This is a genomic window from Coleofasciculus sp. G1-WW12-02 (assembly GCF_040219735.1).
In the GTDB taxonomy this organism is placed as follows: domain Bacteria; phylum Cyanobacteriota; class Cyanobacteriia; order Cyanobacteriales; family Coleofasciculaceae; genus Coleofasciculus.
This window is the reverse complement of record NZ_JAVJRX010000044.1, coordinates 1-51,642: the sequence shown is the minus strand read 5'-3', so window position 1 is coordinate 51,642 and position 51,642 is coordinate 1. Positions and strand designations below refer to the sequence as shown.

Annotated in this window: 27 protein-coding genes; 15 read left to right on the top strand and 12 right to left on the bottom strand. The window is 44.6% G+C overall.

The window, feature by feature from the left end:
* Nucleotides 1-181: 181 nt before the first annotated feature.
* The 5 genes from RID09_RS07530 (at nt 182) to RID09_RS07510 (ending at nt 14,140) form a co-directional block, all read left to right on the top strand.
* Nucleotides 182-2,947: a CHAT domain-containing protein gene (locus RID09_RS07530; RefSeq protein ID WP_446335331.1), complete on the top strand. Its 2,766-nt coding sequence runs from the start codon at nt 182-184 to the stop codon at nt 2,945-2,947.
* Nucleotides 2,948-3,618: 671 nt separating this feature from the next.
* A complete protein-coding gene (locus tag RID09_RS07525) occupies nt 3,619-4,506 on the top strand; it encodes a DUF928 domain-containing protein (RefSeq protein ID WP_446335330.1) in 888 nt (295 codons plus the stop codon).
* Between the two features lie 294 nt (nt 4,507-4,800).
* The gene (locus RID09_RS07520; RefSeq protein ID WP_446335329.1) at nt 4,801-10,977 is read left to right on the top strand and encodes a two-partner secretion domain-containing protein; all 6,177 of its coding nucleotides are present in this window, start codon (nt 4,801-4,803) and stop codon (nt 10,975-10,977) included.
* A gap of 158 nt (nt 10,978-11,135) precedes the next feature.
* A complete protein-coding gene (locus RID09_RS07515; protein ID WP_446335328.1) occupies nt 11,136-11,453 on the top strand; it encodes a hypothetical protein in 318 nt (105 codons plus the stop codon).
* Between the two features lie 293 nt (nt 11,454-11,746).
* Nucleotides 11,747-14,140, top strand: coding sequence for a filamentous hemagglutinin N-terminal domain-containing protein (locus tag RID09_RS07510; protein ID WP_446335327.1), 2,394 nt, complete (start codon nt 11,747-11,749; stop codon nt 14,138-14,140).
* A gap of 93 nt (nt 14,141-14,233) precedes the next feature.
* Here RID09_RS07510 and RID09_RS07505 read toward each other — a convergent pair whose 3' ends face one another.
* Nucleotides 14,234-16,462, bottom strand: a complete 2,229-nt coding sequence (locus RID09_RS07505; RefSeq protein WP_446335326.1) for a CHASE2 domain-containing protein — start codon at nt 16,460-16,462, stop codon at nt 14,234-14,236.
* A 109-nt stretch (nt 16,463-16,571) separates the two neighbouring features.
* Here RID09_RS07505 and RID09_RS07500 point away from each other — a divergent pair, with 109 nt between their 5' ends.
* The 3 genes from RID09_RS07500 (at nt 16,572) to RID09_RS07490 (ending at nt 20,542) form a co-directional block, all read left to right on the top strand.
* Entirely contained in the window at nt 16,572-19,280 is a 2,709-nt protein-coding gene (locus RID09_RS07500; RefSeq protein ID WP_446335325.1) for an AAA-like domain-containing protein, read from the top strand.
* A gap of 257 nt (nt 19,281-19,537) precedes the next feature.
* Nucleotides 19,538-19,801 (top strand): ParB N-terminal domain-containing protein, encoded by a 264-nt coding sequence (locus RID09_RS07495; protein WP_446335324.1) that lies wholly within the window; start codon nt 19,538-19,540, stop codon nt 19,799-19,801.
* A gap of 252 nt (nt 19,802-20,053) precedes the next feature.
* Complete coding sequence (locus tag RID09_RS07490; RefSeq protein WP_446335323.1) at nt 20,054-20,542, top strand: Dps family protein; 489 nt, start codon at nt 20,054-20,056, stop codon at nt 20,540-20,542.
* A 97-nt stretch (nt 20,543-20,639) separates the two neighbouring features.
* Here RID09_RS07490 and RID09_RS07485 read toward each other — a convergent pair whose 3' ends face one another.
* The 3 genes from RID09_RS07485 to RID09_RS07475 all read right to left on the bottom strand — a co-directional run bounded on the left by RID09_RS07485 (nt 20,640) and on the right by RID09_RS07475 (nt 23,457).
* On the bottom strand, nt 20,640-21,986 hold the full coding sequence (locus tag RID09_RS07485) for a cytochrome P450 (protein WP_446335322.1): 1,347 nt from the start codon (nt 21,984-21,986) through the stop codon (nt 20,640-20,642).
* Between the two features lie 139 nt (nt 21,987-22,125).
* Nucleotides 22,126-22,611: a hypothetical protein gene (locus tag RID09_RS07480; RefSeq protein ID WP_446335321.1), complete on the bottom strand. Its 486-nt coding sequence runs from the start codon at nt 22,609-22,611 to the stop codon at nt 22,126-22,128.
* A gap of 30 nt (nt 22,612-22,641) precedes the next feature.
* The gene (locus RID09_RS07475) at nt 22,642-23,457 is read right to left on the bottom strand and encodes a ChaN family lipoprotein (RefSeq protein WP_446335320.1); all 816 of its coding nucleotides are present in this window, start codon (nt 23,455-23,457) and stop codon (nt 22,642-22,644) included.
* A 537-nt stretch (nt 23,458-23,994) separates the two neighbouring features.
* Between RID09_RS07475 and RID09_RS07470 the strand changes: the two genes are divergently transcribed.
* Nucleotides 23,995-26,199 carry a caspase family protein gene (locus RID09_RS07470; protein ID WP_446335319.1) on the top strand — a complete coding sequence of 735 codons (2,205 nt, stop codon included), beginning with the start codon at nt 23,995-23,997 and terminating at the stop codon, nt 26,197-26,199.
* Nucleotides 26,200-26,457: 258 nt separating this feature from the next.
* Here RID09_RS07470 and RID09_RS07465 read toward each other — a convergent pair whose 3' ends face one another.
* The 7 genes from RID09_RS07465 to RID09_RS07435 form a co-directional block, all read right to left on the bottom strand.
* Complete coding sequence (locus tag RID09_RS07465) at nt 26,458-29,142, bottom strand: CHAT domain-containing protein (protein ID WP_446335318.1); 2,685 nt, start codon at nt 29,140-29,142, stop codon at nt 26,458-26,460.
* A gap of 131 nt (nt 29,143-29,273) precedes the next feature.
* Complete coding sequence (locus RID09_RS07460; RefSeq protein ID WP_446335317.1) at nt 29,274-30,380, bottom strand: hypothetical protein; 1,107 nt, start codon at nt 30,378-30,380, stop codon at nt 29,274-29,276.
* 610 nt (nt 30,381-30,990) lie between these two features.
* The gene (locus RID09_RS07455) at nt 30,991-32,655 is read right to left on the bottom strand and encodes a S8 family peptidase (RefSeq protein WP_446335316.1); all 1,665 of its coding nucleotides are present in this window, start codon (nt 32,653-32,655) and stop codon (nt 30,991-30,993) included.
* Between the two features lie 36 nt (nt 32,656-32,691).
* The gene (locus RID09_RS07450) at nt 32,692-33,111 is read right to left on the bottom strand and encodes a hypothetical protein (protein WP_446335315.1); all 420 of its coding nucleotides are present in this window, start codon (nt 33,109-33,111) and stop codon (nt 32,692-32,694) included.
* Between the two features lie 447 nt (nt 33,112-33,558).
* Nucleotides 33,559-34,368 (bottom strand): TrmH family RNA methyltransferase, encoded by an 810-nt coding sequence (locus tag RID09_RS07445; protein WP_446335314.1) that lies wholly within the window; start codon nt 34,366-34,368, stop codon nt 33,559-33,561.
* A 67-nt stretch (nt 34,369-34,435) separates the two neighbouring features.
* A complete protein-coding gene (locus RID09_RS07440; protein WP_446335313.1) occupies nt 34,436-35,476 on the bottom strand; it encodes a hypothetical protein in 1,041 nt (346 codons plus the stop codon).
* Between the two features lie 51 nt (nt 35,477-35,527).
* Nucleotides 35,528-37,264: a DEAD/DEAH box helicase gene (locus RID09_RS07435; protein WP_446335312.1), complete on the bottom strand. Its 1,737-nt coding sequence runs from the start codon at nt 37,262-37,264 to the stop codon at nt 35,528-35,530.
* Between the two features lie 142 nt (nt 37,265-37,406).
* Between RID09_RS07435 and RID09_RS07430 the strand changes: the two genes are divergently transcribed.
* The 6 genes from RID09_RS07430 to RID09_RS07405 all read left to right on the top strand — a co-directional run bounded on the left by RID09_RS07430 (nt 37,407) and on the right by RID09_RS07405 (nt 46,126).
* Nucleotides 37,407-38,282 (top strand): MBL fold metallo-hydrolase, encoded by an 876-nt coding sequence (locus RID09_RS07430; protein WP_446335311.1) that lies wholly within the window; start codon nt 37,407-37,409, stop codon nt 38,280-38,282.
* Between the two features lie 465 nt (nt 38,283-38,747).
* Complete coding sequence (locus tag RID09_RS07425; protein WP_446335310.1) at nt 38,748-41,162, top strand: sensor histidine kinase; 2,415 nt, start codon at nt 38,748-38,750, stop codon at nt 41,160-41,162.
* An 83-nt stretch (nt 41,163-41,245) separates the two neighbouring features.
* Entirely contained in the window at nt 41,246-42,112 is an 867-nt protein-coding gene (locus RID09_RS07420) for a response regulator transcription factor (protein WP_446335309.1), read from the top strand.
* Between the two features lie 37 nt (nt 42,113-42,149).
* Nucleotides 42,150-42,440 carry a circadian clock KaiB family protein gene (locus RID09_RS07415; RefSeq protein WP_446335308.1) on the top strand — a complete coding sequence of 97 codons (291 nt, stop codon included), beginning with the start codon at nt 42,150-42,152 and terminating at the stop codon, nt 42,438-42,440.
* 58 nt (nt 42,441-42,498) lie between these two features.
* The gene (gene kaiC, locus RID09_RS07410) at nt 42,499-44,022 is read left to right on the top strand and encodes a circadian clock protein KaiC (RefSeq protein ID WP_446335307.1); all 1,524 of its coding nucleotides are present in this window, start codon (nt 42,499-42,501) and stop codon (nt 44,020-44,022) included.
* 127 nt (nt 44,023-44,149) lie between these two features.
* A complete protein-coding gene (locus RID09_RS07405) occupies nt 44,150-46,126 on the top strand; it encodes a response regulator (protein WP_446335306.1) in 1,977 nt (658 codons plus the stop codon).
* A 17-nt stretch (nt 46,127-46,143) separates the two neighbouring features.
* Here the strand turns inward: RID09_RS07405 and RID09_RS07400 are convergent, their stop codons facing one another.
* Entirely contained in the window at nt 46,144-51,426 is a 5,283-nt protein-coding gene (locus RID09_RS07400; RefSeq protein ID WP_446335305.1) for an AAA family ATPase, read from the bottom strand.
* Nucleotides 51,427-51,642: the final 216 nt, after the last annotated feature.

The following is a 51,642-nucleotide window of genomic DNA, read 5'->3' as shown; positions in this document are numbered from 1 at the left end:
AGACGGAATGCAGAGCAAGCGGAAACGCACTTCTAGACGTGGTGAAAATCCACAGCGGAATCGTTCAACTACCGCTTCGTTGGACGTGGTGTATACTTGTGGCAACGAATGATTATAATTGTATACATTTTTATGAGCGGTGAACTAGAAATGATAAACTTCCCTATCTCCACGACAATTGATGAGTGCTAAAGGAAAAAGATTCAGGCAATTCCTAAAGTATCTAAGCTTAGTTGGTTTAACTGCTGTTTTGACGGTGGTGTTGGCGTGGAGAGATTTTCCCAGAGGAATGGGAATCCATGAGGTGAATGCAGCTATTCCCAATACTTCAGCGGTTCAGGTTTCTACCTCCAATTCGGCTGAATTGGTGCAAGGGGGTTTACAAAAATACCAGTCGGGCGAATTTGCCGCTGCTGTAACCGCTTGGAAACAAGCAGCGGATACCTTTGCTACTCAAGGAGATTCCCTGAATCAAGCCATGGTAATGAGCAATCTGGCGCTCGCCTATCAGCAATTGGGACAATGGACGCCAGCGAATCAGGCAATTGGGAATAGTTTACAACGGTTACAAACCGAAAAGGCGAGTCGCGATCGCACGACGATTTTGGCACAGGCGCTGAATACCCAGGGGAAGCTGCAACTGGCACAGGGACAACCGGAACAGGCGCTGAAGACGTGGGAGGAAGCCACAGAAACCTATCAGCAGGTGGAGGATCAAATTGGCGTGGTGCGTAGCTTGATGAATCAGGCGCAAGCCTTGCGAATTCTAGGGTTTTATCCGCGAGTTAGGGCGACATTAGAACAGGTGAACCAACGGTTGCAAAATCAGCCGGATTCGGCGATTAAGGCGGCGGGATTGTTGAGTTTTGGCGATACTTTGCGCTTAGTGGGTGACTTAGACGAATCGGAGACAGTATTACAGAAAAGTTTAGCTATTGCCCAAAATTTAGACGTATCCTCAGGGATAACGGCGGCGTTTTTAAGTTTGGGGAATACGGCTTACAGTCAGGGAAAATTAAAGGCGGCGATTGAGTTTTATCAGAACGCGATCGCGTCTTCTGTTTCACCCACCACAACCCTACAGGCGCAGTTAAATCAACTGCGTCTATTTATAGAACTAGAAAACTGGGCAGAAGCAAAAGCACTAACCCAGAAAATACAGTCCCAATTTGCTAATTTACCGACAAATCGTAGCAGCATTTATGCCCGAATTAATTTTAGCCAAAGTCTGCTGAAACTATGGCGTCATGAATCAGTGGTTGTAGGGGCGGGTTTTACTTCTAACCTTCCGCAGGAAACCGCTAACGTAACTAAACCCGCCCCATTCCCCATCCTAGGGGGGGGTTTGACTAATAACTTTTTTTGGAAAACCACTAACGTCACTAAACCCGCCCTGAACCCACAAACGGCGGCTCAAATTCTGACCATCGGAATTCAGCAAGCAAAGGAATTAGGCGATCAACGGGCTGAATCCTACACCTTGGGTTATTTGGGTCAGATTTACGAGTATATTCAACAATCGTCTGAAGCGAAAACGCTAACCGAGCAGGCGTTACTATTAGCTCAATCGGTCAATTCTCCCGATATTGCTTATTTGTGGCAATGGCAGTTAGGACGACTACTGAAAGCCCAAATAGACCGAGGAATTGCCGATGATTCCGCTATCAAGAGCGCCGTTGCGGCTTATAAAGAAGCGATTCACTCTCTCAATTCCCTGCGGAATGATTTGGTGGCGACGAATTTGGAGTTACAGTTCTCGTTTCGAGAGAGTGTGGAACCGATTTATCGCCAACTGGTTAGCTTACTGTTGCAACCCAGTGATAAAGACATTAATCAGGAGAATTTAGTTCAAGCCCGTGAGGTAATTGAATCGCTACAATTAGCAGAATTAGATAACTTCTTTCGTGAGGCTTGTTTGACGGCTCAACCGGAACCTGTTGACCAAGTTGATGCTAATGCGGCGGTTATTTATCCGATTATTTTACCGGATCGATTGGAGGTAATTGTTTCGATCGCCAACCAACCACTACGACATTATGCGACTTCCTTATCTCAGGCGGAAGTGGAAGACGTATTAAATCAAACCCGCCGTTCTCTCAGACGTGTGGCGAGCGATCGCGAACGATTACCCCTATTTAAACAACTATATAATTGGTTGGTGCAACCGATTGAGGCTGATTTAACCGCTTCTGAGATTAAAACCTTGGTGTTTGCCTTAGATGGTTCACTCAAGAGTATACCGATAGCAGCATTATATGATGGTCAACAATATCTAATTGAGAACTATAGTGTCGCGTTGACTCCCAGTCTGCAAATCCTGAAACCCCAACCCTTAACCCGCACCCCCATCAAGGTGTTAGTTGGGGGATTGAGTGAAGCCAAACAGAATTTTCCGCCGTTACCGGGTGTGGAGTCGGAGATACAGCAGATTCAGGCGGAGATTCCGGCGCAGGTGCTACTAAATCAGCAATTTACCAGCGCTGCGTTGCAACAAGAGATTAGTGCTGTGTCATTTCCGGTGGTTCATTTAGCCACTCATGGTCAGTTTAGTTCTAATGCTGAAGATACCTTTATTTTGGCGTGGGACGATCGCGTCAGTGTGAAACAATTGGCTGAAGTTCTTCAGGTGCGGGAGGACAGGAAACGTCAACCCATTGAATTGTTGGTATTGAGTGCTTGTCAAACCGCCGCAGGTGACAAACGGGCGGCGTTAGGAATAGCAGGAGTGGCGGTGCGATCGGGGGCGCGGAGTACATTAGCGACGTTATGGTCAGTGGATGATCAGTCTACGGCGATGTTGATGGTGAAATTTTATCAGGAATTGGCACAAGCCAATGTCACCAAAGCGGAAGCGTTGCGTCAGGCTCAATTAGCGCTATTGCAGGAGTCGAGATTCAGACATCCTTACTATTGGGCACCGTTTGTCTTACTGGGAAATTGGCTTTAAATAAGTTTGTAGTCAGGGAACCTTAGCCCTGTATTCTGGTCAACCCAACCTACAACCCAGAAAAAATGCGCCATAACGCACCACATTAGCAGATTTGTTACGCTTTGCTAACACACCCGACAGGCTCTAAGAAAGATAACCTGAAAAACCGCGTATAATTTAAGAAGAGGAGGATAAACGAAAAATTTTACTATTTATATAAAAAATTTCCTATTGACTTTACCCAAGATCTAGGGCAATAAGTAGATAAGATAAAGAATCGGATAAATTCCTTTGACGGTGCTTTATCATATATTTAAGGGTGCATAAATACTTATTCGGATCAACTTAAGGTGAAAGTTAGTCTCAAAAATGCTGACTAGGAAGGCTTCGCCTCTGCTGTCGATGAGTAGAGCAACTTAGCCTAAGTTTCCAGGGTTGAGCTGGAAATCTTGCTTTTCAGGGGTTTTAGCTGAAGTGGATAGGGAGAATAGTTTTTCCCCTTTACCTCGGACAAATTGACCTCTAGAAGATGCATCAATTTAACAAGTCGTTAGGATTAACTCTATTGATTTGAAAAAAATATAATTAGTCGAATGGATAATAGGGTGCTAAGGCTATAACCATTCAACCCAAAAACAGGTTCAATGGACGACATGAGTTCATGAATCAATTGTGATTAGGAGATGATCATGGTTTGGACAAAACTTCCTCAGTATCTTATGGTTCTCTCAGCCTCAGTGTTATTAGAACTAGGTATAATTCCTGGTTTCTTCATCGCGGCACAGGCACAAACCCGAACATCCTCTAATAGTCAGTCAAAACAGGTAATTTTTAAACCGAATCCCAACCAACCTGCTCCAGTGATAACCACAGGTGGAGGAAGGCGAATTCTGAAACCATGTTCAGGCGATCAAAGTGAGGCAAAAGAGACCACCACTGCATTTCAATCCCTAACGGTACTGATACCCTCTCCCTCTGTCTTGGATGCCCAACTATTAAACGAATCGGAGCCATCCCCGGTTGGGGTGAATTTCCAGTTAACGTTAACAGTATCAGAAAAACCGACATTTCTGGTTTATGTTCCTCCAATCTCTGCCCAAATCCTAGAACTGAAAGTGGAAGATGAGAAAGGTAAGCAAATAGGTGAGACGGCTCGCCTTAACTTAACAGAAACGCCAGGAATTTATCGCATTAGTTTATCAGAAACGACACCGCCTTTAGTAGTTGGCAATGATTATAAATGGTTAGTGTCGATACCCTGTCAAGTTAGTGGTCCCAATGATCCCTTTGTGGAGGGATTAATCCGCCGCGTCTCACCGGATTCAATCCTAACAGGTTCATTAGATCAAGTGACAGATTTGGAGCTAGTGGCGGTGTATGCTGAAGCTGGAATTTGGCAGGATGCAGTGGTCAATCTGGCGGCACTTCGCCAAACTCAACCGAATAACCCAGAGGTGGTATCGGCGTGGGAAAGTTTGTTGAAATATGCTGATTTAGAAGACATTACCAATGCACCATTAATATCAAATTTTGAAGACATACAGGTTAATGAAAACAATCCAGAGGAGCAGGAGTAACATGACAATCGAATGGTATGGCGTAGCTAATGTGATAGTAGGGGCGCACTGACCTTATTTTTCACGGTATGTGGCGCAACGAAGGGAAGTAAGTTTTGAGTGAGAGATTGGGAGATTTGTAGATTGTGTAGGGGCGGGTTTCACTACTATCTTTTCGGTTTCACCAAGATGTAACTAAACCCGCCCCGACTCAGGTTTATAGACTTCCCGTAAAAAGTTAAGCGCACCGACATGCGCCCGAAAAACCATGCCCTGTGCGTTCATAAAAAACGTAAAGCCATCAGGAAAACGACTATGAAAAACTTGATAAACCCCTTTTGGATTAGCAGCATTGCTCTCGGTTTTTGGGCAAATGTAACGACGGTATCGGCTCAAGTTGTACCTGATAATACACTTCCGGTAAATTCTCAGGTGACGGGGTGTCCGGTTTGCCTGATTGATGGGGGAACGGTGCGAGGGGTGAATCTGTTCCATAGTTTTGAGGAGTTTTCCGTACAGACGGGGGGTGAGGCATTTTTAAATAATGCCTTGGATATTCAGAATATTTTGGGACGGGTGACAGGTTCTGACTTTTCAGATATTGATGGGTTGATTCGCGCAAATGGTACAGCGAATCTATTTTTAATTAATCCCAATGGGATTGTTTTTGGGGAGAATGCGCGGTTAGATATTGGCGGTTCCTTTGTGGCTTCTGGCGCCAATAGTTTTACCTTTCCTGATGGCAGTGAGTTTAGTGCCACGAATCCCCAAGCGCCACCGTTGTTAACGATTAATGTGACACCCGGATTGCAGTATGGCACGCCACCGACGGGAGATATTAATCATCAGGGGAATTTAGCGGTAGAATCGGGACAAACTCTGGCGTTACACGGGAATCAAGTGACGAGTACTGGTTCTCTAACCGCACCAGGGGGAACGGTAATGGTGTTGGGAGAGAGAATTGGTTTATTGGACAGCGCTGAGATTGATGTGTCCTCTCAGATAGGCGGCGGAACAGTATTAATTGGTGGTTCCTTTCAGGGTCAAGGTACGATTCCCACAGCAGCGCGAACTGTGATTGAGCCGGATGTGACGATTAATGCTGACGCCTTAATCGAGGGAGATGGAGGTACGGTGGTTTTGTGGGCAGATGAGGTGACGGGGTTTTATGGAAATATTAACGCCCGTGGGGGAGTTGATGGCGGAAATGGGGGATTAGTTGAGGTATCGGGGAAGCAACATCTGATATTTCGTGGAAACGTGGATACCAGTGCAGTTTTTGGGTTAGCGGGGACGTTGTTGCTTGACCCGACAGATATTCGGATTGCTAATGGTAATGGGGATAGTGGGGTTGATGGTGAGGATAGTTTTGCCGGGAATAATTCGGGAGTGACGGGGGCGATTCTGAGTACGCCGTTGAGTGAGATTGATGATACAGCACCGACGACGATTTATGAGTCGGAGTTGGAAGGGTTGGCGGGGGATACGAATATTGTTTTACAGGCGACTAACGATATTCGGATTGATGATTTAGCTGATGATGCTTTAGACTTTGCGCCTGGGAGTGGGGGGATTGCATTAACGGCTGATGCAGATAGTGACGGGGTGGGTGCGGTGGTTATGGAGGACACTGGCGGAGATACCCTCAAAACCAATGGGCGGGATATTGTTATTAATGGTGCGAGTTTGACGTTGGGGAATATTAGCACCTCTTTAGTTACTGGAGGGGCAATTAATTTAAAAGCAGATGGTAATATCTCTACTGGTTCTTTGAACTCCTCCTCGTACTCGGACTTTAGGGATACCCAGAATGGGGGGGCAATCCGCTTGAGGGCGGGTGACGATATCACTTTTGGAGATAACTCAGATGTGAACTCTGGCTCTATCTCTTCTGGCAATAGCGGAAATGGAGGAGAGATCCACTTGAGTGCGGGTGGCGATATCACTTTTGGAGATAACTCAGAGGTGAACTCCTACTCTATCTCTTCTGGCAATAGTGGAAATGGGGGACAAATCCACTTGAGTGCGGGTGGCGATATCACTTTTGGGTATAGCTCAGATCAAAGCTCCTATGTGAGCTCTATCTCTATTGGCAATAGTGGAAATGGGGGTGAGATTCGCTTGAGTGCGGGTGGCGATATCACTTTTTTTGGGGATTGGTCACAGGTGGAATCCTTCTCAATGCCTTATGACGACTCTTCTGCTGATGGCAATGGTGGAAATGGCGGGGCGATCAGTTTGAGCGCAGGCAGTAATATCAATTTTTTTGGGGATTACTCAAGGGTGTACTCCTACTCCGACTATTTTTATGGCAATAGTGGAAAAGGGGGTGAAATCCGCTTGAGCGCGGGCAGCAATATCACTTTTTCTGGGTATGGGTCAGAGATAGCCTCTAGTTCGCGCTCTTATTCGGGGAATGCAGGAAATGGGGGTGAGATCCGCTTAAGTGCGAGTGGAGATATCACTTTTGATTCCGTGTATATGTCCTCCGATTCTTCCTCTTATTCGGGGAATGGGGGGAATGGGGGAGCTATTTCTCTCTCCTCTGACTCCGGTGATATCACTACCAACGGTTCTTTGAACTCTTACTCTTACTCTGGGAATGGGGGGAATGGGGGGGCGATTTCTCTTTCCTCTAACTCCGGTGATATCAATACCAACGGCGAATTGAACTCGTACTCGTATTCGGCTTCTGGGAATGCTGGAAATGGGGGAGAAATTTCCCTCATCGCTAGAGGTGGCGATATTATCGGAAATTCTCCTAACTCACTCGTGGCTTCCTTTGCCCTCTCTGAGGAAGGAAAAGCAGGAAGCGGTGGAAACGTGACGGTGGCAGCTCAAAATAACATAACGAACCTGGAAATATTAACTCTATCATCTTCTGCTCAAGCTGGAGATGTTGCGATAAAGGGGTTTGAGGATTTATCCGTGACGAATACCCGTATCCTCACTAGCAGGCGGGTAGAAGTGATGAACCCATGGTCTGGTAAAACCATAACCTTGGAAGTTGGTGGTCAAGGAGAATCCGGAGATGTCATTGTCACCAGTTTAGGCAATCTCACATTCAACGATAGTTCTATTGAAAGTGACACCAACGGTAGCGATAATGCTGGGAATGTCACCCTAACCAGCCCAGGTCTAGTCACGTTCAATAATAGTCAAGTTATTAGTAATACCAGCAACATCGGCAAGGCAGGAAATATCGCAATTAATGCCGGAAGTGGCATAACCTTCCAAGGTTTGTATTCCTACCAGGACACACCTCAACGCGGTGGAATATTTGCAGGAACTACTAACTTTGGTAATGCCGGAAGTATTACCCTCACCACCCCGGAATTAACTCTGCAAAACGGTGCCAACATCGCCACTACCACGGAAAATATTGGCAGTGCTGGAACTATTACTCTTCAATCCCATCCGAACGGAGAAAACCTCAATATTAACCTTGAACAGGATACTGCCATTTCTGCTTCCACCTCTAACCAAGGAATCGGAGGCAACTTAACGATCATAGCTCCCAACGCCGTAACGATTCAGGGACAAGGAACCATTACCACAGAAACCCTCGGCGCAGGTGATGCTGGCAATATTCAGATTACCAGCAACAATTTAGACATACAACAAACAGAACTGTCCACCTCAACCACAGGAACTGGAGACGCCGGAAACATTACCCTAGACACCTCCACCTTAACCGTTGCTAGGGGAGCAAAAGTTTTTGCCTTCACCAACGGTAGTGGCAATAGTGGCATCATTACAGTTAATGCCCCTACTGCTGTGAATCTCGGCATTGGTGTGGATGATTTTTCCCCGGTTCTGTCTGTAGAAACGAGTGACGCAGGCAAAGCTGGAAGCATTATTATTAATACTCCCACATTAACCCTCTCCGACACTGCCCGCATCACCGCCACCGCCACCGATACCGCCACTAATACAGAGGGAGGTGGCAGTATCACCTTAAATGCGTCCACCATGAATTTAGCCGGAATCGTGGGTGTCTTTGCCGAAACCGAGGGAAAAACCCCCGCCGGAACATTAACCCTGAAACCCTATCAAGAACAATCCACCCTAGACATTACCCTAGCGCCTGACTCCCAAGTATCAGCCTCTACATCTGGAAGTGGCAATGGCGGAGATTTAATCCTCAGTGCGCCGCAAGCGATTACCATTGCTGGACAGGGAAGGTTAGCGGTAGAAAGCAGGAGTACAGGGGATGCTGGCAGTGTATTAGTCACGACTCCTCAACTTACTTTAAAAGATGGCGTTGAACTGTCGGCGGCAGCTATAAGCAGTGGCAATGCAGGAGAAGTTCGTATCAATACCCAGCAGTTGAACCTGGAAAATGATGCAAAGATATTGGCATCAAATGTTTTCAGTAGCAGTGAAGGTATTATCCTAGAAGGGTTAGATACCTTGAGAGTTAGCAACAATAGTGCAATATCCGCCTCGACTCAAACCGGTGAAGCGGGAAGCTTAACCATTAATGCTGACTCCAATCCCGCTAATTCGGTGCAAGTGAGTGATAATAGTCGCCTATCCGTTGCAGCCACATCCGCAGGCGGTAAGGCTGGGGGTTTGACAGTTAATACTCAACAGTTAACCTTAAGTGAAAACTCGCAAATCTCAGCCTCCAACATTTCTGGAGAAAGCCAAGATATTGTTTTACAGGAATTAGAGAACTTAGAGCTAACCAACAACAGTGAAATATCAGCATCTACTCAGACAGGGACAGCCGGAAGTGTCAGTATTAATTCAGGAGAAAATCCGGTTGAGTCGGTATCTGTAAGCAACAGTAATCTATCCGTTGCGGCTACTGGAGAAGGCGGTAAGGCTGGGGGGGTGACGATTAATACTCAACAGTTAAGCTTGAATGCGCGATCGCAACTTTCTGCTTCTAACATTTCGGGTGTTAGCCAAGACATTATTTTACAAGGTTTAGAGAACTTAGAGCTAACCAACGGCAGTGAAATATCAGCATCCACCCAAACAGGGACAGCCGGAAGTCTCAGCATTAATCCAGGAGAAAATCCGGTTGAGTCGGTATTTCTCAACAACAGTCGCCTATCAGTGGAAGCCACAGGCGAAGGCGGTAATGCTGGGGGTTTGAGTGTTAATACTCAACAGTTATCTCTGGAGGAGCGATCGCAACTGTCCGCCTCTAACATTTCGGGTGTTAGCCAAGACATTATTTTACAAGGCTTAAACAACTTACAGCTAACCAACGATAGTGAAATATCGGCATCCACCCGAACAGGAACAGCCGGAAGTCTCAGGATTAATCCAGGAGAAAATCCAGTTGAGTCAGTGTCTCTCAACAACAGTCGCCTATCCGTTGAAGCTACCTCCGAAGGTGGTAAGGCTGGGGGGGTGACGGTTAATACTCAACAATTAACCTTAAGTGAAAATTCGCAGCTTTCTGCCTCTAATATTTCTGGTGTTAGTGAAAATATTACCCTAGAAGGCTTAAACACCTTAACCGTAAACAACAGTCTGATTTCGGCATCAACTCAAAGCGGTACAGCCGGAAGCTTAAGCGTCAATGCTTCTGAATCTGTAAACTTAAATGGAGTAGGTGGTTTATCGGTTGAAGCCACTCAAGGCGGTACAGCCGGTGACTTAACTGTTGACACAACTCAGATGTCTGTCCGAGATAGAGCAGCCGTAACCGTAAGTAGTCCCTCTGGACAAGCTGGAAACCTGACTATTCGGACAAACTCCCTACACTTAGAGCAAGGTCAACTCACCGCAGAAACCGGAACCAGTGGCGTAGAAGGTGGGGCAAATATCAGCCTACAAAACTTAGACACCTTACTCATGACCAATGAAAGCCTGATTTCTGCCAAAGCTTCTGGTGATGCCAATGGCGGTAATATTGACATAGAAAGCATTTTTCTTTTAGCCCTGCCCTCAGAAGGTGTTAACGGCAGTGATATTATTGCTAGTGCCCAACGCGGAGATGGAGGTCGTATTACCATCACCGGTGAAGGCATCTTTGGTATTGAAGAACGTCCCGCCATTGAGGGAAATCGTACTAATGATATTGATGCCAGTTCTCAGTTTGGCAACCCGGGTGAAATCACACTTAATGTATCCATTGACCCCAGTCGCGGACTGACTCAACTCCCCAGCACTTTAGTTGACCCCTCAGGACAAATTAACCGAACCTGTGCAGCTAGTAATCGTCAGAGTCAATTTACTGTTACTGGACGAGGTGGTTTACCTGAAAACCCAACGGATTTATTCAGTCCTGATTGGGTACAAGATGATTTGGGCACGGTGATATCCAGGGAAGAAAATGAGGAAACACAAGGACAAACAGACGGGAATAATTCTCCTATTTCCCATCCTCCCAAGCAGATTATTGAAGCCCAGGGGTGGATTATTGATGCTGAGGGAAATGTGGTGCTGACGGCTTATGTTCCTAATGGAACACCTCATGGCGGTTGGCAACATTCAGTCAATTGCCAGGTTTTGGAAACGGTATCTCAGTAGTTATAGCGGTTTGCAATAGGCGTGAGGTACAGAAAAAAGTTATGAGACCATTAAGAAATATTTAACTTTTTAATATGTAGTTGATTTTACAAAAAAAAATATTGATTTAATATAAGGTATGATTGTTGTGTAATCTAAAAAAACTTCTTTAAACACAAATGCACGAAAGACTTTTCTCGGCAGCATGGGATTCACTTTCACCGAAAGAACAGGAAGCTTTTGAAGCTTGGAGCAAAGCCGTTTTTAAAGCTAACGAAGCTCAAAAAAGATTTATGCATATATATCTATCAAAAGAGCTAAAAGCATCTTCTGATAAAGATTTGGATGCTGCTGTACTAGACCAAGCTGATGATTTTAAAAGCCTTAAGAAAAAGTTATTGATTGAATTTGTGACAACGCTGACCGGATGTGACCATTGTTTTAAAAACGGGAAAATAGATCTGCAATGTTATATGGATTGTATACATCAAAAATAAAGTATGAAGTAGAGAAACTAGGGTTTTCCGTACCTATTGCAAGAAGGCGAAAATAACTAAACAGTTAACATCTCCCCCGCTTCCCTGCTCGGGAGCATTTACAAAGCTGCTAAAGTATTTCCCTGCCCGCCGCACTATAGCAATCCTATTTGAGTCGTGGCAATTTTCCGAAACATACTCCTTGCTTAGAACTTGGTTTCGAGCCGCTCACTTGTTACAACCTATTTAGGATTGCTATAGTGTGCTAAATCGTTAACTAAAACAAATGAAAACGCTATAATTAACCTAATTGCATGAATAGTAGAAAATTATTTCTCTACATAAAATACTTTCCCCAAATAGCCGTTTTTTGGGGAGTATTTAGTGTAATTGCGTATGCAAACAACTCTGTTTTTGCTCAAATAACACCTGATTCAACGTTAGGGGTAACAGAGAAATCAGAAATGCCAATTAATGTTGATGTTCAAGGTTTTCCCGGTCAGTTAATTAACGGTGGTGCTATTCGAGGCAATAATCTATTTCATAGCTTCTCAGAATTTAATGTTAATAATAACGAAAGAGTATATTTTAGTAATCCCGGAAATATAGAGAATATAATTTCTCGCGTGACAGGTAATCAAGTATCAAATATATTGGGAACACTGGGAATAGATGGCAATGGCTCTTTATTCTTGATTAATCCGAATGGAATTCTATTTGGAGACAATGCTCAACTCGACATCGAAGGATCATTTTTAGCTAGTACTGCAAAAAGCTTAGTTTTTGAGAATGGTTTTGAATTTAGTACTGACAATCCAGCTCAACCACCACTATTAACGATTAATATGCCGATTGGTTTACAATTGGGAGTTAATTCAGGACAAATTATGCTTTCCAATGAATCTGGATCTTCTTCCCAATTAAACAGTAGTCAGACGATTGGTTTAATTGCTAATGGTATTGTGTCTAAAGGAGGCAAAATCCAAGCTGGGCAGATTGAGATAGGAAGCGTGATTGATGGCGAAATTGGCATAATACCTGAATCTATAGGATTCAAAATCAACTATGACAATGTTCAAGAGTTTGCCAACATCTCAATCAACAATGCAAGTGATTTTCAGGTAGGGGATTTGGGTGGAACTCTAGAGGAAATTGGAAATTTAACAATAAGTGGTGCAGATATTACGGTTTCTGAGCAAAGCAATGTAACATTATTAAGGGGAAATAAAGTAATTGTAAACGGTAGAAATATAACGTTTTCAGGTAATAGCGACATCTTTGTAGGATTGGGAGATGCATTAGCTATAAATGGTAATTATATTTCCTTTACGAACAACAGCGATGCATTCCTAGGCGGGAGTGGAGAGATAACCATAAATGGAAAGCAAGTGAATGTTTCAAATAATAGCTATATTTGGTCAGTTGAAAGTGAGGATTTAACAATAAATGCCAGTAACTTATATATCAACGGTGGTGTAATTTACAAGGAAAGCGGTCAAGGAAGTTTAAATATCTATGCTGATGAATCAGTAGAAATATCTAGTGTCTCTTCTCCACCTTTTTTAGGCGCTATTGTTGTTAGAGTGAATCCAAGGGACGAGGAACAAAAATTGGCTACTAATTTGATAATAGAAACAAAGGATTTAATACTTCGCGATGGAGGTCAAATAATTTCAATAACCCAAAATTCAGAGCGGGGTTCTTCCCTCTCAATAAAGGCTACAAATTCTATCGAAGTAGGCGGAAATATACAATTAGAAGATACCTTTTTGCCTAGTCGAATATTTGCCGGTTCAGGTAGAGTGATTGTAGGTGGTACAAATACCTTATTAGGGGAAATTCAATCTCAGGGATCTGGTGGGAACTTGAGTATTAATACGGGAAAATTAACGGTGTTTGATCAGGGTGTTGTTACAGTAAGCAGCACGACTTTAGGAGATGCTGGAACATTAACTATTACGGCTGACTCAGTTTTTCTTGACAACCACGGGGAAATTACGGCAACCTCTGATAATGCCCAGGGAGGCAATATTAACTTAACAGTATCAGATTTATTATTAATGCGTCGTAATAGTCTGATTTCAGCTCAATCTTTGGGAACAGAATCCCAAGATGGCAATATTACAATTGATACAGATCTTGTTGTTACTTTGCCGATTGGAAATAGTGATATTATTGCCCGCTCAACTAACCAGGGAAATATTGAAATCACAGCAGAGAGTATTATAGGTTTTCAATTTGATGGCTTGACTGAACTTAGTGATATAACAGCTTCTGGAGATTTAACACTTAACATTCCTAATGTTGACCCTAGTCAAGGATTAGTTGAATTATCAGGAGAATTAACTGATTCCTCTGGGCAAATTGACAAAAGTTGCGCTACAACTACTAGTCAGAATGAGTTTATCATCACGGGACGTGGTGGTTTACCCCAAAGCCCAAATGAAATAATAAGTCCTGATAGAATACAGGATGATTTGGGTGTCTTGATACTCCCGGAAGAAGACAAGACGAGAAGGGAGCAAGTAATGCCTCTAACTCCTCAATCTTCCAATATCAATCATCCTAAGCAGATTGTGGAAGCCCAAGGCTGGATTATTGATGAACAGGGGAATGTAGTGCTGACGGCTTACGTCCCCAATGGGAAGCCTCAAGGCGATTGGCAAGAACCTGTTAATTGTCAGGTTCCTCTAACGACGCCCCGGTAGAGACATTGTAGTACGTGAGGCAGAGCCTCTGCAAAGGCATTCCCAGGCTCTGCCTGGGAACGAGGGTAACGAGGGTAAGGAGGGTATCGGAAATTAATCTGAGGGAAACTGACGTAAATAAGAAAGTAAGGCTGCTATTTCTGGGGGAATGCCTGTAAACCGAATACCAAAATGAGTCGGACTATCTACCAATTCTTCCACGACTTTCGCGTAAATATCCCTCAATCCCTTTGCCTTTTTTGTCCCTGTGACTAAATTAATCTTGAGATTACTAAACAATTCCAAAGACTGTTGGGTGCGAATCTCAGCCCCATGAGTAGATAATTTGACAATTTCCCCCTGACAGACTATCTCCTCCAAATGCTTCCCCTTTAAAACTATATACTGTATCGGAATTTTCTGCTGTAACACCACGAAATCGGCTTCGGGTTTCGGCAAAAGCAAATTAAACGTTCCACCAATCCCACCAACTTCATAAACCGTAATTGGTTCCGCAAATCCTTTCGGGTGAACGGGGAATTGCCCGTCTACCCTGAGAATTGAATCCACCTGTTTAAACAGATCCTGAGAAATAAAAACTTGTCCACCAACTGTATAAGATTCAATCCGAGAGGCTAAATTAACTGGACTCCCTAAAACTGTATATTTTGCCCGTTTTTGTGACCCAATATTCCCCGCTAATACTTCTCCCCCATGAATACCAATTCCCATTTCTAAGGCTGGCAAATTCAGGGTTTCATTGTACTGATTAACATCTGCCATCGCTAACTGCATCGCAATCCCACAAGCGATCGCGCGTTGACAATCATCCTCTCGCCCAATCGGCGCCCCGAATATAACCAGAATCCCATCGCCCATGATCTCAGTAATCACACCCTGATACTGGTCAATCACATCCGTCATCACTTCCAAGTAATGGTTAATCACCGTCACCCCTGTCTCCGGTGACACTCGCTCAGAAATTGCCGAAAATCCCCTTAAATCGGAAAATAGAATTGTAACCTGGCGATTTTCTCCACCTAAGCGCAATCCCTGAGGCGTCTCCAGCAAATTTGCCACTACTGCATCGTTGACATAACGACCAAATATCCGGCGCATCTGACCTGCATTGTAAGCCAGATACCCCATAATCGCGATCGCAGACCCGGTTAACCCCAGAATCGGCGGCACCACGGGAATCCACCACCCGTTCAAAAACGCCCAATAACAGCCGCCAACTAAGCCACCGCCCACGAAACTCAGACTCACAACCTTAAAGGGCGATCGCGCAGTCACACCCCCCCGATAGCGCTGTCCCCAGGTCAACGTCGCCCCGACTACCGTCCAAACCACTATCCACAAAATCTCCCAAAGTTCTGACCAAACCCGAATCAGAGGGCGCCCTTCTAGCGCCGCACTCACCATCTGACTGACGACATCTGCATGAATTTCCACCCCCGGTGATCGACCTAGCAACCCGCGACTATAGGGGGTGAAAAAGTTATCGGCGACACTTTCACCCGTAATCCCAATCAAGATCACGCGATCGCGTCCCCAATCCTTTGGTATTTTTCCCTCTAGGACTTCCGTGATCGAAATCGACTGAAAACCTTGCCTAAGATTGCGAAAATTAGATACTATCTGAAATCCACCCGCATCTGTGCGGACATAGCCCCCATCGTGCTGATTTAAACGGGTAAACACAGCTTTGCCCAACTGATATTGATTTCCCTCAGCATCTACTTCCTCAAGCGTAATTCCTTCAGCCTCTAAATAAGTCAAGGCTAACATCGTACTAAAACTAGGGATAATTTCCCCAGATGGAGTTCCCAGAGACAGTAAACCGCGACGAACTTTACCATCACTATCTACCACCAAATCATTCGCCCCAATTTGATTCAATTTGTCCAATATTGGTGGTGGATTAACCGCCGTTCCCTCAGCATCTCCGGCTACCTTACGAATACCAATCAAATTCGGAGTTGATTGAAAAACCTTGACCAATTCCTGATACCCTGGCTCTACAGGTAAATCGCGATACAGATCCAAACCAATGGCTCTTGGCTGTTGTTGTTTAAGTATTGTTAGTAATTGGGCAAGCCTCTGATCAGATAGGGGCCAGTTGCCGAGTTTTTGGATATCTTGCTCATTAATCTCAACAATCACAATCCGTGAATCCATCGCTTCGGCTGGACGCCAGCGAAAAAATTGATCCAGGGCGGCGAGTTCCAGTTCTTGCAGCCATCCCGCCCACCATAACCCGATGACGACTCCGGCTACACTGGGAGCAGCAATGAACACACCACGCCATTGCCAGAGTTGTTTTCTCAGGCTTGCCCACATAAACTCAATCGATCCACAAATAGTTTACGCTGAGGGGTGTAACCCCTTTTTTTAGTACTTCGCTCTACCCGGTCTCCTACCGATGCAGCGTTTTGCCAGGGCATTGACTATGAATACCACCTTAGCCTACAACTACCAATTTGGCGGATGCCTCCCCGCCGATTCTCCCACTTATGTGTGGCGACAAGCCGATGTTGAACTCTACGACGGGTTAAAGGCTGGGAATTTCTGCTATGTCCTCAACTCCCGACAGATGGGGAAATCTAGCTTACGGGTGCAAACCATGCGCCGCTTACAAAAGGAAGGATTTGCTTGTGCGGCGATTGACTTGACTAAGATTGGCTGCCAAAATCTGACCCCAGAGCAATGGTATGCTGGCTTAGTCCGTCGCTTGGTGATTAGTTTCGATCTCACCCAACAATTTAACTTACGTCGATGGTGGCGCGATCGCGATTTACTCTCGCCCGTACAACGCTTCAGTGAGTTTATTGAACGAATCCTACTACCGACGATTCCCCAACCGATTGTTATTTTTGTCGATGAAATTGATAGTGTTCTCAGTTTAAACTTTCGCGTCGATGACTTTTTAGCCGCGATTCGCGCCTGTTATGATAGTCGCGCCGATTATCCCGCCTACCAACGCCTCACATTTGCCCTATTGGGTGTCGCGACTCCCTCTGAGTTAATGCAAGATAAGAATAGCACCCCGTTTAATATTGGTCGGGCAATTGAATTGACAGGCTTTCAATTACATGAATGTTTACCCTTAGCCCAGGGATTAGCCGCCAAAGTTAACTATTCCCCCGCCATCATCCAAGAAATATTAACCTGGACAGGTGGTAAACCCTTTCTCACTCAAAAGCTGTGTCAGATTGTCCTCCACCAAGCCGAACTCTCTCTTCCCACCAAGATTCCCCAGGATAAAGCCCAAATTGGCCCATGGATTGAACAGTTGGTGCGATCGCACATTATTGAAAACTGGGAAGCCAAAGATGAACCGGAACACCTGAAAACCATTCGCGATCGCCTTTGTCGCTGCACCACCCGCGATCGCCTATTGCCTAACCGTTCCAGCACCCGTCAGTTATTAACACTCTACCAGCAAATTCTCGACCAAGGAGAAATCCCTGCCGATAATAGTCCGGAACAACGAGAATTACGCCTATCGGGATTAGTGGTGAAACAGCCAATCGGACAGAAGTACGCCCAGCCTGTTCTGAGAGTCTATAACCGCATCTATAAATCTATTTTTAATCAGGATTGGGTGAGAAGAGTCCTGGATAATCTTCGTCCTTATCACTGTGCCATGACAGCTTGGTTTGCCAGTGGATGTCAGAATGAGTCCTATTTGTTGAACCGAAACCAATTACAAGAAGCCTTGGCTTGGGCAAAGGGGAAACGCTTAACTCCCAAGGAATACCAGTTCCTAAGTACCAGCCGTCAGCAAGCTATCGCCAGTTCTTATCAGGGAAACCGCGACACCCAGAAGCAATTAAATACAACATCTACAGTACAACGAACTCCAAAACCTACCCCTCCAGAATTATCGCCAACGTCTGTTCCTCGTTCTTTAAGTGCCGACGAGCAGATATTATATGATCATTTGCTCTATTGGATACAACGAGAATCTCCCCAGCAACTCATCGAACGCTTTGAGCAATTATTTATTAAAGCCAAAAACTACTCTGAACCTGATATTATCGCTGCCTTCCACCGAATTATCCTCGCCAATCCCCGCCATCAAGACTTTACCCATATTCTCAATCGTTGCTGCCATATCCTGATCAACCGTTGGCAAATGCAAGCTAATCAAGATCATGCGATCGCGCAATTAGTAGCATTATTTGAAAAACCCTTCCAACCTAGGGCAATTAGGGCGACATCGGGACTATCAAAGCGATTGCGACAACTCCTGGGAGAATTTACTCAAAGTGAAGACTATCAAACCCTACAACGTTTAGTCAAAGTTGTTGATCACACCGCAAATGTCGATCGCCAAGACTCCAATCCCGCTTTAGGGCAATTGATTTGTCGATACCCCTATTTATACACCCACGCCTTGCTCAGTTCAGATAGTTCCTACGAACACCAGCAAACCATCCGCCACATTCAAACTCAACGTCAGTGGCAATTAGAAATGAATCTCTCTCAATATGTCACTTATTTGATCCGGCGAGTTCGACTCGCATCTAGCCCAACCCCAACCTCAGACATCACCCTGGTTCAACCCGTACCCAATCCTACCCTGTTAAGCGATCGCGAACTCTACTTAGCCCTGAAACAGTTTATGGGCAAAGTTGAAGGGGCGTATACCTACCGAGACTTAGCCCAAAGTTTCCTCAAGCAAAGTAATCTAACGCCCTCCTATCGTGCCTTTAAAGCCGATTTATATGAATACCTAACAGCAGCAATTGAACCGGCTTATGGAAAACATCAATTCAATCACCGTTTGGCTCAACACCTCAAAAACACCTTACCCGATAGCGACTCTAAGAAAATTAACGACTTTTTACTGCTGAGAACCTGTAGCCAGTTGCTTAGCTTCTTAGTCAGCAGCCCCCAGCATCCCAATCACTATCTCTTTGTCGATTTGATTTCTAATATGGGACCGATTCGCACAACCGGATTATTGCTGAAAATTATTCTTCTGTGTAGTAAAGTCAAGCCCGATTTAGAAAAGCGATTTTCCATTCTATTCACTCACTACGAACGTCAAACCATCAATGATATTTTTTGGTTAGTTCAATCTTTAGAAAACCTCAATGTTGCCTTTTTTGTCAATTTTGGCAATATGGATCTGTCGCGGATTCAAAAATAATTGTCATTTGTCATTTGTCATTCGTCCTTTGCCCTTAGAATTATGGTACTCCGTTGGGGCGGGTTTAGTCACATCTGGGTGAAAACCGTCCCGTTAATGGTCAAACCCGCCCCTACATACAGACGCGCCATGGCACGTCTCTACATGACTCCCCCAGCTTCACTGCACCCCCCATACTCCATCTCTAAGTTGCAAGTCAAACTCATAACGAGTATGATTTAGAGGTAAACATTGAGAACAGAGGTGTTACTGGCACGATGGTAGAGGTTCGAGAAATTCCGCTACAGCAAATCCGCCGTCCCCTTCCCCGCGAAAACGACGCCGAAAAGGTACTAGAGTTGATGAAATCCATCCAGGAAGAGGGATTAAGAGAACCTATTGATGTACTCGAAGTTGATGGAGAGTATTACGGATTCTCTGGGTGTCATCGCTTTGAGGCACACAAGCGCCTAGGTAAAGAAACGATTAAATGCCGGGTTCGCCGCGCCCCTCGTGCCGTATTGATGCGACATTTAGCCTGAGAAGTGTCATTTTTGTTGAGTGAGGACAGTTCATCCTTTGGGACGATCTGTAACAGATAGCTCATTGTTTAAGATTGACAGTTGGTGTGGGAAAAATAGTTCCAGATGCCTTGGGCAACGGGATAAAGGGTGTAGTCGTTCATTCAAAGAAAGCGTCACACTGGCTAATTGATTTCCGTGAAACTCTGTGAAATAAGGAACTATACCAGCTTTTCTGTTAACGTTATTTTTGGAGCCAATTAGGAGACCACTATGCAAACTGCTGATAAATCTGCCCCTGTCAATATTGGTATTTCAGAACAAGACCGCAAAGAGATTGCTGAAGGACTCTCTCGCCTGCTAGCTGATACCTATACCCTTTACCTAAAGACACATTACTTCCACTGGAACGTAACCGGACCGATGTTCCACTCGCTACATAACATGTTTGAGACCGAGTACACTGAACTAGCTGTAGCGGTGGATGATATTGCCGAACGGATTCGCACCATTGGTTATCCGGCGCCTGGTAGTTATAGCGAATTTACCGAACTCTCTTCCATTCCAGAAAGCCGTGGTGTTCCGGAAGCCACAGAAATGGTACGTTTACTGGTAGAAGGGAATGAAGCCGTGGTGAGAACGGCGCGGGAGGCGTTTCCGGCGGCTGAACGGGCTAATGATGAGTCTACCGTTGACCTATTAACTGAACGGATGCGGACTCATGAGAAAACCGCTTGGATGCTGCGGAGTATGTTGAACTAATCGGCCATTCTTAAAGAAGTTGTAGGTTGGGTTCTTGCGACAGCGTAGGCGTAGCCTTTTTCTCAAGTAACCCAACATTTCTTTTCCAGTCAAAATGCTAGTTCATATCAGCAATTTGCTTGAGCCGCACCTTAATGCCATACTCTGGACGCAGGGTGATCGACGGTTGGGGTACGATGGGAAACCCAGGTTCGAGATCTAATTCAAATCGCTGTGCAATAGTCGCCAACAATAACACCGCTTCCATTTGAGCAAACCCTTTGCCAATACAAATGCGAGGACCATCTCCAAAGGGAATATAAACGCCTCTGGGTAATTGTTTCTCAAACTCCTCAGTCCATCGTTCTGGCTGAAACGCTTCGGGATTTTCAAAATATTTCGGATGACGATGCATCACCCATTGGCTGATCATGATCACCGTTCCTTCGGGAACTTCGTAATCGCCAATCGTGCAATCTCGCGCTGCTTGCCGTCCAAAAATTGACACGGGCGGATAAAGCCGCATCGACTCTTTCACCACTTGATTAGTATAGGGTAAATTCCGAATGTCCTCGATCGCGGGCAATCGCCCCTGTAAAACTTCCTGCAATTCTGCTTGTAATTTCTGCCGAACTTGGGGGTGTTGTGCTAACAGCATCCATGTCCAGGACAAAGCGTTGGCGGTGGTTTCATGTCCTGCCAGCATCAGGGTTGCCACTTCATCACGCAACAGTTTGTCGTCCATTTGCTGACCCGTTTCCTCGTCCCGGGCTTCCATCAACATCGACAGCAAATCATTCGTCTGATCAGTTTGGTTGCGGCGATTGCGAATCAAGCTATAAATCGCTTCATCCATCTGCGCGATCGCTTGACTGTAGCGAATATTTTCGGGTCTGGGGAACCATTCCCACACGAGAAAATTTTGCCGTCGCTTACTTTCAAACCAATGCATGGCAACATCGAGCGCGTTCGCGACGACTTGCGCTTCCCCAGCCTCCACATCGGTACTAAAAATGCACTTCATCACAATCTGGAGTGTCAACCCCATCATATCAGCGTGAATGTCGTGAGTTTCGCCATCGTGCCAGGTTTGCAACAGACGCTCGGTATACTCGACCATCGTGGTACCGTAGTGATTGATGCGCTTCTGGTGAAAAACAGGTTGTGCCAAACGGCGCTGCCATAACCAAGATTCTCCTTCAGCAGTCAGCAACCCTTCACCTAACAGGCTTTTGAGCACCCGAAAGCCACGGCTTTTAACGAACGTGTCTCGATCCTTGAGAACTTGCTCAATGTAGTCAGGATTGACCAGCAAACAAATCGGAGTTAATCCTAAGCGTAAGGGAACAATATCGCCGTAGTCCCGGCATTGTGAGAGAAAGTCCAGGGGGTCATTACTGAGGTCAATCAGGTTACCGACAATTGTATTGCTTGGCGGTCCTGGCAACTCAAACACATCTTGCATAAACGGAACTCTCGTGAATTTAGTTGGCTGTAGACAGGCTAGATAACTTGTGAACAGAATAACCTCAGCCAAAAGGCAGATTGCACGGGTAGAAAAAGGCAGAAGTCTCCAAGACTGTATGGTTTGTGGTCTATAGTTTTTAACGCCTCAGTAAACGCCGTCGCCGAGTTCGTAAGTAAACTCGCAGGGGAAACTGATAAAACTCCATTAATAGCCAGATGATAACGGCTAAATGGAATAAAAAGGTTAATCCAGTCCAAACCAATGGTAGCCAAGCCAAGCGGCTACCGGGCGTGGGCGGGAAGGTGTAAGCCGCTACCCCAATTAACGTGGCGGGTAGAATCACAAACACCGCCGCAAAAATCCAAGTCACCCATCCCCATTCAACGCCTTGTAGGTGCGCCCCCACCCAGGTTTTACCATTCCAGCGCCAGGTTAGGGGAGGCTGTCTATCGGTCATTTTCAATAATTGCTGTTCCAAGTCAGCCACGAAAATATGACGACAGGCTTCACAAGCCATCGCATCCATTAATGGCATTCCTTGAATTTGACCCACACGACAGATGGGACAGGGGTAAATCCCTTGATAATGCAAGCGATTGGCTGAATCGGGTAGGTTGTGCATGTCAACAGCAACGTGCTTCTTTAGATCATATTAGCGAGGTTGCCAAAAGAAATCTGCGATCGCGCCATTTTCATCCAAGTCTTCCGGTATACCGAACAGTACCGAACGCTGAATTAAGGGACGATAACTCAAGCGACGGGCAACTCGGCTGGGTATACCATAGCCATACACAATATGACCACTACCCGCAATCACGACGACTTGATAATCTGGATTAGCGGTGATAAAATCGGCAATCCCTTGTGCCATGGTTTCATCCCACAGCACCTGAACACTGAAAAATCGCTCAAAGCCATCACTATTACCATGACCTGCCTGTTGATGCTGATTATAAACCTCCTGAATCATTTGCCGATACTCAGCATTATCGGTACGAATTTCGTCCAGAGGGGGAATCTGCTGGAGTTCATCACTCGTGAGACTTTCTAAGCCATTCCGGGCGGCTTTACGGCTAATTTCTGTGGGGGTATTTAATGCTAAAACAGGCAGTTGATGAGTTTTAGCGAACTGTAATAGGGGGGCATAGTACTCCCAGGGAAAACCCCACCGTTGTTCATATTCCGTTTGCTCAATCAATTGAGTTTCTGTAATTTGTCCGGCTAAGTATTGATCCAGGATATCCTGATAAGGTCGCTGGAACATTTCCATCGCTAGGGCAATTTTGGGATTTTCTTGATAAAGGGCTTGCAGAATGTCGAGTTGGGCTTTATGGTCATCAGGATTACTATGAATTTCCCCTAGATAAACGACATCAGCTTTAACTAATTCCTGGAGAATCGTTTCTGGAGATGCTTCAAACTGCATCTCAACAGGTTGATTATTCGCCTGTGTCAGCAGATGAGACATTTGAGCGCCAGCCGGGGGGGTACAGAAGCAAACGATACCCAAAGACAAAGCGCAAAGTTGGGTTCTTAGTAAGGGCTTTAGCCTATATTTGCTGAGATTTCCTGACGTCAAAATAACCTACAATTGATTCCACTTGTTTAGCTGTGCCATGCTTGAAATCTTACAATTTTTATAGTCGCACGTCAATCCGGGGACATCTTTAATCTATCATCTAATTCATCATTGTAGGGGCATGGCACACCTTATTTGATGAATTATAATTGGTTCGTAGTGAGGGCTGAAGCCCTCTCCAGCTAAGCTTTATAGCACTAAAGTGCTTACTACAAACAAAACCCTATTTTAGCTGTGCCACGACAGTAGGGGCGCATGGCGTGCGCCCATAAAATCGACAAATCTAATCCACAATTTTAGCTGTGCCACGCCGCCATCGTGAGTTAGGCGCATTGTCAGGTTAACTTGTATTGTCCCCCAACATCATTCTGCATGAGTCTCTCAGGTTGAGAGATATATCGCTATGATCATAAATTTATAACATCTATGAAGCGTCGTCAGTTTATCCAATTTGCTACCTCGGCTTTAGCAACCATCGGTTTAAACCAACTGGATTTACAGCGCCAATCCTTACGCTATGGTAAAGTCTTAGCCCAAAGTACTCCCCGCAAACTTGCCCTGTTAGTGGGGATTAACCAGTATCCCACGAATAGCGATCGCTTTACCAGCCTCTCTGGATGCGTCAACGATGTTCGCTTACAGGAACAACTCCTGATTAATCGCTTCGGCTTCCAGCCGGAGGATATCAAGACGGTTACGGATACCGAGGCGACTCGTGATGGCATTTTAACCGCCTTTGAAACCCATTTAATTCAGCAAGCCAAACCCGGAGATGTGGTGGTGTTTCATTTCTCTGGACATGGTTCACAAGTCATTGATCCCAATCCCATTGATCCCAGTTATCCCCTGAATAGTTCCTTTGTTCCTGCGGATGAACATTGGCAAGCTGATAAAGGTATTGTCAATGAAATTACCGGACATACCCTATTTTTACTCATGTTCGCCCTGAAGCAGAAAACCGACAACGTTACCGTGGTGCTGGATAGTTGTCATTCTGGGGGCGGAACCCGGGGAAATGTGAAAATCCGGGCGATTCCTGGGGGGATGGATTTCCGGATGAGTCCCGAAGAAGTCGAGTATCAACAGCAATGGCTGAAACGGCTGAATCTATCCCCTGAGGATTTTATCAAATTGTATCAGCAAGGCGTCGCCACTGGCGCGGTGATTGCCTCAGCCCAACGGGAACAATTTGCGGCGGATTATCCCTTTCCGGGGTTTTATGCGGGAGCGTTTACCTATCTACTCACCCAAACATTATGGCAGAACAACCATGATGTGGAAAGTGCGATCGCGGGAATTGAACGGGATATGCGATTCCTTTCCACCCAACTCCCCCTGGTAGAGGTTCCACCGAATAGTCGCAATCAACGAGAACCAATTTATTTTACAGAACCCAAAACCCTCCCCGCCGAAGGTGTGGTAACAAGAGTTGAAAATAATCGGGTACAAGTTTGGTTAGGGGGAATTTCCCAAGAGAGTTTAGAGGCGATTTCTGAGGGGTCTATTTTTACTCCCCCATTCCGCAGTCGTGGCGAAACGCCCAAAGTTGAATTAATCTCGCGCAACGGGTTAATCGCTGAAGCCAAAGCCGAAGGAAACGTCCAACCGGGAGAATTATTACAGGAATTTGCCCGCACAATTCCCAGTGATTGGAAACTCCATATTGGGCTTGATCCGTCCTTAAGTCAGGAGACAGAAACGGCAAAAACTGAACTAGAATCCCTAAAACGGATTCAACCGATTCTTCCCCAACCGGGAGAGTTTCCCTATCCGGTGGATGTGCATTATATTTTCAGTCGGATGACGGATGAGTATCAGCGTCAATTGTCATTAGAAACATCGGATAAAATGCCACCTGTGGATAGTTTAGGTTTATTTTCTCCAGCCTTAGAAGTGATTCCCGATTCCTTTGGTATACCGGGAGAAACGGTGACTCAAGGAATTGAACGGTTACAGGGTAAACTGAAATCCCTGCTAGCGGCGCGAATTATGCGAATGACGCTGAATGCTGAATCCTCGCGGCTAAATTTAGAGGTAACAATGGGTTTAGAAAATCGTCCCGAAATTGTTGCCCAAGCCTTTACACCACGGGGGTGTCGTCAAGATGACAGTAAATGTCCACCGTTAGGGAGTCGAGGGGAATCTGGGCAACTTCTGAGTCATCAATTATCTGTGGGAGATGCGTTTCAGTTTCGAGTTACGAATCGGGAAGAGAAGGATTTACATTTGGGAATTATGTTGGTTGATCCAACTGCTGGAATTACGGTTTTATTTCCTAATGAATTTCAGGAAAACGCACGGCAAGATCCGGATAATGCCACCCGGATTAAGCCCAATCAAACGCTGTTAATTCCCAATCCCAACATAGATGAATTTGTCTTGGTAGCTGAAGAGGCTGGCTTGGGTGAAGTATTAATTGTCGCCAGTGATCAACCCTTAACTAAAGCCTTACTCAAACTGCGTAGCCTTGCCAGAGGTAAAAGGGGGATAATTTCGACGCGGGGAGAGGACTCATTGGAGATAATTAATGATTTAGTTGACGATGTTAGTCGAGGCGCACAAGTGGGAGTAAGGCGGCGGATTCGCACCTCACAAATGGCAGCGCTTTCGATTACGTTTAACGTGGTTTAACCCCTATTATCAACAGTCGTAGGGTGCGTTAGGCGCATTTGAGGATTAACGTTTATCATCTCAATACATAAGCGCCGTAACGCACCATGTTGCTAACGTGCCAAATTGGGATGCTCCCAAAAGCTTTCCTATAATACTTTGAATCTCGTCATTTTAATCTTAACCCCCCTTAATCCCCCCTTAGCAAGGGGGGAAATGTTCCCTCCCCTTACAAAGGGGAGGGTTAGGGTGGGGTAGTCAAGTAGAAAATTTTGGTATTTAATTCCATTCGCCTTGCAACGTAAACGCTGCCCAATAATAGGGTGATTTCCATTGAGTTTCTCGCTGCATTTGCAACTGAGTTTCCCGCAACGCTTGGGCAGGCTTCAATCCATCATCTAACAGTAAACGATAAAATCGAGTCATAAACTCCGCCGTTGCTGCATCATCCACATTCCACAAACTCACCACCAAACGCGGCGCCCCCGCATACATAAACCCTCGCGTCAACCCCACTAATCCTTCGCCTCGAATTTCTTCTCCTAATCCCGTTTGACAAGCACTTAATACCACTAATTCCGCTGGCAGATTCAGATTAAAGATATCGTGGAGTCGTAAAAAGCCATTTTGGGAATTTCCTTGTTGATCCACTAACGATAACACCACACCCGATAATTCGGGTGCTTCACTATTGAGAATACCGTGAGTGGCTAAATGAATGATATGATAATTTCTCAGTTGAGGATTATCGATAAAGTCACGATTGGCATCAAAATCAAACGCATTGGTTTGTGTCTCTGATGACACTAAATTGAGAATTGCTTCCGCTTCAGTGCGAGTTCCAGGAAGACGACTTAAGTTAATCTCAGAAACGCGAACAGAACGGTTGAGTAAGAGTTGGTTTAAATCCGGTTCTGTGCCTCGGTTGGAGGCATTTTTGAGGCGGTTATCATTGTTGGTAAAAACGGGGTCAGCCAGAATCGCTAATTGTTGGGGCGCTTCCTGGCGTCCGTTAATTTGGTCACGAATAATCCCTAAGGTGGAACTGGAGGGTAAGTTGACCAGTTCGTATTGATTAATTAAGGGAACGGGAGTATCGGTATCGGCAGTTTCGGGTGTGGCTAAAGCGGCAAAAGGAATATATTGTAATGCCCCATCCGCGACAACTACAATGCGTTTTTTGGTTAATTGTTCAGCCACTTGTCCGAACAGGAGTTCACTCAGTTGTGCCACAGAATTTAAATTATCACGGGGGACAACTTTAGCAATGCCTCTGGGATTGCCAATTTCATAACCGGGAATTTGTAACAGGTTATAGAAGCGGCGGGCGAGGGTTTCGATTTCATCTCTGGGAGGGAGTTGATAACTGGTAAAGCTGTCTTTGGTGACTGCCCAGAGATAACTATTGTTTTCTCCTAAGGAATACTGTAATAGAATAGTGTCTTCATCCAAAATCTGTTGTTGGACTTGTTCTAAGGTGAAGGGTTGCGGATATTGCAGCGCGGCATATTTAGGACTTGTCGCCCGGATTTGGTCTTGCAGTTTTTGATAGTCGGCTAAAAGTTGTTGTCGTTGTTGTTCAATAGCGGTTTTATGGGCTGGAGTTGATTCAGGATTACTATAAATTTCAATCCGTTGTTTTTCGGTTGCATCAAGTTTAGCGTTTAAGGTTTGTTCTTGTTGGAGTAAGTCAGGATCTACACCTTCTCGAATATTGGCATTGGCTTCGGTGAGTAATTCTAATAGCGTTCTGGCGCGAGAACGTTCACTGATGTGGAAGGCTTGTTTATCGTAGCCTTGATCCGGGTTTTGTTGATGCAGTTGCATCAGCAGGTCGATGTAGAATTGGTAATAACCTTGTACCGTTGCGAAATAGGTTTGACGTAATTCCGGACTAGCTACTTTAGTCCGCAAATCTTCGATAATCTCAATCGAGGCTTGCATTTGAGTCAACGCTTGTTGGAGATTGCCTTGGTTGCTTTCTGCGTAAGCGATATTGAAGAGAGTTAATGCTTCCCCGGTGCGATCGCCCACAGCCCGCCTTAAAGGTAAAGCTTGTTGAGAGTACTCTAATGCCCGTTGTTTTTCTCCTAAGTCTGAATAGACAGCACCAATATTAGTCAAGGTTGTTGCTTCCCCGGCGCGATCTTCTACTACCCGTCTTAAGGGTAAAGCCTGTTGGTAGGACTCTAATGCCCGTTGTTTCTCTCCTAAGTCAGAATAGACAGCACCAATATTATTCAAGGTTGTTGCTTCCCCGGCGCGATCTTCTACTGCCCGTCTTAAGGGTAAAGCCTGTTGGTAGTACTCTAATGCCCGTTGTTTTTCTCCTAAGTCTGAATAGACACCACCAATATTATTCAAGGTTGCTGCTTCTGTGGCGCGATCGCCTACAGCCTGGGATAAAAGTAAAGCCTGTTGGTAGTACTCTAATGCCTGTTGTTTTTCTCCTAAATCTGAATAGACACCACCAATATTATTCAGGATGACTGCTTCAAGGGCGCGATCTTCCAATTGTCGATACAGAGGTAATGCTTGATTATAGTAAAAGAGCGCTTTTTGTTTGAATCCTAATAAATCGTGAGTTCTACCCAGTGCCAGATTAATCAAAGCCTCTTTTGATCGATCTCCCACCTCACGCCACAAAGGAAGCGCTGTTTCCCATTTTTCAATCGCTTGTTGCAGTGATTTGGCTGTCCCTTGTTGAAACAGTTGCAATCCCTCCTCATACAGTCTTTCGGCTTCAGCGCGTTTGTCGGTTTGGGCGATCTTTATCGGCGCTATTTCTCCAGCGCGTTTTGGTAGGGATAACCCCTGATCTTGTCCCACAGCGACGATGAAAACGCTGCTGAAGATAGTGATTACCGCATGGCAGGAATAAACCAACCATTGCCGAGAAGCTAAGGTTGAATTGAGAAAATAGGTTTGACGTTTTTCTGTTGGCTGTTGCTGTTGATAATGCATCCGTTTACCTTCACTTTTGGGTTGAGTGCGCCTTCACTACTCTCTATGTCTTACGAGGTTGAGGTTATGCAATGTAGAGACGTAGCATGCTACGTCTCTACACGCCATTTCCCTTTGCCCAGGATTTCTCCCTACCTGCCAAACCGTTCTAATAATTCCTGACGAGAAAGCGTCAACAGCAAAGGAGTCAACTCTTGATGAGGTAACTCTAACATGGCTGCGATTTTGTCGGCTAATTCTGCATCAACTTCACCAAACCTTACTCTCAGCAGGTTCTCCACCTTTTCTCGCCCCCCTTCGCCTAATCTCAGATCTTGCCTAGAACCTTCGCCAAACCACAGTAATAACTCTTCGGGGGAAAGGTTAAACAGTAGACGAGTCAACACTTCTGGCGGTAACTTTAATATATGTGCGATGATCGCTTCTAATTCCGCATCAATTTCCCCAAACCGCACTCTGAGAAAGTTTTCTACCATTTGCCGTCGTTCTTCCCGAATCCCTTCTTGTCTGCCTTCTTGTCTGCCTTCTTGTAAGGTTTCTTCCCGCCAACGTATATAAGCTGGTGATAAGTTCATCAGTAACTCCCTATCTGCATTACTTAAGGTTTCACTACTGCTCACATTGATGCGCCAATTGGCTAGTATTTCCAGTATATTCCGCCGCAATGGACTTTCTTTGGGCAACTCAAGTAACTCCTCAATTGCCTGTTGCTGTGTTCTCCTTTTTCCTAATACTCTTAACCACAGTGTATCTTGACTTACGGGTAATTGGTTAATCGCTACTAATGCGGTTCTCTGAAACTCCGGTAAGAAGTAAACTCCTTCTCCCCAATTCTCATCCTGACTTAACTTGGCACTAAACCCGTTGAGTAACCGTTGAGAACAAGAGGGCGATAGAATCCACAAAAGGGGTAACTCATCCTCTGACACAGAACGTTTCTCTCGTCGTGCCTTTCTCAATAGTTCAGCTCGTAGCGAATACAATTTCAATAAGCAACCGTGTATTTCGGCTACAGTCGGGGCATTACGAAACGGTTCAAATAGACAAGCGGTGGCTGCCATTTTCCCCAATAATCCCAGATTAGAAGAATCTGTCGAGGGAGAGGATGCAGGTACAAACCAAACATCCACCTGGCGCACTTCGCTGGGTACATCTCGGCTAGTTTCTACTGTACCCAGTGGCGCTAATAATTCTTCCAAATACTGCTTGGCAAATTGGTCATGAGGTTGTCGTGTCATAGGTCAAGGAACAGGGATGATAAAACCGATAACTTATTACTCCCGTTCCGGCATAAGCTGCTGTAATTCAACCCCCACACCGATTGGAGTTTTTCGTTCGTTATACAAGGATTTTATCCTGGATTTTATGCCTAAGGATATTTAAATAAAAAAACAATAATGTAGGATTAATTTGTTTATTTTATCGCTCATCAATGCTGTTGTAGAGACGTTCCGGCGGAACGTCTCTATCATAAGATATGTCCTAACCGCTATGGCGGTTGCTATAAATTGGGGATGATACCAAGTTGTAGTGGCGTGGCACACCTTATTTGATGAATTAGAATTACGCCCGGAAACCGTAGGGGCGCATGGCGTGCGCCCGATTCAATGGTAAAATCTATCCCACAATTTTAGCTGTGCCACGCCAGTAGAATCTGTCATTCTGAGTAGAATGCAGTGAAACGGAATGACGCGAAGCATCTGTCCAGATTCTTCGCTCCGCTCAGAATGACATGATAGAACGCAACTTGGTATGAGTAGCGAACATAATGGGATGAGTAGCGAGCAAGATGCTCGCACTACAAGGATGAGAGCCGTTATTGTTATTCAGGTTTAAATACCGAATAACTTACTGCACAGCTTGAATCGCCGCTTCTGCATTCACCAAACCCAGACCAAAGAAATAATTCTCAGCGGAAGTGGGTTCAGGAAATACTAAAAATTCGGGTCTTTCTTCGAGTTTTTCATCAGTCAAACGGGCTTGTTGATAACTTTGATAAAGATCCTGTTCTGTTTCCGTTAGCGTTAATCCCTGATAACTAGCTGTTTCTTCCAACACGTCTATAATTCGCTCTCGATTCAGGGTATTATTCACTCCTTTCATTAAAGCCACTACCCCAGATACAGCAGGTGCTGCAAAGGATGTTCCCTGAACTTGCACATAGTTACCCAAGGGATCGAGAGTATATCCCCAAGCATAGTCAGGTTTCGTTATCCCTTGCCATAATGATGATAATCCAGTCCCCCCGGTGGTTAAAATACCCCCACTTAAACTGCGACTAATATCTCCACCAGGAGCAACCACATCCAATCCTTTGCCATAGTTACTATAGGAACTACGCTCACCTTGCATGTTCGTCGCCCCGACAGACAGCACTTGAGGAATAGCTGCTGGGAAACTAATTCCAGACCGATTTTCATTCCCCGCTGAAGCGACAATTACCAGTTGAGGATTTGCCTCTAAAACACTCAAGATTTGTTCATTTAATGCTTGATGAGGCATTAATCCGCCTAAACTCAAATTAATCACATCAACATCCCGTGCGGCGGCGTAGCCAATTGCTTCAATTAAAGAGATGGAATCTATTGCACCATTTAATCCAAAGACGCGAATCGGTAAAATTTTTGCCTGGGGAGCAACTCCGACTATTCCGCTTTGATCTGGAGAATGCGCCGCAACCACACCAGACACCCAGGTTCCATGAAATTCAGATGTTATCTTACTGCGAAAGTATTGTTTAATTAAAGTTCCAATTTCACAAGCAGAAGCATCAGGGTCGTTCTGAGCTAATAGTAAGGCTACTTTTTTATACTCTTCCACCATTTCCTGACAAGATAGCTCAAAGGTATGGCGAAAATGGGGCTGAAGAATATCCCGTTCATTCCGACTCAATCGGGTATCAGGATCACCTTGTCCAGAACTAGAAAAGTCCCACCCCTTGACCTCACCGGGGAGTTTGTCGGGATAATGATCTGTAGTATAAATATTGTTGGCTAAATCCTGGTGATCCCACTGGATCAAACTGTCAATCACCGCAACCACAACTCCTTCACCCCCCTGGCTGGCTTGCCAAGACGCGATCGCGCCAATATCGGTGCGGGGTAACAGTTGCCCCCGTTTGGGTGTACTATCTAAATGCCACAGTAGAGGTAATAAAGCAGTTGAAAAGGGAGTGTCTTTGGGCTTAGGTAAACGAGCAAGGCGTTGTTGCAGCAGTCGCTCCGGGTTGAGGGTTTCTCGGCTAGAATTAATCAGGTTGGTTTGGGGAACAATTTGATCCGAAATTGCTTGAATAAAATTCGGTGTCGCTGACTGAATCACACTGACTTGATTGAGTTGATTTGCCACGGTAATTATTTCTGTCCCTGATGCCAATTTTGACCGGACGACATAGCGATTTTGACTGAAGCGGAGGGGACGAATGATTTCTAAGTTCTGCTCGTCCAACACTTGTTGCTTCTGGGTTTCGGATGTCCTTGGCGCAAAACTAATGACAATTTCATTGGGTAACACAATCAAATTTTCATTCTCCCTATCCTCAGATTCCCCTTAGTTGAGAACAGGTAAGGTTTCCTCAACATAAGGTTGTTGTTGAATCTGGTTGGTTAACAACCGGGTAGATGTTCGCGCCCCAGCCGGAAGCCGAACCAACGCTAACTGATTACCGAGAGGGTCAACTTGTAAGTTTGTATTCGGTTGTAACGTCGAACCTCGCCCTTGAATTCCCCTTGTGGTTAAATCGTCTTGGAGTTGCAAATATAGGGGTTTATTCCCTCGCGGCTGAATGGCTTTGAAGCGAACCGCCAGCACATCGTTACGTAGATTTAGGGGAATTTGTTTGCCATAGAATGAGTAAGATAGTGCTTCAGTCGGTTGGGTTTGAGCTAGAGAGGCTTGAGGACGTGAACCTAGATTGTCAATGTTCCACAAACAGGCTGTGATTAAAATGGCAGATACAAATCGCTTCATCTTGAGTATCCTTGTATACGCTACGATGTATCTCTACTTCTGGAGTAGGGAAGCTTATGCAAATCAGAGAGTATAATTATAAGTTGTAGTGGCGTGACCCACCTTCGTGGGTTCTCTTGGGGTAACCCGACTAATTCATCAATTGCCTGTTGCTATGTTTTGGTTTAGTTTGTTTTTATATGAAAAACTGAATTACCCCCTGCAAGAGGAGGCGATTGAAATCGCTGCTACACAAACTTTCGTCCGCCTGCGCGGACTGGATTATAAGTAGCTAACCCGGATTTGGTGTCAGTTGGGTTTCCTTGCGTTTTCTCAACCTACACATTAACTACAAGTTATAGCAGTAGACACATTGATTAGGACAAAGGCACTATTGTAGAGACGTTGCATGCAACGTCTCTACATAAATGATGTGTCCTAACAGCTATGGCGGTTGCTATAACAGATTCAATTGCTGTTACTGGAGTGATGCTCTAAATGTTGACGTTTCAATTCAAAACAAACGACGGCGGTGGCAGAGGCTACATTTAAGGATTCTGCTGGAGCTTCAATGGGAATCGAAACCCAGGTATCAATCAACTTGTGATGATTGGGGTTAATTCCTTCGGTTTCATTTCCCAAAACAAATACCGAAAACGGTGAAAAAGAAAGACTGTAAATTGTTGATGTAGCTGTGCCACTCAATCCATAAATTGTATAATTAGCTTGATGCAATTGCTGGAGTGCTTCAGACAGTTCAGCACAGCGCAAAACTCTGGTATAAAATGCTGTACCTGCTGAGGCTTTAATCACCAGAGGATTCAGATCAGGACATCCTTTTCGGGGCAGGATAATTCCGTCAAACCCAGCCGCTAGGCAAGTGCGGATAATCATGCCCACATTACTGGGATTTTTGACCCCATCTAAGGCTAATAATTTGCGGGTTTGAGGTTTAAGATTAGGGGGATGAGATTGTTCTCGTTCTAAATAAGTTGATAAGGCTTCCATCGCGGGTGGAATCACATCGACAACGACGCCTTGATCATGACGACCGTTACGAGAAATTCGGGTAATGTATTTGGGTGATTCTCGCGAAATTGTCACCCCTCTTTCTTTGGCTTCCTTGATTATTTCATCAATAAATTCTCCTCTGGCATTATCGGCAATTAAGACTTTATCAATAACAATATCCTGGTTAGATAATGCTTCTAATACAGGTTTTCTGCCATAGACTGTAATAAACTTATCTCTGGGATGCTTAGTTTTGTGAGTTGTCATCGTTAGGTTGGGATTTGTTTGTCGGATGGGTTAAGTGGAGGGTTATCGGTTTGAATGCAACGTAGTATCACTTATTCCAACAGCTAGGTGAGATGATTTTAGCCACCTTATCATCTAAATAAAACTCATAGACGGGTTCTCCTGATACTTCACAACGTAAAGGCTCAAGAACCTTTGTAAAGGGATTCCAAACCGCTGTCACCGCCCGTTTTACCTTCTTTCTAACTAGTTCAAAATTAATATGGATTGTGGGCAGATGAATCACCATGGCACTATGTAAAAAAGCGTCTACAGAGAGGGTATAACGTTCCTTGATATCTGCCAGTTTCCGCTCTAATTCCCGTTGAGTTGCTTCAATCCGGGCTAACTCTTTCTCTTTTTCTTCACCGCTTAACCCTTTATGCTCAATTTTGGCAGCAATCTCAGCCGCGATCGCACCGTAATAAGCATGAAGTCGTTCTGAATCTCTTCTTAGCGTTCGGGTTAATTTAGCATTCCACTTCTCTAGCTCCGCTTTAATTAATTTAGCGGCTGTCTGTTCAATTAAACTGGACAACTCCTCAAACTGCATCACGGTTAAATTTTCCGAATCATTAACATCAATTCGATCGGCTTCCCAAAATAAAGCATCGCCAATGTCTACAGGGGTCACTCCAGTTGACTCATTAATAATAAATGAAACCATCCCGATTCTTCTCTCATTTGCTTCGGCTGTATAGGCGACATTGCACCAGATATAACGAGTGGTTTTTGGTTTAGCGTCTATAAATCGAATCAACCCATTTTGAGGTGCAATATGAAGCTGTAGCAGTTTTTCAAACCCTGTCGTTTTGAGATAACCCTCATATTTCACGCCTACTTGTGTCACACATCCTCTATCTGCTAGCAGTTCAGAAAACTTATTCAGCACGGCTGAGTGATAGGTGACAAAATGGCTTTCGGGAATATCAGCTCTCGTGGCGAAAGTCACCTCTTCAGGTAAGTCGAGAGCTTTGGCAATGGTTTGAGTTAACAGTACATTCAAAACCTGCTCGCCATCCGGTTCGGCGATTCCTTCGTGTAAGGAGATGAGTTGAGCTAGGGTAGACAGGATTGGATTGGAAACCATTTTCAGATCAGGAACACATAAAAGAAGATTTCTGGCATTTGTCTTCTAAAATTAAGCTTCAAAATCTTCTCCAAAAATCTGTTCATCGAGTTCGCTAATTTGGCGATATTTGTCTTTAGCGTTGATCAAGTCAGTGGCTAGGTTTTCAAAGGCTGTATCTAATTCAGGTTTGGCTTGATGTTTTAACCAAATGTCTATCACCGCGTCGCTGAAATCAAACTCCTCATCCACATTCCCTAAGATGGTTTCGATTTCCCCGACCACCAGTTCAAACATATTAATTTTATCATGCAAGATTCGCAGGATGTATTCCTCAATGCTATCCTGAAGACAGAAATTGAAGATAAACACATCTTGTTGCTGTCCGATGCGGTGGATTCTACCAATGCGTTGTTCAATTTTCATCGGGTTCCAGGGTAAGTCGTAGTTGACAATCGCGTTGGCAAATTGGATATTCCGCCCCTCACCACCTGTCTCAGATGCGAGTAATACGGGGACGCGATCGCGAAAGGCTTCAATTGCTGCGTCTTTCTCTTTTAACGACATATCTCCGAGAAATTGGGCAAAGGAGATATCCGCTTGTTCCAGTGTTTTGGCTAAGTAAGCAGATGTGGCTCGATGGGTGGTAAAGACGATGGTTTTTTGAGTCGATTTTTTGAGTAAGTCTACTAAAGCTAAAGCCTTCTCAACTTTTTTAATTTGTGAGGCGCGTCGGGTTAACCGTTTTAATTCGTCACTAGGGAATTTTTTGGCAAGATTTTTGAGGGAATCGGCTAAAGCTTGAGGTGAGGAACCTGCCCGCATTAAAAGATTGGTGCGGGAAAACTTGTCTAATTTCTTAGTTTTGCCAGAGTCGGATTCAGTGATTTCCCAAGAACGCAGATACTCTGTCAAATCCTGATAAAGTTTCTCTTCACTCTGGGAAGGGGTAACCGTGATGGTGGTAGCGAAGCGTTTGGGTAACTGAACATCAACTAAAGAACGGGTATTGCGAACCATTACCTCCCGCATTAACTGGCGCAGCTTTTCGGGATTTTTGGGAACTCGTCCATTTTTTGAGGAAACGTACTCTTTCTTGAACGCCGCTTCTGTTTTTAATAGTCCCGGTTTAAGCAGGGTTAAGAGATTGAACAATTCCACCAGAGAGTTCTGGACAGGAGTAGCCGTGAGCATTAAAATAAATCGTTTATTTAGGGCATTGACAAGTTTCCAGTTTAGGGTGCTGCGATTCTTCAGGTGGTGTGCTTCATCAACGATGACTAAATCCCAGTTTCGGGCTGTGACTAGGTTGAAATGATTCGCTGATTTAGCCGTATTCAGGGAGGCAATCAGTCGGTTATTTGTACTCCAAAATTCGCTCCGGTTGAGTTGGAGTTGTTTATCGTCGCTGGTAATGGTGTCGATACCAAATTTCGTTTGCAATTCCTGTTGCCACTGAGAGACGAGAGAAGCAGGGGTAAGAATTAACAGAGATTCAATCATACCTCGTGCCAGGTATTCACTTAAGATGAGTCCGGCTTCAATCGTTTTCCCCAGTCCGACTTCATCGGCTAAAAGGGCGCGTCCTCCCAGTTGTCTGAGGACTTTGCGGGCGGTTTCAATTTGATACCAGTGCTTATCAATCCCCGTTAGAGTGGGAAGGCAGACGAGTTGGTCGTAATCTGCCATCACGGATACGTTAAACAGTTTAATTCTGGCTTCGTAGTAGTCAATCGTGTCCGTTTGCCCATCAGCAAGTGCTTGTAAGGCACTGGAGTGATTAAATTTGAAGGTGTATAAGCTGTCCATGATCTATCGTTACCTTTATCCACACCTCAAAACCATACTTGGCTCTCTTCCCCTTGGGGTAGAGGGCATTTTTTTGTATATTTCTTACTTTATAAGTATTGCACCTCTAATCCAATCCCATAGTTAAAACTCAGATAAAACAATGGCTACTCTGAATCAACGTCGTCCCCAAAACGCTAAGGGTGACGTTTATGTCGATAAAACTTGTATTGATTGTGATACTTGTCGCTGGATGGCACCAGACGTATTCCATCGGGCAGATGAACAATCAGCAGTTTACCATCAACCGACGAATGAAACTGAACGATTAGCAGCGATGCAGGCGTTGCTATCCTGTCCCACAGCTTCGATTGGTACGGTAGACAAGCCTCAGGATATTAAAGCGGTTCAGGAAACCTTTCCGATTCCGATCGCGGACAATGTTTACCATTGCGGTTATCATGCGGAAAGTTCTTATGGGGCGGCGAGTTATTTAATTGTCCGGGAGCAGGGGAATATTTTAGTCGATTCGCCCCGATTTACGCCAGCTTTAGTCAAAGCTTTAGAAGATATGGGTGAAATTCGCTATATGTATCTCACCCATCGCGATGATATCGCAGACCATAAAAAGTTTCGAGACCATTTCCGGTGCGATCGCATTCTTCACAGTGATGATATTACCCCCAAGACGAGTGATGTGGAAATTCAGCTAACGGGTCACGACGCGATCGCACTATCCCCCGATTTGGTAATTCTCCCGGTTCCCGGTCACACTAAAGGTCATACCGTTTTACTCTACCAGCAAAGGTTTCTCTTTACGGGTGACCATCTGGCTTGGTCTAACCGCCTGCATCAACTCTATGCCTTTGATAATCTCTGCTGGTACTCGTGGTCAGAATTGCTCAACTCGATGCGGCGTCTGGCTACCTATCGGTTTGAGTGGGTACTTCCTGGACATGGACGGCGGTATCATGCAGATGCACAAACCATGGGTCAACAGATGCAAAAATGTATTTCTTGGATGGAAACGGTACGCTAATAAGTAGTTTGTCATTTGTCTGGGAATAGGGAATAGTAAACAGTGAACAGTGAACAGTGAACAGTGAACAGTGAACAGTAAACAGTGAACAGTAAACAGTGAACAGTAAACAGTAAACAGTGAACAGTGAACAGTAAACAGTGAACAGTAAACAGTGAACAGTGAACAGTGAACAGTAAACAGTGAACAGTAAACAGTGAACAGTGAGCAGTGAACAGTGAGCAGTGAACAGTAAACAGTGAACAGTAAACAGTGAACAGTAAACAGTAAACAGTAAACAGTGAACAGTGAACAGTGAACAGTGAACAGTGAACAGTGAACAGTAAACAGTGATCGATAACTGATAACTGATAACTGACAACTGGTAACTGATAACTGATAACTGACAACTGGTAACTGATAACTGATAACTGATAACTGATAACTGATAACTGATAACTGATAACTGATAACTTCCCCTAACCAATGACTAATGACAACACTCAAGCACCTGACATCCAGCCAACTCATCTAATCAGTAGTCGGCTTAAATCCTTTTCTAAAGCCGCCAGTCTTATAGTTATCGGTATAGGTTGTCTGGTGCTTTTGGGTTGGATGTTTAACCTCTCCCTGTTAAATCGCATCGTACCGGAATGGGGAACCATGAAAGCTAATACAGCGATTGGCTTTATTGTCAGTGGTATCTCCCTCTATCTGTGGCTTATGGGTAACTGGGAAAGTAAACAAAGTTCATCCTACCGATTATCTTTGATCGGATCACAGGTACTAGCGGTTTTCGTAATCGTGCTGGGTTTGCTGACCTTTTTGGAATATAGTTTTAATCTAGACTTTGGCATTGACCAACTTTTATTTGATCAGCGTCTTGATGCTGTAGACACCGCCGCCGGGAGTCGGATGGCGCCCAATACGGCGTCTAACTTTCTGCTGTTGGGTTCGGCTTTGCTGCTGTTGGGGAGAAGAGCTTACTGTTCGAGCCAGTTTTTTACTCTCCTGGTTTTCTTGGTGGCGTTTCTGGGGCTAATGGGTCACCTCTACCAAATCCCACTTTTCTATCGTATTGGCTCCTATACGGGTATGGCAATTCATACTGCCATCAGCTTTATAGTAATGGCAATCGGGATTTTGAGTGCTGGGGCAAACTGGGGCGCGATGAAAGTGGTGATTAGCGATCGCGCCGGGGGTATAATGGCACGAAGTATCCTACCCCTGGTGATTAGCATTCCCCCAGTTTTGGGCTGGCTGGTATTGTGGGGCTTTCGCGCCGATATCTATCCGCCTACTGTTGGATTTGCCTTTCGCAGTGTCTTAACCATGGTCATTTTTGGTGGATTTATTTGGTGCAATGCCAAACGACTCAACGCCCTTGATGCCCAGCGACAACGGTTTCAACAGGCACTGTTAGAGAGTGAACAGAAATTTCATGCTATTTTTGACCAGACGTTTCAGTTTATTGGCTTACTCAAACCTGATGGTATCCTAATTCAAGCCAATCAGACGGCATTGGATTTTGGCGGAGTGCGGCGAGACGAGGTGATTGGCAAACCCTTTTGGCAAGCCCGGTGGTGGACGATTTCACCACAAACCCAAGCCCAATTAAAAGACGCGATCGCAAAAGCTGCTCAAGGTGAGTTTATCCGCTATAAAGTCGATGTACAAGGGGTAGGGGATACCATTGTCACGATTGACTTTTCCCTCAAACCCGTGACGGATAGCCTGGGAAAGGTGGTGTTGCTGATTCCAGAAGGGCGAGATATCACCGAACTTAAACAAATCGAAGAAAAACTCCGGGAGAGTGAAGAACGCTTCAGACGTGCCTTTGATGATGCCGCAACCGGTGAAGCACTGGTTTCGCCCGATGGTCATTTTCTCCGCGTCAATCACGCTTTATGTGAATTGCTGGGGTATCAAGAATCCGAATTACTGGCGACAACCTTTCAGGACATTACCCATCCCGATGACTTGGACGCTGATATACAGTACACGCATCAGATGTTAGCGGGTGAGATTCAAACTTACGCAATGGAGAAGCGGTATTTTCATCAGCAAGGACATCTCATCTGGGTGCTGTTAAGTGTTTCTCTGGTGCGGGATACTCAGGAAAAACCGTTGTATTTTGTGGGACAAATTCAAGATATTACTCAGATAAAGCAAACCCAAAATCAGATGAAAACTCTGGTAACTGAACTTGAACGAAGTAATCGGGAATTAGAAGACTTTGCTTCTGTCGTTTCCCACGATTTGCTTTCCCCTCTGCATAAAATGCAAATGCTTAATGACTTGCTCACAGAAGAATATAGTCAGGTTCTCGATGAACAAGGGCAGGAGTACCTGGAACGGATGCGCCAGGTCAAGAATCGGATGCAAACCTTTATCAATGAATTATTGATGTTATCGCGGCTCACAACTCAAGATCAACCTTTGGTTTCGGTAAATTTGAATACAGTTGTCCAAGAGGTGTTATCCGATTTGGATGTTCAACTCAAGGAAACCCATGGAATTGTTGATGTCGAAGAGTTGCCCACTGTAGAGGCTGACCCCCTGCAAATGCATCAACTCATGCAGAATCTGCTGAGTAATGCGCTGAAGTTTCATCACCCTGAAACAGCGCCTATTGTCAAGGTTTATTCCCAGGAGAATGGACTCGGTGATCAGTATCAAATTGTGATCAACGATAACGGGATTGGCTTTAAGCCAGAGTATAATGAGCAAATCTTTGAGGCATTTCAACGCTTACACAGCCGCCGTCACTACGAGGGTACAGGCTTGGGGTTGACGATTTGCCGCAAAATTGTTCAACGTCACGGGGGAACGATTACCGCCTCTAGTGTTCCTGGTGAAGGGGCAACATTTATGTTTACGATTACAAAGAAGCGAAGGTGAATGGCTCGATTATACCCAATGGATAGGCTCGGTAATTATATCATCTCTTATCATTAGATAAGTTAATATCTGAAACACCACTCATGCTGGATCACCGTTGTCGAGTTTTACTGGTCGAAGATAACCCCGATGACATAGACAAACTACAAAAACTGATCACCACTGCCAAATCTCCCTCATTTAGCAGAGGATTTGAACTGCTTTGTGCTGAGACACTAGATCAGGGACGAGATTATTTGGCTCAAGGAGGTATCGATGTCGTGTTATTAGATTTAATGTTACCCGATAGTCGGGGGATGGAGACACTCCGGCAAATGCAGCAAACAGCATTCGATGTACCAATCATCGTCCAAAGTGTTCTCGAAGATGAGAGAGTTGCGGTTAAAGCCTTAGAATTGGGAGCTTGTGGGTATTTACCCAAGGCGAAGCTGGATACCAGTTTACTCGTCTACGCGATTCGCGCCGCCCTTGAGCGACGATATCACTTGGCTGCACTCGAACAACATCAGCAACAGCAAGAGCTCAAAGATCTAGAAAAGTTAATCACTGGTGAGATAAACTCGACCCAAAAATCGTCCAGTGTAGAACCCCTGCACCAAAGAATGCCCGATGTGTTTGAGGAACTGATGCAACACTATGGTGATTTAATGGAGTGGGCATTAGAAGAACGTATTTATAAAGTCGAGCATCAGCTGTCTATGCATCTAAATACCTTTGCCGAACAGTTAGGTTTACTCCAAGCCTCCCCCCGTGATCTCATAGAGTTACATACAAAAACCTTAAAACAGAAAAATCAAGCCGTGAATCGACGTAAGGCACAAGCATATACCACAGAAGGGCGCTTTTTACTATTGGAAGTCATGGGTAATTTAGCGGCTTACTATCGAAGATATTTTATTGGATTGAGTAAAATTAATTTAGGAAAAGATGCTAAGAAATTCAGTCCTTGATCACAAAGAATATGGCAAAGTCCGTGAGCATCCTAGCATGTGTAAACGATATCGGCTCAAACTTTATGTTACTGGAGACACCCCGCGATCGCAATGTGCGATCGCCAACTTGTATCGACTCTGTGAGCAGGAACTACCGAGTCAGTATAAAATAACGGTTATTGATGTTCTCCAATCTCCCCAGCTCGCAGAAGCGGAACATATTTTAGTTACCCCGACATTAATTAAAGAATTTCCCAATCCTGTCCAGCGAATCGTGGGAGATTTGTCAGACACTAAAACTGTTTTATGGGGATTGAGTATCGGTGTCAAGCCGCAAAAACCTTGAGCCATGGCACTTAAGCTGCTATTCTATATGTTTCCAATTCACACCAAGAAGCAAAGGAATGAGCCAACAGCCACAGTCCAATTTTATTTTTATTGACAAAGTTAAAACAGGTATTTCTGGCTTTGATCTATTAGCTGAAGGAGGACTCCCCAAAGGTCGAACTACCTTAGTTGCAGGTACAGCCGGCAGTGCGAAAACGATTTTTGCCTGTCAATTTCTGGTCGAAGGAATCAAAGAGGGAGAAAATGGCGTCTTTGTCACATTTGAAGAATCGCCTCAAGCCATTCGCCGAAATATGCAAGGTTTTGGTTGGGATATCGAAAAATGGGAAGCTGAAGAAAAATGGGCATTTGTTGATGCTTCTCCCAAAACGGGAAATAGACCCTTAGTCAGTGGTGAATATGATCTCGGTCCCTTGCTAGCTCGCCTGGAATATGCAATAGAAAAAGTCAAGGCGCAACGGGTATCCATGGATTCCTTGGGAGCGGTTTTCTCTTATGTGCCAGACGTAAGCCAAGTACGCGGCGACTTATTTGATATAGCCTGGGCGTTGCGGGAACGGGAAATTACCTCAGTATTGACCTCAGAACGCACTCAGGAATACGGAGACATCAGCCGCTATGGTGTAGAAGAGTTTGTCGCCGATAATGTGGTAATCCTGCGGAATGTATTGCTTGAAGAGAAGCGTCGCCGCACGATTGAAATTCTTAAATACCGAGGGACTCCCCATCAACATGGTGAATTTCCCTTTACTATCTTGCCGGAGCAAGGCATTGTTGTCATTCCCTTCACAGCGACTAAATTAGAGCGAAAATCATCCAAAGAGCGAGTCACATCGGGTAATGCTGAGTTAGATTCTATGTGTGGGGGAGGGTTTTTCCGCGATTCTATTATTCTGGTATCGGGAGCGACGGGTACAGGCAAAACGTTAACAGCAACAGAGTTTTTAGCAGGAGGTGTCAACAATGGAGAAAGGTGTTTACTCTTTGCCTTTGAGGAAAGCCGGGATCAGCTTTTTAGAAATGCTGCCGGTTGGGGCGTTGATTTCGAGAAGATGGAACGAGAGAAAAACCTAAAGGTTGTCTGTCGCTATCCGGAAGAAACCGGACTAGAAAATCATTTAGTGACTATGAAACAAATAATCGAGGACTTTCAGCCGCAACGAATCGCGATTGATAGTATTTCGGCATTGGGGCAGGTTACTACCTCCAAAGGGTTTCGAGAATTTATTCTGGGACTTAATTCTATTATTAAAAAACTCCGAATCACCGGACTTTTTACGGCTAATACATCACCGCTCATGGGCAGTGTTTCGGTCACCGAAGCCCAAATTTCTACCAATACTGACGTGATTATTTTGTTGCGATATGTGGAGGTTCAGGGGGAAGTCCATCGGGTATTAACGGTGCTAAAAATGCGCGGTTCAAGACATCATAAGGAAATTCGGGAGTTTTTAATTGATGATGATGGAATGCACATTGGCAGATCCTTCCGCAACGTTACAGGTATTCTCTCTGGTAATCCAAGTTATGTGAATCAGAGTGAACTTGACCGCCTCAGTGGTTTGTTTGAGGATTGTTAAGTAGAGACGTAGTATGCTACGTCTGGGGAGCATGTAGAGACGCGCTTTTGAAGCGTCTGGGAGCGGGGGAAGAGGATTACCAATGAACAATGAACAATGAACAATGAACACCATCAACACATAAAAAATGACAAATGACTTAAACCTTTTAATTCTACAAGAGTCTGCTCTGGAAACAGAGCAGATACTGTCGCTGTTATCTGAAACTGGGTTGACGGTAACGTGGCAGCGCGTCAGTACAAAAGCGGAGTATTTAGATCACCTGAATCCGACTGTTGACCTAATTTTAATTGGCTATCCCTTAGCCGAGTTTGATGGTATTGAAGCACTGTCCTATTTACAAGAACAGAGTCTCAATATTCCTGTGATTATCATTAGCCACAGTAGCTGTGTGTCTATTGCCGTAGATTGTATGAAAGCTGGCGCAACGGACTATCTGCTCTACGACCAACTGGCACAGCTTCCTCAAGTTGTGAAGCAGGTATTAATTGCAAAGGAGAGTGAACGCCCCGGAAACATACAGGATAAGGTTTACTCTTTTGACCTAAAGCAACAGTTGCAGGTACAAACCGCAGAAGTGGCGAGACTCTCAGAACAATCTCAACAGAACCATAGGGAGAAAGAAAAGGTAGAAGCAGCACTCCTCAAAAGTGAGGCACAGTTTCAGGTTTTAATCAGCAGGAATCCAGATGGGATTATGGTGATAGACACAGATGGTATTGTGCGATTTCTCAACCCAGCTGCACTGTCACTCTTTAGTCGTGAGGAAGACGAACTATTGGGTCAAATCTTGGGTTTTCCGGTGGTGGGCGAAGATAACACAGAAGTGGATGTGCGGACGGGTACTGGGGAAAATAGAGTGGCTCAGATGCGAGTGGTAGAAACTGAGTGGCAAGGAGAGATGGGTTACCTGGTTTCCCTGAGAGACATTACTCAACACAAGCGAGTGCAAGAAGAGAGGATTCAACTCTTAGAAAAAGCCGAAGCTGCTAACCGCATCAAGGATGAGTTTTTGGCGATTGTGTCTCACGAGTTGCGTACTCCGCTCAATCCCATTCTAGGCTGGTCAAAACTGCTGCGGAGTCGAAAACTTAGTCCGACTAAGGTAGACAAAGCCTTAGAAACGATTGAACGGAATGCTTCCTTGCAAGCTCAACTGATTGATGATTTACTGGATGTTTCTCGGATTTTACGCGGCAAGTTGAATCTTAATGTCTGTCGTGTAGACTTGGTTCGGGTGATTAAAGCTGCCATTGAAACGATGGGTTTAGCCGCCGCCGCCAAGTCGATTGAAATTGAAACCCAGTTGGAATCAAGGGTGGGATTTGTGTCTGGTGATCCCAACCGCCTCCAGCAAGTGGTTTGGAATCTGCTATCAAATGCGGTAAAGTTTACTCCCTCGGGTGGACGAATCACCGTGCGCTTAGAAAAGATTGATTCACAGGCGCAAATCCAAGTCAGTGATACCGGTCAGGGGATCAATCCGGAATTTTTTCCACACATATTTGATTACTTCCGTCAAGAGAATAGTACAACGACGCGGAGTGTTGGTGGATTGGGATTGGGGTTGGCAATTGTCCGCCACTTGATCGAACTCCACGGAGGTAGGATTGCGGCTGAAAGTGAGGGAATTGGACAGGGAGCAACGTTTACGGTGAAGTTACCTCTGATCTCGGATTCGCTAACCAAGACTCACAATTCCGCGCCAGAGGATGAGAGTTTGGATTTAACCGATGTGACGGTGCTCGTGGTTGAGGATGAGGTGGATACGCTCGAGTTGCTCACCATTATCTTGGAAACCTACGGTGCAAGGGTTGAGGGGTTCACTTCCGCCAATGAGGCGCTTGCTGTATTGTCTCAAGGGCAACCTGATGTGCTAATCAGTGATATTGGGATGCCAGAAATGGATGGCTATGAGTTCATTCGTCAGGTGAGAAAACTACCACGCGATCGCGGCGGGCAAATTCCGGCGATCGCACTGACGGCTTATGCGGGAGAAACTGATCAGGAAAAGGCACTAGCAGCGGGCTTTGATCTTCATCTCTCTAAACCTGTTGAACCCGATCAGATTATCGAGGCGATCGCGAATCTAGTGACGCTTTGAGTTTTGAATGGCGCTGTTTACATTTCATGGGGAAATTCTATAGCGCAGCGGTGACAACGTTCGAGATAACTGCCAGCAGGGCGATCGCCGGCATGATAGTCCACACATTCTTGAAATAAAGGCGCCGCTTCTAAACAGGAAGCAAAATGATATAACAAAACTGCCCTTTCAAACGTATCTTTCGTAGCATTTTTTGCCTCTCGTAATTCCGGTGAATCGGCAGAAAACACTTCAAATAAACCAACCGCTTTAGCTTTGCCTTTGGCTTTCACTTGTTCGATAAATCGAAAATCGTATTCTAAGGGATTATTTAAACGTGCTAAAGTTTGATGGGTGATTAACAACGAAACCCCATATCGTTTGGTTAACCCTTCTATGCGCGAGGAGAGGTTCACCGCATCCCCAATCGCTGTCCCATCCATGCGCCCAAATCCGCCAACTGTACCTAACATTAACAATCCTGTATGCAAACCGATACCAATCCGTAGGGGTTTCAGATTCTTGTCCTGTCGCGTTTTATTGTATCTTTTCAATTCTTGTAACATGGCGAGCGCTCCTTTAACCGCATCATCGGCAGAATTGGGAAAGAGTGCCATAATCGCATCGCCGATATATTTATCGATGAATCCGCCATGGCTTTGAATTTGCGGTTCCATATAACCCAGATACTCATTAATAAAGGCAAAGTTTTCGGCTGGGTTCATCTGTTCGGAAATCGTTGTAAAATCGCGAATATCAGCAAATAAAACGGTCATTTCCCGTTCGACTTGATCGCCGAGTTCCACATCAACAATGCTTTCTTTGTCTAAAAAGCTGAGAAACTGAGCCGGAATGAACCGCTCATACGCCGCGTTTAAGGTGGTGATATTGTCATAGAGTTTGGCATTTTCTAAAGAAATGGCGGCTTGGGTGGCGAGGGTTCGCAACAATGCCATACGCTGTTCGGTAAAGGCTCCCGTGGTTAGGTTATTTTCTAGATAGATAATCCCTTGGAGTCTCCCTTGATTGATTAAGGGGGTGCAGGCGATAGATAGACACTGATACTTTTGAATATAGGGATCGTTGGTAAAGTTGTCTTCACGAGTTGCATCGTTTAAAACAACAGTTTTACAAGTGCGGGCGACATAATGGACAATTTTTGAGGATAGCCGTTCAAACTGATCCAAAGGAAGCGATTGCAGTACGGGAATTTCCTGGGAGTCAGCTTCCTTTGTGGCTTCGACACATAACCCATTACTGCTGGGTAAAATTAAGATACCGCGTTGCGCTCCGGCATTTTCGACGAGAATATTCATTAAAGTTGCCAGCAATTTATCTAAAACTATCTCGCTGGAAATGGCATTGCTTGATTTGATCGTTGTGGCTAAATCTAAAATTTTCGTATCCGTTGAGTCGTTTGTCGTGTAACCCTGAAAGGTTGCTAAAATAGAGGGAAAAACCGTTAGCGATCGCAAAAACTGTGGATAGGTGGCTTCTAACTCCTTGACTTTCCGTTTAGCCCCCCAAATTTTATACCCATAATGGGCATTTTTTAGATAGATTTTGGCAAATTCTGTTTTGCCTTTCGCCAGCCAAAATTTAGCCGCTAGTTCGTTGGCTAAGGCTTCATTTTGAATAAATTTGTTTGTCCGCGCAGAATCAATAGCGCGATCATACAACTCCATGGCTTCTAAATGATCTCCCGAAATCCGCGCCATTTCTGCGGCGATCAACAGATATTTATGCAGAAAGTTTTCTGGGCAATTATCTGCCCAAATTTTCATTTGCTTTTGATTACTTTCTAACTGCTGCCAATAGTGCTTTTGGGTTCCCTCGGTTACCTGTGAATAAAGGGATGCCAGAATTAATGAATGGTGAAAATTATGTTCCGAGACTTGGAAATGACCTAAAACAAAATCTATAGAGTTGCCAGCCTCTAAAATTGCCGCTAAAGCCATCTCAAATTCATCATATAAATACAAAATTTGGGCTTTAAAAATATTAAACGTACAAAGCCAAGCAAAACTGTTATGGGTTCGACAGGTTTCCAGATAATCAAAGTCATTAAAATCCTCGTTATAAAACTCTAATTTACTCTCAGTCATTCCCATTAAATTCAATAAAGCCAGTTGAAATCCCACCATTCCATCAATTGCCCATTGATTTTTTGTCTTTTGCAAAAACTGTAAATAATTGGGCAAAATTTCGCTAATTTCTTTAAGGTTAACTCCTTGATAAAATAAGTAACGTAACTGATGTTCCAGAGCATATCCAGAATGGCGTAATTCTCCCGATGACAAACCCGCATGATAGGAATCATCGAAAATCTGTCGCGCAAACTTGATCGGTTTTACCCAATGATTCAAATGACCCGCGAAAATCAAACAAGCCCCACATTTTTGGAGCTGACTGTTGAAGCGCTCACTCAACCTTACCGCCACACAACCAAACTCATACCCTGCTTGATAATCCCCTAAAATAGAACCCAATATAATTCCGTAAGTCACATACCCCTTTGCCGATTCGGGAATATTGCCATAAGTTAAGAAAAGATTCGCCATCTTGACAACAATAACAGCGTAGAGTTCCTGATTAAAAAAGTAAGCGGGGGGATCAATATTTTCCAACAGTTCCCCAACCATTTTTTGCTCAGGAATCGCGATTTCAGGTTCAGATAACAATGAGGCAATTGGGCGGTTGCCTAAGTTTTGTTTCGCGAGTTCAATTTCTACAGCAAGAGCCGTTTTTAGGTCGGTTTTCGGTAAATCAACCCCAAACAACGCTAGAGCTTTTCGTCCCGTTTCAATCGCATCTGAGTAGTTAGCCATCAGTGTGTATTGAAGAATCAGCAGTTTATAAATTTCGGCTTTATCCAGTGCTGATTTAACCTGTTGTAAGGTAGAGTTAATCAGTGCTTCTGACGCATCAAAATTACCGTTTAAATATTCAACAAAAATTCGTTCTTTATACAAGTCCAAAACCAAGTCATAGTGAGTTGACCATGCCTCATTAGTCAACCCCTCCATCCCGAAAACTAAATAGTCTCTAGCCGCCTCATAAGCGTTGGCATCTTTGGCTTGTTTCCCTGCCAGTAGGTTTAACTGGACTAACTCCAACCGTTCTAATTCATCGGTGATCAGCGATCGACTTGCATTCAATCGATCGACGATTTCAAAAATTCTTTCTGTTCGTTCTTGGCTATCGAGATTCGCCAACAACAGGCGACCTATTTTTAAGTTAAATTCTTTTCGTTGCTGAACACTTATCAACGAATAGGCAGCTTGTTGAATACGATCATGTCCGAATTTATAGGACTGAATTATCAGATTTTCATCGGCTTCGGATAATGGGAAAATAAAGCCGCGTTCCCAGGCAACTTTTAATAAATTAAATATTTCTTGAGCAGATTTTTGCTCAACCCAGGTCAGAAGTTTTAAGTTAAATTCTGCTCCACAACAAGCCGCTAGGGATAAAAGATTTCGGCTAATGGGTGGTAATTTTTGTAGTTTACTCACCATCAATTCCACGACATTATCCGTAAATCCCCTTCGTTCAATCGCTGCCAGATCCCATTGCCAACGTCTCTGTTCACGATTAAATTGCAGCAATTCTTCACTAGACAAGGCTTGTAAAAATTCATTGATAAAGAAAGGATTACCGCCCGTCTTTTGCCAAACTAAACGGGCTAAATCGCGAACCGTTTCCGCCTCCTGCTGGAGGGTATCGCTGATTAAACAGGTAATTTGGTTTAGGGATAAAGGGGTTAACGTAATTTGCGTAATCTCGTCACCTTTGTTTTGCTGAAGTTTTTGCAGGGAAATTGCCAACGGATGACTAACCGAGACTTCATTATCGCGATAGGCTCCTAAGAGCAAAAGAGATTGGGTTTCACCGTCAAGCAAAATCCGTTCCATGAGTTTCAATGTCGCTAAATCCGCCCATTGCAAGTCATCGAGGAAAATTACCAAAGGATGCTCGACACTGCAAAAGGTGCGGATAAAATTCTCAAAAACCAGGTTGAAGCGATTTTGCGCTTCGTTGGCGCCTAATAGGGGAACAGCAGGTTGTTTACCGATAATCAGTTCAACTTCGGGAATAACATCAATAATAATTTGTCCGTTAGTTGCCAACGCCTGCAATAGTTTGTCTCGCCAGATTTGTAATTTAAACTCGGTTTCTCCTAATAATTGTTCAATCAATCCGCGAAAAGCGGCAACGATGGCAGAATAGGGAATATTGTGTTGAAATTGGTCGAATTTACCCGAAATAAAATAGCCCCGACGTGCTGTAATTGGTTTGTAAAGTTCTTGGACGAGAGAGGATTTGCCAATACCGGAATACCCTGCCACTAACATCAGTTCAACCTTTCCTGTCTCGGCAACTCGTTCATAAGCAGCAAGTAACGCGGCGATTTCTGTGTCTCGTCCGTAGAGTTTTTGGGGAATTTGAAAGCGATCAGAACTATCCTGTTGACCGAGAGGAAAGGGAACAATTGTCCCTGTTTGGGTTAATTGTTTGAGGCAGGTTTCTAAGTCAGCTTTTAATCCATAAGTACTTTGATAGCGATCCTCAGCATTCTTCGCCATCAATTTCATGACAATCTCAAAAATGAATGTCGGGTGTGGGGTGGTGGGGATGGGGGGATTTTGGGCAATATGACAATGGACTAATTCCAAGGGATCAATAGTTTCAAAGGGTAACTTTGCTGTCAGCATTTCATAGAAGGTTACTCCCAAGGAATAAAAATCTGTGCGATAATCTAAGCCTCGATTCATTCTCCCTGTTTGTTCTGGGGAAATATAAGCCAGTGTCCCTTCTAAAACATGGGGATTTTTCAGGGTGGGATTTTCTCGACTCAGTTGGGTAGCAATGCCAAAGTCAATAATTTTGAGTTCTTTGGTGTCGGGATTAAAAACAATATTGGCAGGATTAATATCTTTGTGAATAATATGTTGAGCGTGAATTTGTCCTAAACTATCGACAATGGAAATTGCCAGGACTAAAAATTCGCGTAGAGAGAGGGGTTCACGCTGTTGCAGCCATTGTTTGAGGGAAATTCCGCCAAAATCTTCTAGAGCGATCGCGTAGCTTCGTCCCCATTCTTCGAGACTGTAGGCTTTGGCGATACCTGGAGACTCTAACTGGCAAGTGAGGTGATATTCTTGTTTGTAGCGTCGGATTTGCTCTGTCGTGGGATAGTCTCGGTTGAGAAATTTGAGGATGACGGGTTGGCGATCGCGAATTCGCCGAGCGTGATACACTTGCGAGTTCTCGCTGTCATGGATTTGCCTGAAATCTTCGTATCCAGCAAGAGAAACCATGAAATGTCCAACTAGAAGGGAAAAATCAATATTCTGGTTGTAACATATTTAATCTCTTTTCCCAGACGTTCTACCTTTACCGGAAAAGCGATGGGTGAAGGCTCCCACGCTCTTTAGCTGGGAGATGAAACCGAGCGAACCGTCTAGGTAGCGAATTTATTCGCCAGTCAAATAATTCGGATAACGTTCTACTATTGTGGTAATGTAAATACAAGT

Bases quoted from the DNA above. Each gene is read 5' to 3' on its own strand.
- RID09_RS07530 (WP_446335331.1), top strand. From the start codon at position 182: ATGAGTGCTAAAGGAAAAAGATTCAGGCAATTCCTAAAGTATCTAAGC.
- RID09_RS07525 (WP_446335330.1), top strand. From the start codon at position 3,619: ATGGTTTGGACAAAACTTCCTCAGTATCTTATGGTTCTCTCAGCCTCA.
- RID09_RS07520 (WP_446335329.1), top strand. From the start codon at position 4,801: ATGAAAAACTTGATAAACCCCTTTTGGATTAGCAGCATTGCTCTCGGT.
- RID09_RS07515 (WP_446335328.1), top strand. From the start codon at position 11,136: ATGCACGAAAGACTTTTCTCGGCAGCATGGGATTCACTTTCACCGAAA.
- RID09_RS07510 (WP_446335327.1), top strand. From the start codon at position 11,747: ATGAATAGTAGAAAATTATTTCTCTACATAAAATACTTTCCCCAAATA.
- RID09_RS07505 (WP_446335326.1), bottom strand. From the start codon at position 16,462: ATGTGGGCAAGCCTGAGAAAACAACTCTGGCAATGGCGTGGTGTGTTC.
- RID09_RS07500 (WP_446335325.1), top strand. From the start codon at position 16,572: ATGAATACCACCTTAGCCTACAACTACCAATTTGGCGGATGCCTCCCC.
- RID09_RS07495 (WP_446335324.1), top strand. From the start codon at position 19,538: ATGGTAGAGGTTCGAGAAATTCCGCTACAGCAAATCCGCCGTCCCCTT.
- RID09_RS07490 (WP_446335323.1), top strand. From the start codon at position 20,054: ATGCAAACTGCTGATAAATCTGCCCCTGTCAATATTGGTATTTCAGAA.
- RID09_RS07485 (WP_446335322.1), bottom strand. From the start codon at position 21,986: ATGCAAGATGTGTTTGAGTTGCCAGGACCGCCAAGCAATACAATTGTC.
- RID09_RS07480 (WP_446335321.1), bottom strand. From the start codon at position 22,611: ATGCACAACCTACCCGATTCAGCCAATCGCTTGCATTATCAAGGGATT.
- RID09_RS07475 (WP_446335320.1), bottom strand. From the start codon at position 23,457: ATGTCTCATCTGCTGACACAGGCGAATAATCAACCTGTTGAGATGCAG.
- RID09_RS07470 (WP_446335319.1), top strand. From the start codon at position 23,995: ATGAAGCGTCGTCAGTTTATCCAATTTGCTACCTCGGCTTTAGCAACC.
- RID09_RS07465 (WP_446335318.1), bottom strand. From the start codon at position 29,142: ATGCATTATCAACAGCAACAGCCAACAGAAAAACGTCAAACCTATTTT.
- RID09_RS07460 (WP_446335317.1), bottom strand. From the start codon at position 30,380: ATGACACGACAACCTCATGACCAATTTGCCAAGCAGTATTTGGAAGAA.
- RID09_RS07450 (WP_446335315.1), bottom strand. From the start codon at position 33,111: ATGAAGCGATTTGTATCTGCCATTTTAATCACAGCCTGTTTGTGGAAC.
- RID09_RS07445 (WP_446335314.1), bottom strand. From the start codon at position 34,368: ATGACAACTCACAAAACTAAGCATCCCAGAGATAAGTTTATTACAGTC.
- RID09_RS07440 (WP_446335313.1), bottom strand. From the start codon at position 35,476: ATGGTTTCCAATCCAATCCTGTCTACCCTAGCTCAACTCATCTCCTTA.
- RID09_RS07435 (WP_446335312.1), bottom strand. From the start codon at position 37,264: ATGGACAGCTTATACACCTTCAAATTTAATCACTCCAGTGCCTTACAA.
- RID09_RS07430 (WP_446335311.1), top strand. From the start codon at position 37,407: ATGGCTACTCTGAATCAACGTCGTCCCCAAAACGCTAAGGGTGACGTT.
- RID09_RS07425 (WP_446335310.1), top strand. From the start codon at position 38,748: ATGACTAATGACAACACTCAAGCACCTGACATCCAGCCAACTCATCTA.
- RID09_RS07420 (WP_446335309.1), top strand. From the start codon at position 41,246: ATGCTGGATCACCGTTGTCGAGTTTTACTGGTCGAAGATAACCCCGAT.
- RID09_RS07415 (WP_446335308.1), top strand. From the start codon at position 42,150: ATGTGTAAACGATATCGGCTCAAACTTTATGTTACTGGAGACACCCCG.
- kaiC (WP_446335307.1), top strand. From the start codon at position 42,499: ATGAGCCAACAGCCACAGTCCAATTTTATTTTTATTGACAAAGTTAAA.
- RID09_RS07405 (WP_446335306.1), top strand. From the start codon at position 44,150: ATGACAAATGACTTAAACCTTTTAATTCTACAAGAGTCTGCTCTGGAA.
- RID09_RS07400 (WP_446335305.1), bottom strand. From the start codon at position 51,426: ATGGTTTCTCTTGCTGGATACGAAGATTTCAGGCAAATCCATGACAGC.